Genomic DNA, 40579 nt, shown 5'->3' with positions numbered 1-40579 from the left:
ATGATCTCAACCTCGGTCTGGGCGGCGATGTTCTGGGCCAGATATTCGTCCGGCAGCATGATGACACGCGGAACGCCAAGGGACTCCACCACGGCCTTCGCATTGCCGGAGGTGCAGCAGATATCGGACTCGGATTTCACTTCGGCCGATGTGTTGACGTAGGTGACAACAGGCACGCTCGGATAGCGTTGCCTCAGCAGGCGGATGTCTTCGGCGGTAATCGAGTCGGCCAGCGAACAGCCTGCGCGCAGGTCAGGAATGAGTACTGTCTTTTGCGGATTGAGCAGCTTTGCCGTCTCGGCCATGAAATGCACGCCTGCCAGCACAATGATATCCGCTTCGACCGTCATCGCCTTGCGGGCAAGTGCCAGGCTGTCGCCGACGATGTCGGCTACGCAATGGAAGATTTCCGGTGTTTGATAATTGTGCGCCAGGATGACGGCGTTTCGCTGCCGCTTCAGATCGAGAATGGCCTCGATATCATCGGCGAATACCGGCCATTCAATCGGGGGGATAACGCGCCGAACGCGGTCATACAAAGCCGCGCTCGAAGGCAGGATGGCGCTCATCGAGCCTCCGATTATAGTCTACAAGAATATAAGGTATATATCCTTTATGACTATAAGGGATGTCAAGCCCGCATAAGCGGCAATTTTGTCCCGGCCACCGGCCTCTCGTCGAGAATGTCGTGGCGGAAGCGGTAGAGCTGCGCCGGCCGGCCTCCGGTTTCGGTGGTCGTCTCCCCGGTCTTTTCGACCAGCTCCTGCTGTTCGATGAGCCGGCGAAAATTTGGTTTGTTGATGAGCCTGCCGGAGAGCGCTTCAACGGTTTGCTGCAACTGCAAGAGCGTAAAAAGCGGCGGCATCAGTTCGAACACGACGGGTCGGTATTTGATTTTGGAGCGCAGCCGCGCAATAGCCGTTGCTAGGATACGGCGATGATCGGCGATCATGGATTTACTTGGAACCGCGGTGGGCGCGGCTGAAGGTCCGACACGCACCGCTTCCTCCACAAGCGCTGCCTCATAGAGAAGCTCATAACGCTGCAGCGCGAACTCTTCGTTCCATGACCGGTCGTCGAAGCCGAAGGCGACAGCCGCGCGCCGCTGGCGGTCAAGCCGTACGGCTGTGTCGTCAGCGCTGCCCGCCCACTCCCTCAGACGTGGCCGCAGATCTTCCAACACCGCCGTCGGCGCGCCGGAGCGATGATCCTCCCATGGAAAATAGTCGTACCAGCTTGCCCAGCAGCGCTTGGCTGCGGCGCCCAGGTCTTCGGCCTGTGTGAGCGCGAGATAGCTGATCGAGATGACGCGCTCCTCGGCGCCGATCCTGTCGCGATCGGCGAAAGTGTAGAGTTGTTCGATATAGCCGAGAGGGTGGCCGGTCTGTTGTTCGACCCATCCCCTGAGGCCGGACTGCAGTGAGCGGTGAGCAAGTTCGAACGGACCTGATGGCAGGGCGTTTGCCTGCGGGATGGTGAGAACGCAGGGAACACTGTTGTTCATGGCGACGACGACGGCGATCAGGTCCGCATTGACGTTGTTGCCCCTCTTCCCTCCAGATTTGAGTTGCCTGGTCGGCTTTCCCTGATGGTCCATGATCCCTGATCCGGCTGGGCTGAGTTACGCTTACGGAAGCAGCTGAACCGATTTAGATTGGTGTTCCACGATAATGTCGGCGCGTCAACATCGTGCCCGTGCGTGATTTTAGCTCTTCGCACCTGCACACAAATGTGCCAAACGCGACACCCACGGTTGGTAACGTTAGGGAAGGAGGCGCAGGTTGAGCGCAGTTGGTGATACAAAGGCGATTACACCGCCAGATATTCGCTTCCGGAAAGGCCAGGCGCCGCTCGTCTGCCTGACGGCATATACCGCGCCGATCGCGAAGCTGGTTGATCGACACTGCGACATCGTTCTCGTCGGCGACAGCGTAGGTATGGTGCTGCACGGCCTGTCGTCGACCCTGGGCGTCACCCTCGACATGATGATCATGCACGGCCAGGCCGTGCGGCGCGGGCTCAAGCGCGCGCTCTTGGTCGTCGACCTGCCGTTCGGCTCCTACGAAGAGGGGCCGGAGCAGGCGTTCCGTAACGCTGCCCGCCTGATGGGAGAGGCCGGTTGTGCGGCAGTCAAGATCGAGGGCGGCGAGAACATGGCAGCAACCATCCGCTTCCTGACGGCTCGCGGCGTCCCGGTGATGGCCCATATCCGGCTGACTCCGCAGGCGGTGAACACATTGGGCGGCTATCGCTTGCAGGGACGGGGAGACGATGCGGACCGGATCAGGCGTGACGCCGCTTCGGTCACGGATGCCGGCGCTTTTTCGGTGGTCCTGGAGAAAGTGCCCGAGCCGCTTGCACGGCGCATCACCGCAGAGATCGCCATCCCCACAATCGGCATCGGCGCCTCGCCAGCGTGTGATGGCCAGATTCTGGTGGTCGACGACCTTCTGGGCATGTTCACCGACTTTCGACCGAAATTCGTCAAGCGCTATGCCGAACTAGGCGCTGGGGCCGAGGCGGCGATTGCCGCCTACGCCGCCGACGTGAGGGAACGGCGCTTTCCTTCCGCCGAACATGTTTACGCCACCGCCTCGAAGGCTGGAGAGGTCGCGTGAGCGTGGCAATCGCTCGAACTGTTACCGAGCTTCACGCTATGTGGCGGGATGGGGCCGCCCGGGCGCAAGTGTCGCGATGGTGCCGACCATGGGGGCATTGCATGAAGGACATCTGAGCCTCGTGCGTGCAGCGCTTGAGAAGGCCGATCGGGTAATCGTGACGCTGTTCGTCAACCCGAAACAGTTCAACAATGCCGCCGACATTGCGACCTATCCCCGGACAGAAGACGAAGATGCCGCAAAGCTCGTGCCGCTGGGTGCGCATTTGCTCTATGTGCCGGATGCTGGGGCGATGTACCCAGGAAGCCTTCGCCACGACCGTTTCGGTGTCCGGTGTCGGCGACGGCCTGTGCGGCACCTTCCGGCGGGGCCATTTCGATGGCGTGGCGACCGTCGTCGCCAAGCTCTGCCTGCAGACCGGCGCTGACTTCGGCTTCTTTGGCGAGAAGGACTTTCAACAGCTTCAGCTGGTCAGGCGCATGGTCCGTGACCTGGGAATTCCAATCACGATTGTTCCCTGTCCGACAGTCCGCGAAGCCGACGGTCTTGCACTATCATCGCACTATGTCCGGCTGTCGCCAGTGGAGTGTGCTGTTGCGCCCAAATTACCAACGGTCTTGCTCGAGACGGCTGAGGGGCTTGCGCGCGGCTCGCCTGTCCTGCCAACGCTTGCCGAAGCGCGTGAAGCAATTCTGGCTGCAGGCTATCGCGAGGTCGAATACCTCGAACTTCGCGACGAGGCAGATTTGCGACCGACGACAATTCTTGACCGACCGGCAACGCTTGGTGGTCGCGACCTGGGATCGCCAGTTTCCTGTTCGGGTGAGGCCTGTTGAAGAAGATTGGGCTCACCCGGGCTGCCATCTTCGCGATCAGGTGCGTGCGCCATCCAACGTAGCCGCCACCTGAGGGGCGGCGGCTATAGACAGTTCCTGGCGTAATTGGTCACAGCTTCGCAACTGACTGGTCGCCAATGCCCGGCATCTAACTCAATTGCCAGCGAGGCTATTGTGCATTGCACAAAACCTGATGCGCGGTTAGCCTTCTTCCATAGCGGGAATCGGGTTTGGGTAATACGGGACGAAGCACTGAGAACCGGTGCTTCGTTGATAGTGCATTCATACCTAAGGATCCTGATCACCGTGAAGAACCCCGACAAAGCCGGCGCCACAAGCCTGGAGGCGATCGCGCGGAACGGCAGCATGCTGCGTCGCATCGCCATACGCATTCCGACCTATCTGTCGGATCTTCGTGAAAACCCAGCGTGGCTGCCGATGTTCATGCTCGCCCGCACGATGCCGGCAAGGAAAATGCACTGGCGTGGTGCAAAGCCTGTTCGAGCGTCGCAGAAAGCCCAGGACACAATGTTTGTCGGCGTCAATCGCCGGGACGTCGTTGACGCGCTGCGGTCGGATGGGCTTTTTTCCGGACTCGTTTTGCCGACATTTGTCCATGAGGAGATCGCAGCCTTCGCGCGGTGCACACCTTGCTTCGGCAACTTCGATCGTCGTCTAGAATTCATGCCGACGGAACATGCGAAGGCTGAGGCCCAATTCAGCCGTCCGTTACTCAGCGGGCACTATTTCGAACGCATCCTCGGCTGCACGGCAGCGGTCGCCATCCAGAACGACCCGCTGCTACTCGACATTGCAGCCCACTATCTCGGCGCTCAGGCGAAACTGATCACCACCCGTGTCTGGTGGAGCTTTCCGACCGGCCAAGCCTCCGACGCGGAGAAGAACCTTGCCTCCCTCGACAAATACCACTTCGACCTCGACGATTGGCGGATGCTCAAGTTCTTCTTTTACCTGATGCCGGTCGACGAAGGCACTGGCCCGCATGTCTATGTGCGCGGCAGCCACAAGCGCCGCAGCCTCAAGCATCAGTTGACCTTGCTTGTCGGCCATTCGGCCGAGGAAGTCCTCAAGTTCTACGGCGGCGACAGCCCGGTCACGCTGACCGGCGAGGCCGGCCTCGGCTTTGTTGAGGATCCGTTCGGCTTCCATATGGGCACCGTGCCTTTACGCACGCCGCGGCTGATGATGGAAGTTGGCTTCGGCGTTTCGCCACCCTCGCGCCGACGATTCCATGGCGAGCCGGTTGTCCGCTGATCTAAAAGAAGTCCCTAGACAGCCTTCCTGAGTGAAGGCCGATGCCTCGCAAGACAATAAAGCCACAGCGTCATCCTGAGTGATCGGCATCCACGGTTGGCGTTTTCCGCCACATGTGCCCATTCATTGGGGATGATCGCCAAAGCGACATGGATTCCTCGGGGCTTCTGCTACTCAAGTGCAGGGAGCCATCGCTCCATTGCATCTGCTCGATATTGTATTGCTCAGAGGCCACACGAGCCTACCAGTCGGCGGGAAGTAACCCTTCTCCTGCTCCCATGTCCACGGGCGGCAGAACCAGCGAACATCCCTTCCGCCGTGGATGCCGCGGCAGCCATCCGTTGACATGAGGGCGGACCGACAATCGCGCTGCGCATGGATCCCGTGACAATGTCTGCTGATCGAGGCTCGGATAATCATCAAGGATCTGCCGAGGCGAGTGGGTTGAGAACATCGGGGACTGCAACGGCGGTTGCGTTGGGAATTCCCTGGCCGGGCGAAGGCCGCGCTGATGCCCGCTGAGCTGCTTCGGGCCGCAGGCGTGCGCCTGCGTTCACCTCATGAGAGCGTCAAGCGCAACGAGGCGATTTAAATCAGGGCCCTCAAACGAATCTTCATCTATCCACAGTATGGATGGCAGCCATTATAACTATCAATTTTACCAATATAACTGGATGCTACTATAACATCCATGATCAAAGCGAGCAGGTGAACGTCTCCGTGATTGCTGTGGGGCTGACGCTGACGGGAAGAATTCGGGGACGAACATGTGCGGGATTGTTGGCATCGTTGGGCTACAGCCAGTGTCGGAGCGGTTGGTCGACGCGTTGAAGCGCCTGGAATATCGCGGCTATGATTCAGCCGGCGTTGCGACGATCACCGAGGGTGCCTTGCACCGCCGGCGCGCAGAGGGAAAGCTTGTCAATCTCGAAAAGAGGCTGAAGGACGAGCCGCTGAGCGGCACCATCGGCATCGGCCACACGCGTTGGGCAACCCATGGCGCATCGACGGAACGCAATGCGCACCCACACTTTACCGACGGTGTGGCCGTCGTTCATAACGGCATCATCGAGAATTTCGCCGAGCTGAAGGACGAATTGACGGCGGCGGGAGCCAAGTTCCAGACCGACACCGACACCGAGGTTGTCTCGCATCTCTTGGCAAGACACCGCCGCGAGGGCATGACGAGGCAAGAGGCGATGCGTGCCATGCTGAAACGCGTCAAAGGCGCGTACGCGCTTGCCATCCTCTTCGAGGATGATCCGTCAACCATCATGGCGGCGCGCAACGGACCACCGCTGGCGATCGGTCACGGCGACAGTGAGATGTTCCTGGGCTCCGACGCGATCGCACTTGCTCCCTTCACGAATGAAATCACTTATCTTATCGACGGCGACTGGGCCGTTATCAGCAACACGGGCGCGCATATCTTCGATTTCGATGGCGATCCTGTCGAGCGTGCGCGCCAGACCTCCATCGCCGCGGCCTATCTGGTCAACAAGGGCAACCATCGCCACTTCATGGAGAAGGAAATTTACGAGCAGCCCGACGTCATCGCCCAAGCGCTCGGTCATTATATCAACATCATAGACAATCACGCTGATACGGTTTCTAGCATCGATTTCGCCAGGATACCGAGCTTGGCGATCTCTGCCTGCGGAACCGCCTATCTCGCCGGATCGATCGGAAAACACTGGTTCGAGCGCTACGCGCGCCTACCGGTCGAAATCGACGTTGCGTCCGAATTCCGTTACCGCGAGATCCCGTTGTCGCCGCAGTCGGCGGCTCTTTTCATTTCGCAGTCTGGCGAAACCGCCGATACGCTAGCGTCGCTGAGGTACTGCAAGGAGCTTGGGTTGAAAATTGGCGCCGTCGTCAATGCTGGCGAATCGACCATCGCTCGGGAGGCCGATGCGGTCTTCCCGATCCTTGCCGGCCCGGAGATCGGCGTGGCCTCCACCAAGGCTTTCACCTGCCAGCTTGCCGTTCTTGCCGCACTCGCCATCGGCGCCGCCAGGGCCCGCGGAACCGTAACCGAAGACGAGGTGCAGGCTCTCGTCAGGAGCCTCGCCGAAATGCCGCGCATCATGGGCCAGGTACTAAACAGCATCCAGCCGGAGATCGAACTCCTATCGCGCGAACTGTCAAAATTTCATAACGTCCTGTATCTCGGCCGTGGCACCAGTGTCCCACTGGCGATGGAAGGTGCGCTGAAGCTCAAGGAGATTTCCTACATCCATGCCGAGGGCTATGCCGCGGGTGAATTGAAGCACGGCCCGATCGCATTGGTCGACGAGAACATGCCAGTGATCGTCATCGCGCCACATGATCGCTTTTTCGACAAGACCGTCTCCAACATGCAGGAGGTGGCTGCCCGTGGAGGTCGGATTATCCTCATCACCGATGAAACAGGGGCGGCCGCATCGAAACTCGACACCATGCACACGATCGTACTGCCGGCCGTCGACGAGATTATCGCGCCGATGATCTTTTCGCTGCCGATACAGCTTCTTGCCTATCACACGGCGCTCTTCATGGGCACAGATGTCGACCAGCCACGCAATCTCGCAAAATCGGTCACCGTCGAATGATTGTGAGGCTTTACAGGTCGCAACGTTCGTCCATCCGAAACTGCCAACATCTTTGTCTTTAGACCCGAAGCCCAGATGACCATTATTGCTCGCCGCAATTTCGGGAAACGCGCAGTCGCTGCAGTCATGAAAATCGCCTTTCTTTTTCGGCAGGTCGCATGATTGCGCAGGGCAACCGGATAGAGCTTGCTGAAGCTGGCGTCAGCACGGCCGTCCGGCAATACATGTCCCCTGGCCGTTGATTGCAAGAATGCGGTCGTTCAGAGTTGGGTTGGCTCGTGTCAGACCGTCGCCGCCGCTTCCTCTTTCGGATGCATGTGGCCGATGGGTTCCAGAGTTCGAACTCGGCAAATCGCAGGAAGCCCTGTTCTGCGATGCGCCCGCCGGCTCGCATCAAGTTGCAACCGGGTTGAGCCGCTTCGCGCGGCAGCCCAGTGACAACTGGCCTATGAGGCGAGCACGAACGAGGCATCAATCCGGGCTCGAGCATATTGGTCGAGACACCCATGATGACTATGGCGGCTGTGCCGACGAGCAATAGCCGGAACGAGAACGCGGCAAGCGCACCGTTGGCCTAAGGCGGCAGTTGGCGGCTCGACGCTGAAGCTGCTGGGCAACCAGGCGGCCGACGACTATCGATGGCTGAAGCCGATGATCTGCACCCTATGGTGCCTTTGATCTCCATCTCGCGCAGCGGATTGCTTTCGACGTGAAACGGGGGGGCCTGGATTGAAAAGACGCAGCCTATTGGGGCCATCGCTTTTGCCACTCTCGTCAGAGGTATCGAGGATGACGCCATAGGCCGTTGAGTACCCGGGACTGGCTTCGATGGCTCGCCACCGTCGCGTGCATAAGGGATGTCTTTGAAGCGCCAGTAGCCGTGGAGCAGCTTGCCGGACACCGACCAAGCATGCCGGGTTCATTTTCCCAAGCACGGGTATGCTCGGCAAGTTGCACGAAACGCTGGCATTGTCTTTCGCTGGCATTGACTTTCAAAGACGACGGCAGCGGACGCAGATAGGCAAAGGTGACCAAGGAGGTGGTCAGAGCCCGCGGCGCTTTCGGCTATCCTCGGCCGGCCATCTCAGGGAAAGGAACCAAGATGTCGGCTTCACCATCCAGCATTCCATACGCCTGGCCGGAAGCGCAACGCCAATGTTTCGACTAGCACAGGTCGCGGTGTCCAACTCACATACCCACATCACGCAGCGTCCAATATGTCCGACTCTTCAAGAATTCCCACAGGCAGGGACAGCGATCTGGCGATGCGATGCCGATAGCCCTTGTTGTACCTCAGACCCGACTCGATGTTTTGGATTTCCTCAGCGGCTAGCCCGCATGCCACCGCCAGGTCCTCGATCGTATATCCGAGGTGCTCACGATAAGCGCGAATGACGTGGGTTCCCTCCGATATAGCCTTCAAAACCGGCTCGGGAATGCGCGAAGCCTTCATAAACACCTCCAAGAAGACCAGGGCACCTGACAAATCGGGAGACTTCTTCCCCCGATCTGGCGCTCCCGGCAATTCAAATAAATGGACGTCGATTCGGCCGATAGGCCCCATCCATGGAATGGGCCACCTGAAATTGGCAGCCAAATCGGGATATGGCGGTTCAGCTGGTTCTGATCAAGTCCAAGAACCTGCCCTAAGACGGGCCTGATCGGCTGAAGCATCACTCCCTGCGATTCCGCGGCTTGTCATCGCCGATGGCTTTTGCTGAACAGGAACTCGAACTCGCGCCTGCCGCCACGTCCAGTGGCGGGCCTGTGCACCGAGCCTGGCGGACGCTTACTCCATTGCTGACCACCGTCAAAAAAGCCCTGTTAACCAGATTTTTAATCCGCCAATCCTTATTCGCAGACTGAAAGGGTGAGGTGACCGATGTGTGATTCAAACATAAGCGCGTTTCCGCTGCATCGGCGGCGGAAATTGGTCGAAGGTATTGCCCGGGTCCTGCAATCCAGGAACAGAAAGGACGCACACGACTTCTGGCGCAGCACCGCCAAGAAAATTCTCGTTCAACTGTCCGAATCGGGAATTGCACCGGGGCTCGCCGAACAGGAAGTTAGAATGCTTCTTCATGCTGTCTTAGGCGATATAGCCACCCGCAGTGCTGCGACACGTGCGCGATAGCATCGGCTCGCGACGAAGGGATTGCTGACGGCGTGCTTGTGCTGGTCGGCAGGGCGATACTGACTGGAACATCAAGGTAGCCGGCGAGAGCGGCCCATCACGTTAGCAACGATCTGCCGACATCCCGCGCCGCTCGTACGAGCGCATAGCGCACCCAGACGTTACTGGGTTGACTATAGGCATCTAAATCGCGAAAAGGGGCCGCTCTTCGTGAGTGGCGTGCGCCGGCAGTCTAACCCCAAGCCCCCCGCCCAGGCTGCCGGCGCGCTTCTAGGAATGCCGAGGTAGGGCGCACCGACGCCTCCTTTGCCGATCCCCCAGCAGGCAGCCAGTGTGACCGTCGCATGCGCGTAAACTCTTGCGCTTCCTCTGGCGCGTCAAGCCCACCGCCATGGGGTGCGCCAGTTTGGTGTTCACCCACCTGCCATTTGCGATCATGTGTCGACGTGACCCAGCAAGAGCACCGGAAGCTCCTGCCTGCTTGAAAAAAGGCAGGGCGGCGCGGCGGCGCCGCTGTTGCCATGTCGGAGTTTCCCTTGGCATAGGATCAGAGCCCTTCGACTTCCGCCAGAAGGAGGCGATGGTGGTCGATTCTCCCGCCTCCGAATTCGGCGGCACCGGGGGCGGCAGGGCCAGGCCCCATTTGCGCGTTGCGAAAACCGCGGTGAATGTTGCTCGATGCCAGGCAGAGACCTCGCTCTAAACGATCGCATCGATGCAACGTAAGATTGGTCGCCATGGTCACGGTCACTGCTTTGCCGCGGTCGCCGGAGCCGTTGTCGAGCACGACTGTCATCCCGGCGATGTCGGCGCCGATGTCGCATGCAAAAATCCACAGATTCACTCCGGCCAAATGTTAGCTGCCAAGCATATGCCCGGCCTTTCGCAAGGCGCCCAGAAAGAGACTGGCATGGTCGTCGACATCGATCTTGGCCTGCATCGGCAGGGGCATGCTGGTCCAGTTCTCCAATGGCGCAATGAAACGTGAGAAAGCGCCGTTGACGATGCAATGGCGGGTAACATGGCCTTGTCTGTCCAAAGCCAGCACGCCGGCCTGGTCGCCCGGATATCGGATGGCTGCGACCCGCTGGACCTCAGCGTCGCCGTCGACTCGCACGTCGAAAAGCAGGATACCACGGCTCCTGGCGGCTATCGCCGCGGCTTTTTCAGTGAAGCTTAAGGGGAGTGAGCGGACGCTTTCGACCGCCATCTGGAAAACCATCAAGTCCAGTTCATTTACGGCCATAAGGGTAATTGCGCGCAACACAGGGGTGATTGCAATCGACGCCCACGGCTTGTTCACAGATGTAGGTCCACCGCCGATCATTTAGTTTGGATTTGCCATCGGCCCCTGACCGACGACGTGCTGCGGTTCGAACCGCTCCTGTAGCGGAAGGCGCGGGCAGTTCGTGAAGTTGGGCTTCTGCTCGACGACCGTTAATGACTTCCGTCACTGGAAGTTCGGGATCCGTGATTGAACCGTCGAGAACCTTGCCGTTTCGTGTGTCCGACTTTTCCAGGCTCAGCGTCACCTGTGAGCCCCGCGCACCGCGGCACGTCAGCGCATCAAACTCGTCCCCCCGTTCACAAACGAGACTCCCTGAGGTACTGCGAGCGCAGAGAAATCTCCGGTCGCAGCCTACCCGGTCAAAACAGGGACCCCACGATGAAGACTCTCGTCATCTGCTCCGGCGGACTGGACTCCGTTTCCCTTGCTCACAAGGTGGCGGCGGAGCACGAACTCGCCGGCCTCCTATCTTTCGATTACGGCCAACGACACAGGAAGGAGTTGCGCTTTGCCGCTCTTTGCGCGGAGCGACTGAGCGTCCCGCACCGCATCATCGACATTCGTGAAATCGGCCGCGGCCTGTCCGGGTCCGCGCTGACGGATAATGTGGCTGTGCCCGACGGCCACTACGCTGAAGACACGATGAAGACCACGGTCGTGCCGAACCGGAACGCCATCATGTTGGCCATCGCCTTCGGTCTCGCGGCCGCTCGCCGCGCTGACGCGGTGGCGACGGCCGTGCATGGTGGGGATCATTTTATCTATCCGGACTGCCGGCCAGCCTTCATCGACGCTTTCCAGGTGATGCAAGACCGCGCGCTCGACGGCTACGCGAACATCCGCCTCTATGCGCCTTATGTGAACCTCACGAAGGCGGACATCGTTGGTGATGGAGCAACATACGGCACGCCATTTGTCGAGACTTGGTCCTGCTACAAGGGCGCCGAGCGTCACTGTGGACGGTGCGGGACCTGCGTCGAGCGGCGCGAGGCGTTTCATCTCTCCGGGTGCCCGGACCCCACCGACTACGAGGACACCGACTTCTGGCTCGAGGCGCTGCGGAGGAGGAGCGTGTAATGTTCCGAATCACCAAGGAATTTCACTTCTCGGCCTCGCATCAGCTCATGTCTTTGCCGCCAGACCACCAGTGCGCGCGCCTGCACGGGCATAACTATATCGTCGAAGTGGAGCTTTCGGCGAAGGAACTGAACGAGCACGGCTTCGTGCGGGACTATCATGACTTGGCACCGCTCAAACGCTATATCGACGAGAGCTTCGACCACCGACATCTCAACGACGTGCTGGGACATGGGCAAGTCACGGCGGAATATCTGGCCAGACATTTTTATGAATGGTGCAAGGCACGCCTGCCCGAAACTTCGGCCGTGCGGGTAAGTGAAACGCCGAAAACATGGGCGGAATGCCGGCCATGACCGATACGCATCCCGCAATCCGCGTGAGTGAGATTTTCGGGCCGACGATCCAGGGCGAGGGAGTACTTATCGGTTTGCCGACCGTCTTCGTCAGAACCGGCGGGTGTGACTATCGCTGTTCCTGGTGCGACAGCCTGCATGCAGTGGACAATCAATTCCGCCATGAATGGGAGACGATGTCCATCGGCGCGGTATGGCAAAACGTGCTTGCGCTTTCCGGTGGCCGCCCGATGATGGTTTCGCTGTCAGGCGGCAATCCGGCCATCCAGCCGCTCGGCGCGCTGATCGAGCGCGGCCATGGTGACGGTTACCGTTTTGCGCTGGAAACCCAAGGGTCGGTGGTCAGGGACTGGTTTGCCGACCTTGACGTGCTGGTCCTCAGCCCAAAGCCGCCCTCAAGCGAAATGACGACCGATTGGGCCGCGCTCGAGGCGTGCCTCCAGGCGGCACAGGGGAAGCCGCAAATCGTGCTCAAGCTCGTTGTTTTCGATGAGAGTGACTACGCCTTCGCGAAAGACACCGCCGCCAGATTTCCTCGACTTCCGATCTATCTGCAACCTGGCAATCACACGCCGCCACGTCCGGGAAATGAACAGGCGCCTGTCGACCTTGAAGGAATAGTGAAACGCATGGAGTGGCTGGTTGATAACGTGACCCGCGACAGGTGGTTCGAAGCCCGCGTGCTGCCGCAGCTGCATGTTATGCTCTGGGGTAACAAGAGAGGCGTCTAGCCTGCCCCGGCTTTTTCACGCAAACTGCGCCTGCGGATATTCGGTTGGACGGTTGGCTATGTTCGACGGCGCAATCGGAAGACCTGGGGACTGCTGTCGCCGGCACCAAGAGCGTGGCCAGCTGCTTCGATAGTTCCCTCCCGATTCGGACTGTTGCCAAGGCGTCGACGAGTGTCGGCCTTGTTGGCGCAGATAGCGAATACGGTTGGCGCTTGCGATCAGGAGCAGTTCTACCTTCGAGGTCGTTTCTCACCCACTAAATTGGAGCCATCCGGGCTGTGCTGGCAACTGTCGAGGCCGCGGGCGCAGTTCTGGTCGATATTGAGATTCCCGATCTGATTGATCACATCGCCAAGACCTCGCTCTATGGCTGCCATTCCAGGCACGACATCAATGTCTTTTTGGCCTCGCGGCCCAATATGCCGACCGGCTCGCTCGAGGAAATCAAGGCAATGGTACCTACGATCCTGCGGTCGACCTGCTGGTTGGCATTTTCGACGGGCCAAACAAGCCGGAGGACGATCCGGACTACTATTTCAAGCTCGCCGCACGTGACCGCTTCCAGCGCGTTAGCAAACATGCGCTCGACGCCATCGTCTTCCCCTCGGTGCAGGTGCTTCCGCCGCTTCAGGACGAGATTCGCGCCGGCAACCATCCGTGTCTGACCTTCCCGACCAACACGCTGATTGGGTCGCAGACCTGGTTGCCCTCGATCTGCCTGCCCGCAGGCTTCTGTCAGGGCATTCCGGTTGGCCTCGAACTGCTCGTCCAGCCCTACCGGGAGGCCAATCTGTTCCGCCTCGGATACGGTTTCGAGCAAACGACCAAATATCGCAGGCCGCCAGTCTTCGATTAGTCCCTTCCGCCATTCGGGCTGCTGGCTGCCTGCACGAACTACTGAGCGGCCCGGCTAGGCGGATTTGGTCTGTTCCCATGGGAGGCCCATTTGACCACTACCATCCCGGGCTATTGCACGCTTTGCCGGTCGCGTTGCGGCACGTTGAATGAGGTAGACCGCGAGATGTTGATTGCGGTACGCCCCGATCCGTCTCACCCCACTGGCCAGGCCATGTGCATGAAGGGTCATGCCGCGCCGGAGATCGTTCACAGCCCGCATCGCCAGCTTTATCCGCTCAAGCGCACCACGCCCAAGGGCTCAGCCGGTCCAGGCTGGCAGCGCATCACCTGGGAAGAAGCACTCTCCGAGACAGCTCGGCGTCTTGGCGAAATCAAGGCCGAAAGCGGCGCTGAAGCAGTGGCCTTCGCCATCACATCGCCGAGCGGCACGCCGCTGTCTGACAGTATCGACTGGATCGAGCGTTTCATACGTCATTTCGGTAGTCCAAACATCTGCTTCGCCACCGAGATTTGCAACTGGCATAAGGACTTCGCCCACGCCTTCACCTTCGGTTGCGCTATGCCGACCGCGGATTATGAGAATGCCGACACGATCCTGCTCTGGGGCCACAATCCGGCCAATACATGGCTGGCGCAGGCCCATGCCATCGGACGCGGCCGCAAGAAGGGCGCCGCCATGGTGGTGGTCGATCCGCGTCCCATAGCACTGGCGCACCAAGCCGACGTCTGGCTGCCTGTCCGGCCGGGAACCGACGCCGCGCTCGCGCTCGGCCTGATCCGCATGCTCATCGAAACACGCCGCTACGATGAAGACTTCGTTCGACGCTGGACGAATGGGCCATTTCTGGTGCGCACCGATAACGGCACCCTGCTTCGAGCGCGCGATCTTTTACCGGGCGACGAGACTGAGCGCTACATCGTCTGGGACGAGCAGGCCGGATGTCCTATCGCGATCGATCCGGGTGCAGTGCGATCATCCATCGATCCGCAGCGCTTGGCACTGCGCGGCACCTTCACCGTCACTCTTGAAGCAGACGGACAACGCGTCGATATCGGCTGCATGCCAGCCTTCGAGCATCTGACACGCGAGGCTGAACCCTACGACGCGCTGCATGTGCAAGCCGTCACCAACGTACCCCCGGAGGCGCTGAGGGCGGCGGCCGACCTCCTCTGCGGGGGACGGCGTATCGCCTACCACGCCTGGAGCGGACTGGCACAGCACACCAACGCGACACAGGCCGATCGCGCAGTTGCTACACTCTACGCGCTCAGCGGCAGTTTCGATCGCATCGGCGGCAACCGTATCAGGCGCAGTCCACCCTACAATCCCGTCAACGCTTTCGGCTACATCCCGAAGGAGCAAATGGCGAAGGCCCTCGGCATCTCCGAACGGCCGATCGGCCCGCCCGCAATGGGCTGGGTCACCGCCCGCGACCTTTACCGGGCTGTGTCGGAAGGCGTGCCTTACAAGGTGCGCGGGATGATGGCGTTCGGCACGAACCTGTCGCTTTCGCAGGCGGATAGCAGGACGGCCGAAGCGGCGCTCAAGGCACTCGAATTCCATGTCCATTGCGATCTCTTCGAGACACCGGCCGCGCGTAACGCCGATATTTTTCTGCCGGTGAATTCTCCCTGGGAGCATGAGGGCCTCCGCATCGGCTTCGAGATCAGCGCCGCCGCCGCCTCCCTTATCCAGCTTCGCCCGCGGATGGTCGCTCCGCGTGGCCAGTCCCGCTCCGACAACGATATCGTCTTCGATCTTGCCAGCCGACTCGGCATGGGAGACGCATTCTTCGGCGGAAGTCTCGAGGCGGGCTGGAACCACATGCTGGCTCCGCTCGGCCTGACCGTGGATGAGCTGCGCGCGGCGCCCCGGGGCCTACGATGGCCGGTTGACGCGCCTGAGCGGAAATTTGCGCTGACACTTGCCGACGACCCCGAAAAGATACGCGGCTTCGACACGGAGACGCGTCGCGTCGAACTCTATTCCGAACGTCTGCATCGATGCGGCCAGCCGGCTATCGCCAGCTATGTTCCGCCGGCGGAACGTACCGGACCGGACAACATCCGCCGAGGCCGGAAGTATCCGTTAATCCTTAGTTCGGCGAAAAACGGCCTCTACTGCCACAGTCAGCACCGCAGCCTGGCTTCGCTGCGAAAGCGCGCGCCCGAGCCGATTGCCGAAATCAGCCCAGCGCTCTCAGCCGCGCGCGGCATCGCTGAAGGCGACGGGATCAGGATATCCACCCGAGAAGGCCAGGCGCGCTTCATAACCCGGGTCACGCCGGGCCTTGCCGATGACATCGTCGTTGCCGAATTCGGCTGGTGGCAGGCCTGCCCGGAGCTCGACCGCCCCGCTCTCGCCATCGAAGGTGGCGAAGGCAGCAATTTCAACAGCCTGATCTCTGGAGATGCCAGTGATCCCGTTAGCGGATCGACGCCGCTCCGATCCTTTCTCTGCGATATCGAGCCCGATCCGTTGTCGCAGAAGGGCCAGCGGCGGTGGCAGGGCTACCTGCCATTTCGCGTCTCCGCGCTCCAAGCCGACGCCGAAGGTGTCATGCGCGTTTGTCTCACAGCAGTGAACGGCGAGGCACTACCGGATTTCCACCCCGGGCAGCATGTAGAGATCAGAGCCCGGATCGGATCGGCGGTGGTCAGTCGAGCCTATTCGCTCATCGATGCCGCGCGCGTCGACCAGCGCCAGACCTATAACATCACCGTCCGGCTTCGGAACGTCGTTCTTGAGGACAGCACGGCGGTGTTCGGCGTTATGTCGAACCATATCCATACCGAACTGGCTGTCGGCGAAATCGTCGAATTGAAGTCACCGTCAGGCAGTTTCGTCCTGCCGCGCCAATCTCCGCAGCCGATGATATTGATGGCCAGCGGCATTGGCATCACGCCATTCATGAGTCTGCTGGAGTCTCTGCCGGACGGTGATCCAGCGGAAATCTGGCTCCATTATGGAAACACTAACAGCCGTACACATGCCTTCAGCGAGCGCATTGCCTTCCACGAACAGCGGCTACCGGGACTGACGGTCGTCAATTACTACAGCAAGCCGCTTGCCACGGACCGGCGCGGCGTAAACCACCAGGCGACAGGCCGGATCAGCGCAACCGTGGTTGCAGACGACCTCATTGCGCGCCGCGCCCGAGTCTATATGTGCGGGTCGGCGCCGATGATGGAGGACGTAAGAACAGGTTTGGTCGCGCGCGGGCTGCCGGCCTTCGATATTTTCAGCGAGGCCTTCACTTCTCCTGCAACTGCGATGGTCGATGACGGCAAGACGTTTCGGGTGTCCTTCAGTCTCTCGCGCAAGCAACCGGATACATGGTCTCCTGCAAGCGGCCCGCTGCTCAGTTTTGGTGAAGCACTGGGCGTGAATCTGCCGAGCGGGTGCCGGGTCGGGCAATGCGAAAGCTGCGAAGTCCGCATTCTGTCGGGCAATGTCCGTCATTTGCATGGAAGCGAGCCGGATGATCACACCGTCTGCCTGACTTGTCAGGCAGTGCCGATAACCGACATTGTCCTTGATGCCTGACTTAGCGGATCCCAGTACGGCTGTCTTCTCGACAAAATTGTCCAGCCGCACCGGAGGAGCAAGGCAGCCAAGCGTCTGCTAATTCGGTGAACGAAGACGCAGAGTTTTTCCTCACGCTGATCGTCTGCGACGGGTCTTGTTTCTCTAGAGCAACACGGCTGCCGGTGATAGCTACGGGAAAACATCACGCAAAAGAACATGCGCAGCGTCAATGGCGAGGATGAATCATGGAATCCGAACATATTAGATTTTGAGCGTGCTGCCGCGGCGCGGATACTGGCCGCAAGAAGCTTAAGGATGACGGCTCAACCGCTCGCTTCGAAACAAAAAGGCCCGTCCGGAGGCGTGCCCGCTGCCGGTAAGACGTAGGACGGCCAAGGCGCGAGCCGACGAGGCCAAGTGGCTGTTATAATGAGCTGCTACACCGTTACCTCACCGCCGTGCTTGAGAAGGTCAAGTTGAACGATCGACGCGGCCCGATTTTCGAAGCTTCGCCAGCAAGATTGATGCCGTGCCTCGGTAGCTAGCACTGACCTGCTCGGCCATGGGCAGTGAATTCCACGCGGTTGGTTTGGCCACTAGAAAATCGTTGTCTGGGTTTATTGGTGCGGAGCTAAGTTGACCCTCTTTGTCCATCATGATTGCCACGGTGCCGGTTGCGCCATATCCAATCGCCGCCATTCTGCGAATGCGGGTGTCGCCGTCCACGCGAATGTCGAACAAAACCGAGCCGCCAGTTTTCTCCGCGACGTCGTCCACCCGATCGGAAAACGGACGCTGTATGCCGCCTGTATTGGCGAGGGACTGCTCCAACAGCGCCAGTTCAACATACTCCGCCATCATCCCGCGAGAGTGCGCGGCATGCCGCGCAGGACCAATAGGCCGTGGACGGCTTATCCACACAAAACAGCCGCCAATCGAGACGGCGCCTGGGAACCCCATGACCAAGAACCAACGCGCCGCCGCGCGACGGCACAGCCGTGCGAAACACAAGGCGACGCATTCGCTAAACCAGATAGCGGTCAAGCAGACCGCAACGCTGGAGCGGATGATGTTGCAGACCAGCCGGTCCGGTTCGCTTGCAGTATTGCAAGCGAAACAATTCTGAGACCCAAATGACCCGTCGAAGTCAGCACAAACGCGACGGTGGACCGCCTGTGGCAAGCAAGGTTATGCGCTGGCGGCCTGCAGACCGCGCCGGAATGACTGCTCGCTGTTGGCCAGAGTTCGCCGACAATGCCGGGCCGAACGATTTCCTTGCAGGCGTGGCACCAACGTGGGAGTTTTCCACCCTCATGTCGGACTGCAAGGTGTTGCGGCTGACATTTGGTCGACGATCCCATCGAGCGGAAACCAGGGTTGCTATCCCAGCCGGGTTCAATTCGCGGATCGTCATGCCACCGCAGCCGCCGCACCTTGAAAAGGCGGCAGGCCGCTTTTACCGTCTTGCCTTGCGCCAGCCTGCCGCGACTGCCTCCGCCTCGGAACAGAACCAGCGCTCGCCATATCGAGGGCTAATCTTGGTTTCCCAATAATGTTCTTGACCAGGGATGTGGTAGATCCGTTCCCCGGTGTTGACGGAAATATTCCCCTTGATATCGCAACTGCCCGAGCCGGTCATGGCGCCGCCTGTCGCGACGCCTGGCACAACGAGATCTGCGACAGTTTCGAGGCTGCTTGGGCTCACCGTGAGAAAGGCGGCTAAGGGAACTATCACCATCGCAATGAGAAATTGCGGTTGCCAGCGGCGACGCCGCTTCCTGGCGCGCTTTCGCCACCGGTCAGCCTGATTGGCACCCTGCTCGCGATTGACTTTGCCCATGCCTCTCTCTCCCAGACTGGAGGATGCGTCCTTTGCGAACGAGAGTCCATGCGCACGTGATGCCAAGGCTGATTACGGGGTCCGCCAGCGCGTTCCAAGCATATGAGGACAGGCGGCCCTTCTTTCGATGAAGGCACGCGCCTGCGGCGAGTGCAGAAATCCGCACATGCACGGCGTGAGAGATCCCGCGCGTTTCTCGCGCCACTGCGGTTTGGCACGGAGCTTGCGGCGGCATTGGTACAGCGTTCGACCGGAGCGCCGCGGTGGAAGAAGCCCGGGACGGTCGAAACTCGCCCCAATCCGGTCAGGGAGAGAAAAATGCTAGCTCCACCAGTCCGCAGCGCGAATCCCGCGCCTCGCAAGCCTCTCTACGCCCAGCTTTACGTGCAGGTGCTTGTCGCCATCGCCCTCGGCGTCGCAACTGGCTATTTCTGTCCGGGGATCGGCGAGAGCCTGAAGCCGCTGGGCGATGCCTTCATCAAGCTCGTCAAGATGATCATCGCGCCTGTCATCTTCCTGACAATTGCAACCGGCATTGCCGGTATGAACGATCTTCACAAGGTCGGCCGTGTCGCCGGCAAGACCATGGTCTACTTCCTGAGTTTCTCGACGCTCGCACTGATCGTCGGCCTCATCGTGGCCAATGTCGTTCAGCCCGGCGCCGGCCTCAATATCGATCCCGCCTCGCTCGACCTGCAGTCCGTGAACAGTTACGCCGCAAAGGCCCACGAGCAGTCCGTGACGGACTTCCTGATGAACATCATTCCGTCGACGATCGTCGGCGCGTTTGCGCAAGGCGACATCCTGCAGGTGCTGTTCTTCTCGGTTCTCTTCGGCATCGCGCTGGCGATGGCCGGTGAGGCGGGCAAGCCTGTCGTTTCCTTCCTTCAGGCGCTCATCGCGCCCGTCTTCAAGCTCGTCGGCATTCTGATGAAGGCTGCCCCGATCGGCGCTTTCGGCGCGATGGCCTTCACCATCGGCAAATATGGCATCGGCTCGGTTGTGAACCTGGCGATGCTGGTCGGGACGTTCTATTTCACCGCCTTCCTCTTCGTGTTCGTCATCCTCGGCGCGGTCTGCCGTTACAACGGCTTCTCGATCGTTGCTCTCATCGGCTACATCAAGGAAGAGCTGCTGCTTGTCCTCGCAACGTCCTCTTCAGAGGCCGCGCTACCCTCACTCATGGAGAAGATGGAGAAGGCCTGCGCCGCGCGTTCGGTCGTGGGCCTCGTCGTCCCGGCCGGATATTCCTTCAATCGGGATGGCACCAACATCAACCTGACGCTGGCGGCCCTCTTCATCGCGCAGGCGACGAATACGGATCTGTCGATCGGCGATCGGATCCTGCTGCTTCTTGTCACCATACTCTCGAAGGGAGCAACTCGCATTACCAATACCGGCTTCGTCACGTTGGCCGCGACGCTCCTTGTCGTCCCGACCGCTCCGTTCGCCGGCGTGGAGCTGATCCGTGCTGTCGAGCAATTCATGTTCGAATGTCGCGTGCTGAGGAATCTGCTCAGCAACGCTGTGGGAACGCTCGCCGTCGCCTGCCGGGAGGCCGAGCCGGATGAAATTCGTTTGGCAGGCGCCCTCGCGAGCAGACCTTCGGCGCTTTGGCGGTGGAAGGTCAGGTCACCCGGCATGGCGAAGGGCGGCCACGGTTGGCCGGCTCGCGCGAACGCCTATCAGGTATTGAGGGCAGGGCGCGAAGCCGTCGTAGAGGAGCCGTTCGCTGGTAACGCCACCAATAGAGCCCCGCAACTTATCGTACTCCGGGAACTGCGGGGCAAGCGATCAAAAGTAATGACCCACCTTTACGCCAAAGGCACCAATGCTGGCCTGCCGTCCGCCGCTCATTGGAGCCCGCCCCATGTCTAAGCCAAACTGCCGGCTCTGTTGCCACGATCGCACCGATGAGGACATCAATCTGGCGCATAATCTAGCGGAAAGCGGTCATCGGAGAATTTTGACTGGGTCTCCTCACTCCAGGACCACGAGCTCGCGCGCCAGGAGCCCTGTCACATCTTGGTTGCGATAGCGCGATGCGATGCATGTCCTATGCGCCAGTTCGAATCATTCGCACAACGCCAGGTCGGTGGGCTTCGAGCGGCATGTTATCGACAAGGTCGAGACCCCGATCCTGGATCCGGCGAAGACGATTGTTGTCTGCTTCCGATACAAAAAGGCGGCCGGACTCAACGTGGCGCTTGCGGGACTTCGAAATGAAATAGGGTGCCGGAAGGCACGACCGGACGATATCGTCGCTAATGCCATCGCATCTGGTCCGTTGTGAAATCCTATCTTGACGCGAAAGTGGTCGATGAAGAGTCAAAAACGTAGCGCAATCGGTTCACGATCGACTGAAAACCGTGACCTTTCCTCTGCGGTGCTCAGATTGCCGCCGAATGCCTGGCCGTTCCACTTTCGAAATATTTGTCGAACTTCACCGCAATGCTCCTCACGAACGGACGATTTTCCGCCGGCACGACGAAACTGTCGCCTTGGAGTTCAAGCAGTCGAGCGGGATCCTGAAGGGCGATGGAGCTTGCCTGAAGAAGCAGCTTTTGGCCGGCTTCCCCGAAGCTCTCCACCAGGTCGATCGCCGAGAAGGCGAAATCGCACATCAGCCGCTCGATGATCCAGCCCCGGCCGCGATCGTCGTCGGACAGCACGATCCCGCGCACAGCAGCCAACCTGCCGTCTGCAACCATGCGGCCGTACTCGCCGGTCGAAGGCATGTTCTGCACGTAGCCCTGGCGAAAACGGCCGATGGACGAAGGGCCAAGTCCGATCAACGTCTCGCAGCGATCCTCGGTGTAACCCTGAAAATTGCGATGCAAAGTCCCCGCGCGGGCCGCTATAGCCAACGCATCGCCCGGCTTTGCGAAATGGTCGAGCCCGATTGATTCGTACCCCTCGTCCACAATCGCTCGCGCGGCAAGTCGCGATTGAGCGAACCGCTCGGTGGTGTCGGGAAGCCATGCCTCGTCGATCATCGTCTGGTGTTTCTTGAACCACGGTACATGGGCGTAGCCAAAAAGCGCTATCCGGTCTGGCTCCAGGGTCAGCGCCCGCGCGACGGTGGAGGAGACGCTCTCCCTTGTCTGATGCGGCAAGCCGTAAAGCAGATCGAGGTTCACGGACTCGACACCGCGTGAGCGAACTCCGTCGACGACTGCCTTGGTCTGCAAAAAGCTTTGCTTGCGATTGATTGCCTTTTGCACGTTCGGATCGAAATCCTGCACGCCGAGGCTCGCCCGCGTCATCCCGATTTCAGCAAGTGCATCAAGGCGGGCTTCGTCCGTATTGTTCGGATCGATCTCGACGCTGATCGTCGCATCGCCGAGAAAATCGAAGCTGTCCCGCAGGACCGTGCCCAGTGTCATCATGTCCTCGGGCTTCAGCATCGTCGGCGAACCGCCCCCGAAATGAACTGCGCGAACTCGGCCCTTGCCGCTGACAAGGCCGCCAACAGTCGCAATCTCCGCATACAGCGAGCGCAGATATGCGGCCACTGGCTCATAGTGGCGGGTCTGCTTGGTATGGCACGCGCAGAACCAGCACAGCCTGTCGCAATAGGGAACATGCAGGTAAAGCGATATCTCGCCACCGCTTTCGAGCGCCTCCAACCAGCCGCGGTAAACGACAGCATCGATGCCCGGATGGAAATGCGGCGTGGTCGGATAACTGGTATAGCGCGGGACGTTCTCGCCAAGTCTGGCAGCTAGTTCCGGTAGCATGTCGTGACCCACGGTGTTTGCTTTTCGCTGGAACTCTGGAGGCATTGACGAGCCAAGCCCTGATTTGGGTCAACCTCCGGCACGGACAAACTGCCGCAAGGATTTTTCTACCGTCGATTGCTATCCTGCCGACAAATTGGGACCGGTAGAGCGATCAAATGACAGTACGGCAGGACATTCGCAGTTCCGGCATTCCCGCTCTTTGCCTGTCTTGCGAGGCACGGCACCACGGCGTCTGTGGTGCGCTCGATCCAGACCATTTGGCTCGGCTCGCCAAGACGTCGTCGCGGCACAAGATCGATCCGGGGGTCGAACTGATCGGCGACGCTGAGACTGTCGACAGCTATTCAAACCTGCTTTCAGGCGTGGTGAAGCTGACGAAGAGCCTTTCGGACGGCCGCCAGCAGATTGTCGGCCTCCAGTTCGCGCCGGATTTTCTGGGACGGCCCTTCAGAGTCAAAAGCACGATCAATGCGGAAGCCGCAACAGCTGTCTCGCTGTGCTCGTTTCCCAGGGCGGCCATCGAACGGACGATGAAGGAATCACCAGAATTTGAGCACCGCCTGCTCAAGCAGACGCTCTACGAACTCGACGAGGCACGTGAATGGATGGTGACTCTGGGGCGCAAGACCGCACCGGAGAAGGTGGCGAGCTTTCTCCTCATGATCGCCCGGAATATCGATTCCAGTCTTGAGCCTGGGGCCAGGTCGGCGTGCTTCGAGCTGCCGCTGACGCGTGCCGACATTTCTGATTTCCTTGGAACCACAAACGAGACGGTGAGCCGTCAGCTGACCAGACTGAGAATGGACGGTGTGATCCGGATCGAGAACAACCGCCATGTCACAGTGGACAGCATGAGCCGGCTGGAACAGCGCTGCGGCGGCCGAGGCGCAACCGCCCCTTGAATGAGCGATGTATCGCGCTTCGAAGAAGCCGCGTAGCATGAACCCGACTGCTTCCACACTCGCTATCGGATGACGATCTCCGATCGCCAGGAGCGTTTTGGCCACCTCGTCGGCGAAGCATTGATCCTCGAGGTGCTCGACGCGCAACCGGCTGGTGGACGCAAGATTGGGCTCGGCCAAGGTCAGCACGCCTTATACGCCGCAGGAAAAATGACCGTCTCCTCGAAGCGTTCGCGCTGGCTGTCCCAAGGCATTTGAAGGCGATCGACGTACGGCAAGGCACCGGCTATATTTTCCAGCGCGTCGCAGACGCGCGCTTCACCACATCGTCCGGAATCGCCTCCACACCGGCCCGGCCCGGGGAACCGGACTTGTCCATAAACGGGGCGGCCCGTTCGGCATTTTCTCGTTCAATCGCCATCTTCCAATCGCACCGAACTCAATGCTGCCCCGAAGCAAAAATCGTGCGGCTCTGACATGGATCAGGGCAAGCAGGCGGCGGCTGCGCAATTAGTGGACTGCGGATTTGGCGTCCGTCGGAATTGGAGATCGGAACTTGCGATGAAATTCGGCACAGAGATCGTCCTTCTAAGCCTTTTCGCGTTTGCGGCTTTTGTGGCTGCCGGCTTCGGCGTGGACGAGCCATTCCGACAGCATATGTTGGTGCTGCTCATCGCGCTGCTGGGTTTCACCGCTGTTCTTCTACGCAACACGAGTTTCGCGCCGGCAGTCGCGGTCGATCCGTCAGCCTATATGGATGGTCCAATCCGATACGGCGCCATCGCGACCATGTTCTGGGGTATCGTCGGCATGACTGTCGGTGTGGTCATCGCGCTGCAGCTTGCCTACCCCGATCTCAACATCCAGCCCTGGTTCAATTTCGGCCGTTTGCGGCCGCTGCATACGTCGGGTGTCATTTTTGCTTTCGGCGGCAATGCCCTTCTGTGCACGTCTCTGTATGTCGTGCAGCGCACCTGCCGCGCGAGGCTATTCGGCGGCAATCTCGGCTGGTTCGTGTTCTGGGGCTACCAGCTCTTCATCGTCATGGCCGCGACTGGCTATCTGCTCGGCATCACCGAGAGCCGTGAATACGCCGAACCCGAATGGTATGTGGACATCTGGCTGACCATCGTTTGGGTCGCCTATCTCATCCTGTTCCTCGGCACGATCCTGAAGCGCAAGGAACCGCACATCTACGTCGCCAACTGGTTCTACCTCTCCTTCATCGTGACCATCGCGATGCTGCATGTGATCAACAACCTCTCGATGCCGGCGTCCTTCCTCGGTTCCAAGAGCTACTCCGCCTTTTCCGGCGTTCAGGACGCCTTGACGCAGTGGTGGTATGGCCACAATGCCGTCGGCTTCTTCCTGACCGCCGGCTTCCTCGGCATGATGTATTATTTCGTGCCAAAGCAGGCGAACCGACCGGTCTATTCCTACCGCCTTTCGATCATCCACTTCTGGGCGCTAATCTTCCTCTATATCTGGGCCGGTCCACATCACCTGCACTACACTGCCCTGCCTGATTGGGCGCAGACGCTCGGTATGGCATTCTCGATCATGCTGTGGATGCCTTCCTGGGGCGGCATGATCAACGGTCTGATGACGCTCTCCGGCGCATGGGACAAGCTCCGCACCGATCCGATCATCCGCATGATGGTGATGGCCATCGCCTTCTACGGCATGTCGACATTCGAAGGTCCGATGATGTCGATCAAGACGGTCAACTCGCTGTCGCACTACACCGACTGGACCATCGGGCACGTCCATTCCGGTGCGCTCGGCTGGGTCGGCATGATCTCGTTCGGCGCGATCTACTACATGGTGCCGAAGCTCTGGAACCGTGAACGGCTCTACTCGCTGAGGCTCGTCACCTGGCACTTCTGGCTGGCGACGCTCGGGATAGTCGTCTACGCCGCTGTCATGTGGGTCTCCGGCATCATGCAGGGCCTGATGTGGCGCGAATACGACGAGCAGGGTTTCCTGGTCTACTCCTTCGCCGAAACCGTGGCCGCCATGCACCCCTACTATGTCATGCGCGCCATCGGCGGAGCCATGTACCTCTCCGGTGCCCTCATCATGGCCTGGAACATCACCATGACGATCCTTGGCTACCAACGTGAGGAAGATCCGATGCCGGGCTCTGTTCCAGCCTTCCAGCCTAAGCGATCAGGAGCGAGAAATTGGGCTTGATGGACAAACACGCAATCATCGAGAAGAACGCCTCGCTTCTTCTCGTTGGTTCCCTTCTTGTAGTGACCGTCGGCGGCATCGTCGAGATCGCACCGCTCTTCTATCTCGACAACACGATCGAGAAGGTGGAGGGCATGCGTCCCTATTCGCCGCTCGAACTTGTCGGGCGCAACATCTATGTGCGCGAGGGCTGTTATCTCTGCCACAGCCAGATGATCAGGCCGTTCCGCGACGAAGTCGAGCGCTACGGTCACTATAGTCTCGCCGCCGAGTCGATGTACGATCACCCGTTCCAATGGGGATCGAAGCGCACGGGGCCGGATCTCGCACGGGTCGGTGACCGCTACTCGAATGTATGGCACGTCGAGCACCTTACGGATCCGCGTTCGGTGGTGCCGGAATCGATCATGCCGAGCTACGCGTTCCTCAAAGACGCATCGATCGACGTGAAGGACTTCTCGACGCATCTGGTCGCCAACAGGCGTGTCGGTGTCCCTTACAACGATGACATGATCGCGCACGCCAATGTCGACCTGATGGCGCAGGCCGATCCCAGCGCCGACACATCCGGCCTTGAGGCCCGCTATCCCAAAGCCAAGATCGGCGACTTTGACGGCAACCCGCAACAAGTCACCGAAATGGATGCCCTCGTCGCCTATCTGCAGATGCTCGGCACGCTGGTCGATTTCAAGAACTACGACGAAGCCACCGGCTACCGCTGAGGAGCTTTATCCATGGATTACAATTTGATGCGAGAGTTTGCCGACAGCTGGGGTCTGGTCGCCATGGCGCTTTTCTTTGTCGGTGCAATTGCCTTCGCGCTCCGCCCCGGCAGCCGCAAGATGGCCGACGAAGCTGCCCAGATTCCCCTTGAGGACGGCAGATCATGAGCAACAACGAGCACATCGACGAAGTGTCGGGAGTCTCCACGACTGGTCATGATTGGGACGGTATCAGGGAGCTGAACACCCCGCTTCCGCGCTGGTGGGTCGTAACCTTCTACGTCACGATTGTCTGGGCGATCGGCTACACCATCGCCTATCCGGCATGGCCGCTGCTGAACTCGGCGACGAAAGGTGTGCTCGGCTATTCCAGCCGCAACCAGGTCAAGAACGATCTGGCGGTGGCCGAAGCCGCCAAGGGCAAATATGTCGAGGCGGTAGGGTCCAAGAGCGTCTCGGAGATTGCCGCGGACGATGGCTTGCGCGAATTCGCGGTCGCCGCCGGTGGCGCCGCCTTCAAGGTCAATTGCGTCCAATGTCATGGCTCCGGTGCCCAGGGCTCCAAGGGCTTTCCCAATCTCAATGACGACGACTGGTTGTGGGGCGGCAAGGCCGAGCAGATCCAGCAGACGATCACGCACGGCATCCGCTTCGCGTCCGATACTGACACGCGGATCTCGGAAATGCCGGCCTTCGGTGACATCATCACCCCTGACCAGATTGCTCAGGTGAGCGCATACGTGGCCAGCCTTTCCGGCAAGGTCCAGGACGCAAGCCTCATCGAGCCAGGCGCCAAGGTCTTTGCCGAAAATTGCGTCGCCTGTCATGGCGACAATGCAAAAGGCAACAAGGAACTCGGCGCTCCCGATCTGACCGATGCGATCTGGCTTTATGGACCGGGCGAGACGGCCATCGCCGCCCAGGTCCGCGCGCCGAAACAGGGCGTGATGCCGGCCTGGATCGGGCGGCTCGGCGAGACCAAAGTCAAGGAGCTTGCAGTCTATGTCCATTCGCTTGGCGGCGGAGAATAGTAACCCAAGCCTATTCTCGACCCCCCTCCCGCCAAGCGACGAGGCCCGGCGCGCGCCGGGCCTCGACTGCATCGCGGCATCGGGCGACTGACCTGCATCAACGCATCGCTGCCCGCCATACGGCAAGCTTGCTCAACGCGGGCATCAGCCAGAACCGATGGGCCTGGCTTTCGGCGAAATCGTCGCTGGTGACGGGAGCTTCTCGTGCTTGATAATAGGCAGACAGAACGGCTGGAAGCCGAGGCGGCCAACTCCGCCAAGCTACGACAACCACTCTATGCCGCGCGCAAGAAGATCTTCCCCAAACGCGCCACAGGCAGCTTTCGCCGGTTCAAATGGCTGGTGATGGCGATCACGCTTGGTACCTATTACCTGACCCCTTGGCTGCGATGGGATCGCGGGCCATTTGCCCCCGATCAGGCTGTGCTGATCGATCTCGCCAACCGCCGCTTCTATGTCTTCTTCATCGAGATTTGGCCGCAGGAATTCTACTACGTAGCAGGCCTTCTCGTCATGGCCGGCTTTGGCCTTTTCCTGATCACATCCACGGTTGGCCGCGCCTGGTGCGGCTATACATGTCCGCAAACCGTTTGGGTTGATCTGTTCCTGGTCGTCGAGCGAGCTATCGAAGGCGATCGCAATGCCCGCATGAAACTCGACGCCGGACCCTGGAGCGCACGCAAGCTGGTCTTGCGCACGGCCAAGCATTTCATCTGGTTGCTGATCGCGGTGGCGACCGGTGGCGCCTGGATCTTCTATTTCTCCGATGCGCCTACCTTGTTTCATGACGTCTTTACTGGCAGTGCCGCACCGGTAGCCTACATCACTGTCGCGGTGCTGACAGCGACCACCTACACGTTCGGCGGGCTGATGCGCGAGCAGATCTGCACCTACATGTGTCCCTGGCCGCGCATCCAGGCAGCCATGCTCGACGAGAGTTCGCTGACCGTTACCTATAATGATTGGCGCGGCGAACCGCGCTCGCGCCACGCCAAGAAGGTGCAAGCCGCGGGGCAGCCGGTCGGTGACTGCGTCGATTGCAACGCCTGCGTCGCCGTCTGCCCCATGGGCATCGATATCCGCGACGGCCAGCAACTCGAATGCATCACCTGTGCGCTTTGCATCGACGCTTGCGACGGCGTCATGGATAAGCTCGGCAAGGAGCGAGGGCTGATCTCCTACGCCACGCTCGACGATTACAATGCGAACATGGCTCTTGCTATGACGGGGGGCGCCACGCTGGTCAATCCATCGCTTGTAAGGACCGCTGACGGACGTTTCATCGATAATCTGGCGCATTTCCAGCTGCGCAAGATCTTTAGGCCGCGCATCTATGTCTACACGGGCTTGTGGTCACTGGTCGGCATCGGACTGCTCTATTCTCTGATGACCCGCAACCGGCTCGAAGTGAACGTGCTTCACGACCGCAACCCGCAATTCGTGACGCTGTCCGATGGATCCATCCGCAACGGCTACACCGTTAAGCTGCTCAACATGATCCCCGAGCCAAGGACGATCGTCGTCACGATGCAGGCGTTGCAAGGGGCTGACATGAGCGTGGTCGGCGACGATATCGCGGCAGGTCGTTCCTTCGCCATTCCGGTCGAGCCCGACCGCCTGAAAATGTTGAAAATCTTTGTGCGCCAGCCGGCGGATCAGATCCACGGCGCAGCGCAAATCTTCACGTTCCGGGTCGAGGACAAGGCGAGTTTCGAGTCGGACGAATACACCGCCACTTTCAACGCACCGGAGACCGCCAGATGAGCGCGAATACGCAGAAATCCCGCGAATTCACCGGCCGGCACATGCTATTCACCATCCTTGCCTTTTTTGGGGTGGTCATCGCGGTCAATCTGATCATGGCGACGCTCGCCAACACAAGCTGGACCGGGCTCGTCGTCGAAAATAGCTATGTGGCGAGCCAGGAATTCAACAAGAAAGCAGAGGAAGGCCGGGCTCAGGCGTCACTTGGCTGGAAGAGCCGGTTGACGATTGCCGGTGGCGAGATTCGCTACAGCCTCGCAGATGCGGCAGGCAAGCCTGTCGCATTGCACGGCGTCAAGGTGATCTTCCGTCATCCCGCCTACGAAAAAGGGGACGAGTCCATCACTCTTGCCCTTGCCTCCGGCCAGGAATACGCGGCCCGACATACGCTCCGGAATGGGGTCTGGATCATTGAGGTGGACGCAGACGCAGGTCTCGCAAAGTCCTATCGCGAAGTCCGCCGTGTCATCGTTTCCCATGGAGCGCTGCAATGAGCTGTTGTGCGCCGGGCGCGGAAATGGCGCTGGATCTTGAGACATCCGTCCTGCCCTCGAGCCAGGAAATCCGATTGGCGAGCCGATCGCTTGGCGATGACCTTCACCAGACCGATCTTTCAGTGCCGACGGTTCATTGCGCGGCCTGCATCCAGGCGATCGAGAAGGCGCTTGGCAGGCTCGATCACGTCGAGGGCGTTCGCGTCAACCTGTCGACGAAACGGGTCTCGATCCAGTGGCGCGGGAATGATATTCCGCCGGTCGTTGCCGCGCTTGGACGGCTCGGCTACGAGGCGCATCTGTTCGACCCCGAGGTTGGCGAGAAGGACAAGACACTTTCGGAACTGATCCGCGCCGTCGCGGTCGCGGGCTTTGCGGCGGGCAACATTATGCTGCTTTCGGTCTCGGTCTGGTCAGGTGCGGAAGGCGCGACGCGGGACCTGTTCCATTGGGTGTCGGCGCTGATCGCCATCCCTGCGCTCGCCTTCGCCGGCGGCATCTATTTCCGCTCGGCCTGGAATGCGCTCCGCCACGGCCGCATGAATATGGATGTGCCGATCGCGGTCGGCGTCTCGCTCGCCTATGCCATGAGCCTTTACGAGACCATCAACCACGGCGAGCACGCCTATTTCGACGCGTCGGTCTCGCTGCTGTTCTTCCTGTTGATCGGCCGCACGCTGGATCACGTGATGCGGGAGCGTGCCCGCACCGCTGTGAACGGCCTGGCGCGGCTGGCGGCACGCGGCGCCATGGTGCAACGCGATGACGGCACACGCGACTACCTGCCTGTCGGCGAGATCGAACCGGGCATGCAGCTGCTGGTCGCTGCCGGCGAAAGGATCCCCGTCGACGGCAGGATCATTCGCGGAGCCTCCGATCTCGACTGCTCGCTGGTTTCCGGCGAGAGCACACCGAAAACCGTGGCGTCAGGGGAACGGGTCCAGGCCGGCACGCTCAATCTTACCGGCCCGCTGACCGTCGAGGCTACCGCTGCTGCGAAGGACTCCTTCCTGGCGGAAATGGTCAGGCTGATGGAAGCCGCCGAGGGTGGTCGAGCGCATTACCGCCGGATCGCCGACCGCGTCTCGGCGCTCTATGCGCCGGTGGTGCATCTCACCGCCTTCGTGACTTTCCTCGGCTGGGTGGCGGCAACCGGCGACTGGCATCGGGCAGTGACGATCGCCATCGCCGTTCTCATCATCACATGCCCATGCGCACTCGGCCTCGCGGTGCCGATCGTGCAGGTCGTCGCCGCGCGGCGCCTGTTCGAAAACGGCATCATGGTCAAGGATGGTTCGGCCATGGAGCGCCTGGCGACGATCGATACAGCGGTCTTCGACAAGACGGGCACTCTGACGCTGGGAAAACCCCGGCTCGTCAACAGGTCATCCATCGATCCGGCCATGCTGGCCCTCGCCGCCGCGATGGGCGCACATTCCCGCCATCCGCTTTCGCAAGCAATCGCCGGCCTGGCGAGCCCGGCCGGGCAACCGACATTCAATGAAGTGACCGAGCGTCCGGGTTTTGGCATCGAAGCGACAGCCGCAGGCAACACCTGGCGCCTGGGCCGGCGCGGATGGGCCGGCGGCAAGGGTCGGACCGGCGCCGAAGGCAAGACAGGTGGAACGGTGCTGACCCGAAACGGAACGATCGTCGCATCCTTCGAATTCGAGGACGCCTTGCGGGCGGACGCGGACACGGCCATTGCGCGGTTGAAAAATGCCGGACTTACGGTGGAAATGTTGTCCGGCGATACGGTCGTCGCATGCGCCGAAGTCGCGGAGGCGTTACCAGTCGACCATTTTACCCCCACTCTCCTGCCGTCAGGAAAGGTCGAGCGGATCAGGCAGCTGAGCAATGACGGTCACCGGGTAATGATGGTCGGCGATGGTCTGAACGACACGCCCGCGCTGGGCGCGGCGCATGTCTCGATCGCCCCGGCCACCGCCGCCGACATTGGCCGCAACGCTGCGGATTTCGTATTCCTACGCGAGAGCCTTCTGGCCGTGCCTCTTGCGCTGGACGTCTCGCGGAAAGCCGGGCGGCTGATACGCCAGAACATCGCGATCGCGATCGTCTATAATACCATTGCCGTGCCGATAGCCATTCTAGGGCACGTCACGCCGCTGATCGCTGCGGTGGCCATGTCCGCTTCGTCGCTGCTTGTCATTGGAAATGCGCTGCGCCTGCAACGCTTTGCAACCACCGAGGTGACGAGAGCTCCTTTGGCAACGCGCTCCGGCATTCACGAATCAATGCAGTCGTGATGACGACGCTCGTCTACCTCATACCATCAGCTCTGTTCCTTGGCGCTCTTGGGCTGTCCGGCTTTCTGTGGGCGTTGAGGAGTGGTCAATATGAGGATATTCACGGGGCCGCTGAGCGCATCCTCATCGACTGGGACGACAAGCCGGAACGCTGACCCAGGTCGCTATGCTGACGATTGTCAGGTGCCGGTGGTCAACCGAGTCGACTTGGGAACAGCCTGCTGAGGCTGTCACTCGAAGGACTGCGTGGGCGTTCTGCCAGAATACGTTTGCTAAGAAAGAGCCGCACCGAAGGGGAAGCCCGCTATTCCAATACGAGCTGACCAGACCGCGGCCAACGACCAGCCGACTGTGAACCCGCCGTTGCCGGCTTTGTCGTGTCTGGCTGATCCAGATCAAGGTTATCTCATCATCGGCATGGTTTCGTCGACCAGCCTTTCAAGGGAGAACACATGTCTAACGGACAGTTTGGTCGTCACTATCAGCCAACCGCCGACGTGAGAATCTCGCTTGCCGGCTGGCTATCTGCCTTGGCTGGGCGCCCATCAGCCGCGTTCCTGGCTCCATCGTTCGTTGCCGATCTATGCGCATTTTTCTGCCCAGTGGCCTGAGGGTATGCGGCTGGCACTGGAACGCAGGTCCGTCGATCCACGGCTAGCGGCTCAACTCCAGCAGCATCCCACGCAGATATCCGACGCGATGGCGGCACGCTGATGGCAGGGTCCCCCGAGCGGTTTGACATCGTCGTCATCGGAGCCGGGCCGGTCGGACTTTCGTTCGCCGCATCGCTTGCACAGAGCCGGCTCAAGGTGGCAGTCATTGAACAGCAGCCGCTCGAAAGGCTGGCAAATCCGGCTTTTGACGGTCGCGAGATCGCGCTGACCCACGCATCGGTCAGAATTCTTCGCGAGCTCGGCGTCTGGGATGCCATCCCCGCTTCCGACAAATCACCACTTCAAGGCGCGCGCGTGCTCAACGGATCGAGCCCTTTTGCGCTGTGCTTCGATTCTCCCGGCGGATCTCGGGAACCACTCGGGTTCTTGGTTCCAAATTGTCGGATCCGCGATGCCTTGTTCAAGATCATCCGCTTGCAAGATGATGTCCAGTTACTGTGCGGCCACTCGGTCGTTGGTGTCAAAAACAGCGAGACAGGAGCAGTCATAACGCTCTCTGACGGCAGGCAATTGACCGCTCGGCTTCTCGTTGCAGCCGATTCGCGTTTGTCCGCCACGCGCGGTCTGCTCGGCATCGGCGCCGACATCAATCGGGTTGGCAGCTCGATGCTGATTTGTCGGGTGAGGCACGAGCGCGCCCATCACCAGATCGCAGTCGAATGGTTCGATCACCATCAAACGATAGCGATGTTGCCACTCATGGAAGGCGTGTCCTCGCTGCTTGTCACTTTGCGCTCAAGCGAGGCTGACAGACTGCTTGCTTTCGACGACGATTCGTTTCTGGTGGAATTGACGAAGCGGTGTCGCGGGCGCCTCGGAAAAATGACCTTGGCAAGCACCCGCCATGCCTATCCGCTGGTCACGACGTGGGCGCACAGGTTCTGGGCTCCGAGCGCCGCGCTCATCGGCGACGCCGCCATTGGCATGCACCCGGTGACCGCGCATGGCTTCAACATTGGCCTCAGCGGCCAGAAGCAACTCGCCCATAAGATCATGACAACATGTCGCGACCGCCATGACATTGCCGATCCCGACATGCTCCAGAGATACGAAAGCCGGCTACGCCTGTCGGCGGCACCGCTCTATCATGCTACAAACATACTTGTCGGTCTCTACTCAGGCGAGCACCCGGCGGCACGGCTTGCAAGACATGCGGGGCTTCGCCTTGCCCAATATCTTCCCTTTGTCCGCCATGGCATTTCGGCCATGCTTAGGCGGTGAATCGCAGATAGCGTTGCCGCTCTCGAACCGCTGAATAGTTAACCCGTCCTTCAGTGGGTGTGCATAGGCTTATCCTGCCAAGAAGCCTTGGAAGGTAAGACAACCCGCCCATGGACCTGAACAACGAAGACACGCTGGACGCCAAAATCCGTCAGGATCAGCTTGCTGACCTGAGGGCCGGCTTCTTCGTGTCAATGCCGATAAGCACTGTCCTGTCAGGCCTTATATTGACGGTGCAGGCTATTTCTGGCGGCGGTTCTAGCGCCGCGATCTGGTTCCTGGTCGTCAATGCGATAAATGTCGGCCGCCTTGCGCTCGCCCGTTATCAGCTAAGGCAAACGGAACGCCATGATGATTCTGCAGGGACCTCGCAGCGGCTCCGCCGGTTTGGCGTTCTTGCCCTTATGGCAGGGTTTGCATGGTCCTTTCTTGCCGTTCTCACGGCCGGATACACGACACCGCACGCACCGCTGCATCTGATCATTCTGGCTGGCATTGCAGCTGGCGCTGTTACGTACGGCAGTTCATATGCCGCTGCCGCGATCAACTTCATCACACCCCCGCTCCTGATCACAGCGGGGTGCTTGCTGGCAAAAGGCAACTTCGAAGGCTGCGTTCTGGCTTTTGCCGTTCTGCTCTTCCTGGGCGGCCTGGTGCGAGCCTCCTTTGTTGGGCAAACGCGCTTCCGCGAAGCGAGCCGCCTGAGGCATGAGGCCGAGCGGCTTGCAGCCGAAATGGAGGCCAGTTCCAGGCAGGACCACCTGACGGGCCTTCTCAACAGGCGTGGCCTCGAACACGCCATCGGCCGGTTCGAGGCCACAGCCGGCCTCTTTGTGGCGATGCTGATTGATCTGGACGGATTCAAATCCGTCAACGATACCTACGGTCACAGGACCGGTGATGAACTGCTCGTCATGATCGCCCGCCGGATAGAGGAGGAGGCACCGGAAGGCTCAACGCTCGCCCGCATCGGCGGCGATGAATTCGTGCTGTTTTTTCCCTTGGCGGGGGATTCGCTTTCTGCCAGTGATCTCGCCTCCAATATCATAGCCAAGATTGCCCGCTCGTATCGGGAGGTGGCGTCCGTCCGGATCGGGGCATCGATAGGGATATACCTGGCTGAAAGCCCGGGACTGACGGAAATGTTGTTGCGGGCCGATATCGCCCTTTACACGGCCAAGCGGCGTGGCCGGAACGAATTTTGCCTGTTCGATGCCGAACTCGACAGGGAACTGCAGCGCCGCCAGTCCATCGAACGCGACCTTCATTCGGCGATAAAGACGAGAAGCTTGGGACCCTGGTTCCAGCCCATCGTGAAACTCGACACCGGGGCCGTGATCGGTTTTGAAGCCTTGCTAAGGTGGTCCCATCCGATTCATGGTGCCATCTCTCCACCCGAAATCATGACAGCCGCGCGCCACACCGGAATGCTCGAGCTTCTGACCCAAACGGTCTTCGCCGACTGTTGTGTTCTTATCGATGGCTTGGTGAAAGCCGAGTGTCGTGATCTTCGCGTGGCGATGAATGTTTCGCCGCGCGAACTGGAAGCCGGCGATATCGACGACATGGTTCTGGATGGTCTGGCGGCAAAAGGCCTGCCTGCAACGATGTTCGAAATCGAGATTACCGAAGAATCCCCGGTCGACCCGGACAGGGTGGACGAAAAGCTCGGACGTCTTTCCCATGCCGGCATTGCCATCGCGCTCGATGACTTCGGCACCGGCTTTTCCACATTGGCATCGCTCAAGGACAGTCGGATACGCAAGGTGAAGATAGACCAGGGCTTCATTCGCGGCTTGGCCAGATCCCGGGAGGACCGGCTGCTTGTCAAAACGGTCATCGATCTTGGCAGGAGCCTCGGGATCGAGGTCATGGCCGAGGGCGTCGAAACAGAGGCGGATCGGCAAACCCTGCACAAGCTTGGCTGCCGAACCGCTCAGGGCTTCCTGTTCTCCAAGGCAATGCCTCTGAGCCAGGCGCTTGACATGGCGGTAAAACAGCATGCCAAGGCGTTGTGACCGGCGCCCGCCGCGCTTTCCTACGCGGCCGTGCGCTCTGGAATCGTGGGGACAGAGACTTGCCTGTCTGAAACGCGTGGCCGTCCGCGTGTGCGTCAGCCGGCGAGCAGGTCTTTGTAGCCAGTCGTCACCATCCAGTTGGCCCGGTCGATATGGCTGCGAAGCGCCTCGCGGGCGCGTTCGGGCTCAAGGGTCGGGTCGATGCCGAGAATGAGATCGGCCATCTCCGCTTCGCTGGCATTGTCGGCGCGGGCGCCCAATCTAGCAGACGCATGTTAGCGTCGAACGGCGCTTGCGATGTTGGACGCCGCTTGCTTGTTGCTAGTTTTGTCCGATAAAGCTCCGAGGGAAACGCGAGGGGACGGAGCATTGACTCTTCGCGGCATGACACGAAGCGACGACTGATCGCACACGTCGGTTATCATCAAGGAAGAGGAAATGAAGCGCCAGATCCGGCCATTTATCGTGGAGGTCAAACAAAAACGGGGCAATGGCAAACAGAGCCGATCGATCTGGGGCGATCTCGACCTGTCCGCTATTGCCGCCGAGACAATGAAAGATTCCAACGAGGAGATAGGACTGCAAAACCGTCAGCATATTGACTCTCATGTGACACCCATTGATGTTGAAGATGGATATAAACCAAGAGCGGAGCATCTTATGGCCGACCTTAGGGCAGCCGAACTAGCGCAGTCCCCGACCGAAGCGCCTGCGAATGCAGAAGCCGCTGACGCAAAGAAAAAGAGAACTCCGCGGCCGAAAGCAGCCAAGGCACAGCTAGAACGCCCGGCTCGAAAGCCAGCCGCTAAGATGGCGCCTGCTGCGACGGACATTTCGGCGTCAGTTCGCAACGCGCGAAAAACTTACTCGGCAAAGGAACGCGGCCAACTCCTCTTACAGATCGAGAAATCGATTAGTCGTGGCGAGAGCATCAAGAGCGCCACAGCACAGGCTAGCATATCGGAACAGACCTATTACCAGTGGAAGAAGAAGGCTACGCCGCCCGCGTCGGACAGCGGTGAGCTAAAGGATCTGATCGCGCTTGAGGAAGAGAATGCTCACCTGAAGAAGCTGCTCGCCGAGCGTCTTCGCAAGGAGAATGCGGAGCTAAAGAAAAAGCTCGGGCTCAATTAGGCCGGGTCAGCCGCTGCCTTAGCCTCGACACCCGCTCAAGTTGGCAGCAGCATCTCGCCGTCGACGATGCGTCAGATTAAGGCGTCCGTCTCCGGTTGCGTGGCAGGTCGCCGAGCGCAGCCGCCGATTTATCATTCGCCGTCGGCGGCACAATACAGGGACGGCGGTCGGGCGCGGCTCTCCGGAAGATTGCGCTACAGCTCTCCCGGCCGCTCCGGATAGGCCAGGCGATCGATCGTCTCGTGGCGACGCGGACCCAATGCGACCACCCAACCTCTCCGCTGGGCGATCGTGCCATCATACCAGAAGGACGGGCATGTATCACTATCCTCGCTTAGGGTCGGAGGTCGTGTTGGAAGAGGAGGCGCCGCCCGAGTGAAACGCAGGTGAATACGGACTGACAGAATATAGCGTCTGCCGGCCATTACATATTTGGACAGACCTGCGCTCGGCTCGATCCGGGAGTGCCTTCCGTGATCGCACCATATTCTGCTGAGTGCAGTCCGGTATTGATCCGGGGCGGCCCTATGTCGTGCTGATCAACTTCCGTCCTTCCCTAGAAGGCGGCAGGACTATAGTCTTGCGTCTCGCTTACAATGGTCTGACGTTACCGCTTTAGTTCCGGTATCGTCCATTGGACGTTCCGTATTTTAGTCAATCGAGATGTATCCCAAGCGCGTGCCAACTAGATACCGCTGTCGTCGGAATCCAGCTTTGACCGTATTGTGTTGATGGCGTCCACAATGGTATCGGCAGTCTGCCGGTCTAGCGCGATATCCAACAAGCCTTCAGTTGTCTGGATCGACAGGATGCCAAGAGGGCCTCTCTCGTCCATGACAGTGCTAACGTGAATTTCGGTCGGCACGAAAGGCAGCGCCTTTTTTCCGGTACGCTTCATTGGGTACTCATTGCCTTGGCCAGCTTCGACAATCGCGCAACGCGGCGACGATTTCAAGCGGACCAGACGACGCTACCCAGCCATAGGGATCCGTCATCAACGAGGTCGCGCATTGCTTGCCTATGATCATGCGGCCGTCATATGTTGGCGTTAAATACCCTTAATTCCGGATTTTTGGATAAATGGATAAAAAGTCAGCTCTCCTCGCATTGGCAGCACTTGGCTAGGATACCCGGCTCGAAGTCTTCCGCCTGCTGATTAAGGCGGGTGCCGATGGCATGCCCGCCGGCGAAATCGCCTCGCGCCTTGATTGCAGAACACCATGTCAGCGCACCTGAAGGTCCTTGACAATGCTTGGCCTGGTCCGCGCCGAGCGTGACGGCCGAAGGGACTTCATGATGGCGCATCCGATCCTGAAGGTTGCTGTTGGGCAGCCGGGCAGCAGAAACAAGTCGAATGCCCTGCACCCGGTTATCCGGAAACGACCGCGCCCCGAGGCGATGAATGAGGACAAGGACAAGTCCCGCCAGAAAATTGAATAGCTCTATCGTCACCGCGAAGGCGCCGCCTGCCTGCGGGACTCCGAGATCGCGAACGTCATTACTAACAGCGTCAGCGGGCAGGGGATCAGGTCCGCCATGAAGCAGATCGTCGGCCTTCGCTCGGCGCGCGCCAAGATCCCCGCCGTTTATGTCTACGAAGATTTAGGGCGCGAGGCGGCCATCTCCAGTACGAGGTATGTCCCTGATCGTGGTCGCGATCTGCTTGATAGCTTTGGCCGTGCCCGGGTGTTTCGGGTCGTCTACATCGACGGTTTGCAGGGCCGAGCGCCTGAAGCAGCAGCCGACATCCTCGACCTTAGGCAGGTCAATCATTCCACCGTAGCCATCCAGGAGCTGATGCACACCACCCCATCGGGTTTTTGCACCGGATCCTGATGTTCTGGGCCGAGCCGCGCTCCTCTCAGGAATGCTTTGTCGCCTTCAAGGCTACAAGGATGATTCCAGGCTGCGGGCGCTTCAGGACTGCGTGCTGTTCCTGCAGGCACAGAAATTGGGATTCTCCGTTCTAACGGGCAACATCAGCGACTTCGACTACTTGCTGCAGCTGAGCCCGACAGGTCGAGTTTTGATGTATCGGCGAATCTGATTGTATTTGTGTGAGTTCTCGCTGAAGTGCGACTGCGCAGCGAGGGTAGGTTAGCGCGTTCACCGATTGGCCGACAGTATCTTCTGACGGAAGACTTCGGCCGGTGTTCTGAAGCCGAGGCATTTTCGGGGCGTTGAGTTGAGATGGGCGCACACCTGGTGCAGGTCTCGATGCTCGATCGACAGTGGATCGGTGTCTCGCGGAAGCCATTTGCGAGCACGGCGGTTGGTGTTTTCCACCGTGCCTTTCTGCCACGGCGCCTGCGGATCGCAGAACCATGTCTGAACGCCGAGACCGGCCTGAAGGTAGGGCCAGTCTGTGAACTCGGTGCCGCGGTCAAAGGTGATTGATCGGCGGGCGGAATAGGGAAGGGGACCAAGCACGTCAATCAAGCCGTCCATGATCGCGCGCGACTGCCGGTCGTTGTTGCGTAGGAAGACCGTGAAGCGGCTCACCCGTTCGACCAGCGAAGTGACGTTCGCCTTGCCGAATTTCTTGCGGAACTGGATCAGGTCGCATTCCCAGTGTCCGAGCTGCTTTCTGTCCCGAACAATGTCCGGACGATGCAAAATGCTCAGTTCCGGGCTGAATCGACGGCCATGACGCCGCCTGACGTGCCTCCGCCGGCGTCGGGCGCGGCTCTCCGGAAGATAGCGCCACAGCTTCAGCTCCTGGCCGTCGGCCGAATAGGCAAAGCGATAGATCGTCTCGTGGCAGACGCGGACGCTGCTACGTTCAAAAGCCAGTCGACCGGCGATCTGCTCTGGCGACCAGCCATGCTTGATGCGCTCGATGATCGATGCGCGAAGCTTCGGATGCCGAACCAGTTTGCGAAAACGGCTGCGGCGTTCCCTGGACCGATTGTTGGCCGCCACACAGAAATAGCCGGTCAGATCCGGCATCTCCCGATCCTCGAACTTGTTGCGCGCGATCTCGCGGAAGATCGTCGAGCGATGGCGGCCAAGCTTCTCAGCAATCGCATCAACACTGACGCCAGCCTGGCGCCAGCGCTCGATCTTGCGGCGTTCATCCAAATCGATCTGGGAGTAGGTGCGTTTCATCTACGGTTCCTTGCATGCGATAGGTCATTGGTATCGCTGCAAAGTCGCAGTTCAAGTGTCGGTGCGACGAGTTTCGTGAATCGGCGCGCAGCGGAGACTGAGTCCGCGCAAAGGCTTGGCGACATAGATATTGTCCCATGTTTGTGAACTGACCCCTAAATGTGCGATGTTTGCG

At 60.0% G+C, this 40579-nt stretch carries 39 protein-coding genes and 1 pseudogene; 28 read left to right on the top strand and 12 right to left on the bottom strand.

Features of this window, described 5'->3' with window-relative positions:
* The coding region (locus tag OHD62_RS35035) for a quinolinate synthase (RefSeq protein ID WP_263792263.1) at positions 1-569 on the bottom strand (569 nt) is incomplete at its 3' end.
* A gap of 62 nt (positions 570-631) precedes the next feature.
* Positions 632-1597 (bottom strand): NUDIX hydrolase, encoded by a 966-nt coding sequence (locus tag OHD62_RS35030; RefSeq protein WP_006205539.1) that lies wholly within the window; start codon positions 1595-1597, stop codon positions 632-634.
* Positions 1598-1781: 184 nt separating this feature from the next.
* Between OHD62_RS35030 and panB the strand changes: the two genes are divergently transcribed.
* From panB to glmS, 5 genes are all read left to right on the top strand, one after another.
* The gene (gene panB / locus OHD62_RS35025; RefSeq protein ID WP_263792261.1) at positions 1782-2618 is read left to right on the top strand and encodes a 3-methyl-2-oxobutanoate hydroxymethyltransferase; all 837 of its coding nucleotides are present in this window, start codon (positions 1782-1784) and stop codon (positions 2616-2618) included.
* The gene (locus OHD62_RS35925) at positions 2578-3045 is read left to right on the top strand and encodes a pantoate--beta-alanine ligase (protein ID WP_412177470.1); all 468 of its coding nucleotides are present in this window, start codon (positions 2578-2580) and stop codon (positions 3043-3045) included. The genes panB and OHD62_RS35925 overlap by 41 nt, the downstream gene beginning before the upstream one ends.
* Complete coding sequence (locus tag OHD62_RS35920; RefSeq protein WP_412177469.1) at positions 2945-3454, top strand: pantoate--beta-alanine ligase; 510 nt, start codon at positions 2945-2947, stop codon at positions 3452-3454. Before OHD62_RS35925 ends, OHD62_RS35920 begins: the two co-directional genes overlap by 101 nt.
* Before the next feature lie 300 nt (positions 3455-3754).
* Positions 3755-4729, top strand: coding sequence for a hypothetical protein (locus tag OHD62_RS35015; RefSeq protein WP_050900867.1), 975 nt, complete (start codon positions 3755-3757; stop codon positions 4727-4729).
* A 767-nt stretch (positions 4730-5496) separates the two neighbouring features.
* A complete protein-coding gene (gene glmS / locus OHD62_RS35010) occupies positions 5497-7320 on the top strand; it encodes a glutamine--fructose-6-phosphate transaminase (isomerizing) (protein WP_006205542.1) in 1824 nt (607 codons plus the stop codon).
* 1201 nt (positions 7321-8521) lie between these two features.
* On the opposite strand, the gene OHD62_RS35005 is transcribed toward glmS, so the two are convergent.
* Positions 8522-8773 carry a helix-turn-helix domain-containing protein gene (locus tag OHD62_RS35005; protein ID WP_040583815.1) on the bottom strand — a complete coding sequence of 84 codons (252 nt, stop codon included), beginning with the start codon at positions 8771-8773 and terminating at the stop codon, positions 8522-8524.
* Positions 8774-9202: 429 nt separating this feature from the next.
* Between OHD62_RS35005 and OHD62_RS35000 the strand changes: the two genes are divergently transcribed.
* Positions 9203-9454, top strand: coding sequence for a DUF6074 family protein (locus OHD62_RS35000; protein WP_263792257.1), 252 nt, complete (start codon positions 9203-9205; stop codon positions 9452-9454).
* 547 nt (positions 9455-10001) lie between these two features.
* On the opposite strand, the gene OHD62_RS34995 is transcribed toward OHD62_RS35000, so the two are convergent.
* Complete coding sequence (locus OHD62_RS34995) at positions 10002-10307, bottom strand: hypothetical protein (protein WP_263792254.1); 306 nt, start codon at positions 10305-10307, stop codon at positions 10002-10004.
* Positions 10308-10310: 3 nt separating this feature from the next.
* A complete protein-coding gene (locus tag OHD62_RS34990; protein WP_412177248.1) occupies positions 10311-10700 on the bottom strand; it encodes a hypothetical protein in 390 nt (129 codons plus the stop codon).
* Positions 10701-11120: 420 nt separating this feature from the next.
* Here OHD62_RS34990 and queC point away from each other — a divergent pair, with 420 nt between their 5' ends.
* The 3 genes from queC to queE are packed head-to-tail and all read left to right on the top strand — an operon-like array spanning position 11121 to position 12906.
* Complete coding sequence (gene queC / locus OHD62_RS34985; RefSeq protein ID WP_006205545.1) at positions 11121-11819, top strand: 7-cyano-7-deazaguanine synthase QueC; 699 nt, start codon at positions 11121-11123, stop codon at positions 11817-11819.
* Positions 11819-12175, top strand: a complete 357-nt coding sequence (gene queD / locus OHD62_RS34980) for a 6-carboxytetrahydropterin synthase QueD (protein WP_006205546.1) — start codon at positions 11819-11821, stop codon at positions 12173-12175. Before queC ends, queD begins: the two co-directional genes overlap by 1 nt.
* Positions 12172-12906 carry a 7-carboxy-7-deazaguanine synthase QueE gene (gene queE, locus OHD62_RS34975; protein WP_040583817.1) on the top strand — a complete coding sequence of 245 codons (735 nt, stop codon included), beginning with the start codon at positions 12172-12174 and terminating at the stop codon, positions 12904-12906. The genes queD and queE overlap by 4 nt, the downstream gene beginning before the upstream one ends.
* A gap of 364 nt (positions 12907-13270) precedes the next feature.
* Here the strand turns inward: queE and OHD62_RS34970 are convergent, their stop codons facing one another.
* On the bottom strand, positions 13271-13726 hold the full coding sequence (locus tag OHD62_RS34970) for a hypothetical protein (RefSeq protein WP_244426062.1): 456 nt from the start codon (positions 13724-13726) through the stop codon (positions 13271-13273).
* 126 nt (positions 13727-13852) lie between these two features.
* On the opposite strand from OHD62_RS34970, the gene OHD62_RS34965 reads away from it, so the two are divergent.
* Positions 13853-17311: a molybdopterin-dependent oxidoreductase gene (locus OHD62_RS34965; RefSeq protein ID WP_263792248.1), complete on the top strand. Its 3459-nt coding sequence runs from the start codon at positions 13853-13855 to the stop codon at positions 17309-17311.
* A 453-nt stretch (positions 17312-17764) separates the two neighbouring features.
* On the opposite strand, the gene OHD62_RS34960 is transcribed toward OHD62_RS34965, so the two are convergent.
* The gene (locus OHD62_RS34960) at positions 17765-18154 is read right to left on the bottom strand and encodes a hypothetical protein (protein ID WP_263807400.1); all 390 of its coding nucleotides are present in this window, start codon (positions 18152-18154) and stop codon (positions 17765-17767) included.
* A gap of 97 nt (positions 18155-18251) precedes the next feature.
* Between OHD62_RS34960 and OHD62_RS34955 the strand changes: the two genes are divergently transcribed.
* Positions 18252-18419 (top strand): hypothetical protein, encoded by a 168-nt coding sequence (locus OHD62_RS34955; protein ID WP_006204585.1) that lies wholly within the window; start codon positions 18252-18254, stop codon positions 18417-18419.
* Positions 18420-18749: 330 nt separating this feature from the next.
* Here the strand turns inward: OHD62_RS34955 and OHD62_RS34950 are convergent, their stop codons facing one another.
* Positions 18750-19133, bottom strand: coding sequence for a hypothetical protein (locus OHD62_RS34950; RefSeq protein ID WP_006204586.1), 384 nt, complete (start codon positions 19131-19133; stop codon positions 18750-18752).
* A gap of 318 nt (positions 19134-19451) precedes the next feature.
* Here OHD62_RS34950 and OHD62_RS34945 point away from each other — a divergent pair, with 318 nt between their 5' ends.
* A complete protein-coding gene (locus tag OHD62_RS34945; protein WP_006204587.1) occupies positions 19452-21011 on the top strand; it encodes a dicarboxylate/amino acid:cation symporter in 1560 nt (519 codons plus the stop codon).
* Positions 21012-21523: 512 nt separating this feature from the next.
* Here the strand turns inward: OHD62_RS34945 and hemN are convergent.
* Positions 21524-22873, bottom strand: a complete 1350-nt coding sequence (hemN, locus tag OHD62_RS34940) for an oxygen-independent coproporphyrinogen III oxidase (protein ID WP_006204589.1) — start codon at positions 22871-22873, stop codon at positions 21524-21526.
* A gap of 158 nt (positions 22874-23031) precedes the next feature.
* Between hemN and OHD62_RS34935 the strand changes: the two genes are divergently transcribed.
* The 12 genes from OHD62_RS34935 to OHD62_RS34880 all read left to right on the top strand — a co-directional run bounded on the left by OHD62_RS34935 (position 23032) and on the right by OHD62_RS34880 (position 36162).
* A complete protein-coding gene (locus tag OHD62_RS34935) occupies positions 23032-23778 on the top strand; it encodes a Crp/Fnr family transcriptional regulator (RefSeq protein ID WP_040583499.1) in 747 nt (248 codons plus the stop codon).
* 69 nt (positions 23779-23847) lie between these two features.
* On the top strand, positions 23848-24036 hold the full coding sequence (locus tag OHD62_RS34930; protein WP_263792242.1) for a hypothetical protein: 189 nt from the start codon (positions 23848-23850) through the stop codon (positions 24034-24036).
* 303 nt (positions 24037-24339) lie between these two features.
* Positions 24340-25971, top strand: a complete 1632-nt coding sequence (gene ccoN, locus OHD62_RS34925) for a cytochrome-c oxidase, cbb3-type subunit I (protein WP_263792240.1) — start codon at positions 24340-24342, stop codon at positions 25969-25971.
* A complete protein-coding gene (gene ccoO / locus OHD62_RS34920; protein ID WP_006204597.1) occupies positions 25962-26693 on the top strand; it encodes a cytochrome-c oxidase, cbb3-type subunit II in 732 nt (243 codons plus the stop codon). The genes ccoN and ccoO overlap by 10 nt, the downstream gene beginning before the upstream one ends.
* A gap of 12 nt (positions 26694-26705) precedes the next feature.
* Positions 26706-26861 carry a CcoQ/FixQ family Cbb3-type cytochrome c oxidase assembly chaperone gene (locus tag OHD62_RS34915; RefSeq protein ID WP_006204598.1) on the top strand — a complete coding sequence of 52 codons (156 nt, stop codon included), beginning with the start codon at positions 26706-26708 and terminating at the stop codon, positions 26859-26861.
* Positions 26858-27724, top strand: coding sequence for a cytochrome-c oxidase, cbb3-type subunit III (ccoP, locus tag OHD62_RS34910; RefSeq protein ID WP_006204599.1), 867 nt, complete (start codon positions 26858-26860; stop codon positions 27722-27724). Before OHD62_RS34915 ends, ccoP begins: the two co-directional genes overlap by 4 nt.
* A 204-nt stretch (positions 27725-27928) precedes the next feature.
* Entirely contained in the window at positions 27929-29488 is a 1560-nt protein-coding gene (gene ccoG, locus OHD62_RS34905) for a cytochrome c oxidase accessory protein CcoG (RefSeq protein ID WP_263792234.1), read from the top strand.
* Positions 29485-29982 (top strand): FixH family protein, encoded by a 498-nt coding sequence (locus OHD62_RS34900; protein WP_006204603.1) that lies wholly within the window; start codon positions 29485-29487, stop codon positions 29980-29982. Before ccoG ends, OHD62_RS34900 begins: the two co-directional genes overlap by 4 nt.
* Positions 29979-32249, top strand: a complete 2271-nt coding sequence (locus tag OHD62_RS34895; protein ID WP_263792230.1) for a cation-translocating P-type ATPase — start codon at positions 29979-29981, stop codon at positions 32247-32249. Before OHD62_RS34900 ends, OHD62_RS34895 begins: the two co-directional genes overlap by 4 nt.
* Entirely contained in the window at positions 32249-32404 is a 156-nt protein-coding gene (ccoS, locus tag OHD62_RS34890) for a cbb3-type cytochrome oxidase assembly protein CcoS (RefSeq protein ID WP_006204605.1), read from the top strand. The genes OHD62_RS34895 and ccoS overlap by 1 nt, the downstream gene beginning before the upstream one ends.
* Before the next feature lie 558 nt (positions 32405-32962).
* On the top strand, positions 32963-34144 hold the full coding sequence (gene ubiM, locus OHD62_RS34885; protein WP_006204607.1) for a 5-demethoxyubiquinol-8 5-hydroxylase UbiM: 1182 nt from the start codon (positions 32963-32965) through the stop codon (positions 34142-34144).
* 110 nt (positions 34145-34254) lie between these two features.
* Positions 34255-36162, top strand: coding sequence for a putative bifunctional diguanylate cyclase/phosphodiesterase (locus OHD62_RS34880; RefSeq protein ID WP_065518346.1), 1908 nt, complete (start codon positions 34255-34257; stop codon positions 36160-36162).
* A gap of 95 nt (positions 36163-36257) precedes the next feature.
* On the opposite strand, the gene OHD62_RS34875 is transcribed toward OHD62_RS34880, so the two are convergent.
* Entirely contained in the window at positions 36258-36386 is a 129-nt protein-coding gene (locus tag OHD62_RS34875) for a hypothetical protein (RefSeq protein WP_263792225.1), read from the bottom strand.
* 214 nt (positions 36387-36600) lie between these two features.
* Here OHD62_RS34875 and OHD62_RS34870 point away from each other — a divergent pair, with 214 nt between their 5' ends.
* Positions 36601-37296 (top strand): transposase, encoded by a 696-nt coding sequence (locus OHD62_RS34870; RefSeq protein ID WP_318528685.1) that lies wholly within the window; start codon positions 36601-36603, stop codon positions 37294-37296.
* A gap of 685 nt (positions 37297-37981) precedes the next feature.
* Here OHD62_RS34870 and OHD62_RS34865 read toward each other — a convergent pair.
* Entirely contained in the window at positions 37982-38194 is a 213-nt protein-coding gene (locus tag OHD62_RS34865; protein ID WP_006204612.1) for a hypothetical protein, read from the bottom strand.
* A gap of 242 nt (positions 38195-38436) precedes the next feature.
* On the opposite strand from OHD62_RS34865, the pseudogene OHD62_RS35915 reads away from it, so the two are divergent.
* From OHD62_RS35915 to OHD62_RS35905, 3 genes and pseudogenes are all read left to right on the top strand, one after another.
* A pseudogene (locus OHD62_RS35915) lies at positions 38437-38532 on the top strand (hypothetical protein); the annotation flags it as partial.
* Positions 38533-38544: 12 nt separating this feature from the next.
* The gene (locus tag OHD62_RS35910; protein WP_006204613.1) at positions 38545-38736 is read left to right on the top strand and encodes a hypothetical protein; all 192 of its coding nucleotides are present in this window, start codon (positions 38545-38547) and stop codon (positions 38734-38736) included.
* Positions 38737-38832: 96 nt separating this feature from the next.
* On the top strand, positions 38833-39132 hold the full coding sequence (locus OHD62_RS35905) for a hypothetical protein (RefSeq protein ID WP_412177468.1): 300 nt from the start codon (positions 38833-38835) through the stop codon (positions 39130-39132).
* A gap of 270 nt (positions 39133-39402) precedes the next feature.
* Here OHD62_RS35905 and OHD62_RS34850 read toward each other — a convergent pair whose 3' ends face one another.
* Positions 39403-40404, bottom strand: coding sequence for an IS30 family transposase (locus OHD62_RS34850; protein ID WP_006204614.1), 1002 nt, complete (start codon positions 40402-40404; stop codon positions 39403-39405).
* Between the last annotated feature and the right edge of the window lie 175 nt (positions 40405-40579).

Source organism: Mesorhizobium sp. YC-39, from assembly GCF_025753795.1.
GTDB lineage: Bacteria > Pseudomonadota > Alphaproteobacteria > Rhizobiales > Rhizobiaceae > Mesorhizobium.
The sequence above is the reverse complement of the archived record's forward strand: the minus strand, read 5'-3'. Positions and strand labels throughout refer to the sequence as shown.

Coding starts and splice junctions, on each gene's coding strand:
- OHD62_RS35030 (WP_006205539.1), bottom strand. CDS start 1,597: ATGGACCATCAGGGAAAGCCGACCAGGCAACTCAAATCTGGAGGGAAG.
- OHD62_RS35925 (WP_412177470.1), top strand. CDS start 2,578: ATGTTTACGCCACCGCCTCGAAGGCTGGAGAGGTCGCGTGAGCGTGGC.
- glmS (WP_006205542.1), top strand. CDS start 5,497: ATGTGCGGGATTGTTGGCATCGTTGGGCTACAGCCAGTGTCGGAGCGG.
- OHD62_RS35005 (WP_040583815.1), bottom strand. CDS start 8,773: ATGAAGGCTTCGCGCATTCCCGAGCCGGTTTTGAAGGCTATATCGGAG.
- OHD62_RS35000 (WP_263792257.1), top strand. CDS start 9,203: ATGTGTGATTCAAACATAAGCGCGTTTCCGCTGCATCGGCGGCGGAAA.
- OHD62_RS34990 (WP_412177248.1), bottom strand. CDS start 10,700: ATGGCCGTAAATGAACTGGACTTGATGGTTTTCCAGATGGCGGTCGAA.
- queC (WP_006205545.1), top strand. CDS start 11,121: ATGAAGACTCTCGTCATCTGCTCCGGCGGACTGGACTCCGTTTCCCTT.
- queD (WP_006205546.1), top strand. CDS start 11,819: ATGTTCCGAATCACCAAGGAATTTCACTTCTCGGCCTCGCATCAGCTC.
- queE (WP_040583817.1), top strand. CDS start 12,172: ATGACCGATACGCATCCCGCAATCCGCGTGAGTGAGATTTTCGGGCCG.
- OHD62_RS34960 (WP_263807400.1), bottom strand. CDS start 18,154: ATGATGGCGGAGTATGTTGAACTGGCGCTGTTGGAGCAGTCCCTCGCC.
- OHD62_RS34955 (WP_006204585.1), top strand. CDS start 18,252: ATGACCAAGAACCAACGCGCCGCCGCGCGACGGCACAGCCGTGCGAAA.
- OHD62_RS34950 (WP_006204586.1), bottom strand. CDS start 19,133: ATGGGCAAAGTCAATCGCGAGCAGGGTGCCAATCAGGCTGACCGGTGG.
- OHD62_RS34945 (WP_006204587.1), top strand. CDS start 19,452: ATGCTAGCTCCACCAGTCCGCAGCGCGAATCCCGCGCCTCGCAAGCCT.
- hemN (WP_006204589.1), bottom strand. CDS start 22,873: ATGCTACCGGAACTAGCTGCCAGACTTGGCGAGAACGTCCCGCGCTAT.
- OHD62_RS34935 (WP_040583499.1), top strand. CDS start 23,032: ATGACAGTACGGCAGGACATTCGCAGTTCCGGCATTCCCGCTCTTTGC.
- OHD62_RS34930 (WP_263792242.1), top strand. CDS start 23,848: ATGACGATCTCCGATCGCCAGGAGCGTTTTGGCCACCTCGTCGGCGAA.
- ccoN (WP_263792240.1), top strand. CDS start 24,340: ATGAAATTCGGCACAGAGATCGTCCTTCTAAGCCTTTTCGCGTTTGCG.
- OHD62_RS34915 (WP_006204598.1), top strand. CDS start 26,706: ATGGATTACAATTTGATGCGAGAGTTTGCCGACAGCTGGGGTCTGGTC.
- ccoP (WP_006204599.1), top strand. CDS start 26,858: ATGAGCAACAACGAGCACATCGACGAAGTGTCGGGAGTCTCCACGACT.
- OHD62_RS34900 (WP_006204603.1), top strand. CDS start 29,485: ATGAGCGCGAATACGCAGAAATCCCGCGAATTCACCGGCCGGCACATG.
- OHD62_RS34895 (WP_263792230.1), top strand. CDS start 29,979: ATGAGCTGTTGTGCGCCGGGCGCGGAAATGGCGCTGGATCTTGAGACA.
- ccoS (WP_006204605.1), top strand. CDS start 32,249: ATGACGACGCTCGTCTACCTCATACCATCAGCTCTGTTCCTTGGCGCT.
- ubiM (WP_006204607.1), top strand. CDS start 32,963: ATGGCAGGGTCCCCCGAGCGGTTTGACATCGTCGTCATCGGAGCCGGG.
- OHD62_RS34880 (WP_065518346.1), top strand. CDS start 34,255: ATGGACCTGAACAACGAAGACACGCTGGACGCCAAAATCCGTCAGGAT.
- OHD62_RS34875 (WP_263792225.1), bottom strand. CDS start 36,386: ATGGCCGATCTCATTCTCGGCATCGACCCGACCCTTGAGCCCGAACGC.
- OHD62_RS34870 (WP_318528685.1), top strand. CDS start 36,601: ATGAAGCGCCAGATCCGGCCATTTATCGTGGAGGTCAAACAAAAACGG.
- OHD62_RS34865 (WP_006204612.1), bottom strand. CDS start 38,194: ATGAAGCGTACCGGAAAAAAGGCGCTGCCTTTCGTGCCGACCGAAATT.
- OHD62_RS35910 (WP_006204613.1), top strand. CDS start 38,545: ATGCTTGGCCTGGTCCGCGCCGAGCGTGACGGCCGAAGGGACTTCATG.
- OHD62_RS35905 (WP_412177468.1), top strand. CDS start 38,833: ATGAAGCAGATCGTCGGCCTTCGCTCGGCGCGCGCCAAGATCCCCGCC.
- OHD62_RS34850 (WP_006204614.1), bottom strand. CDS start 40,404: ATGAAACGCACCTACTCCCAGATCGATTTGGATGAACGCCGCAAGATC.